At 68.2% G+C, this 56,738-nt stretch carries 58 protein-coding genes and 1 pseudogene (2 of these 59 running past the window's edge); 28 read left to right on the top strand and 31 right to left on the bottom strand.

Features of this window, described 5'->3' with window-relative positions; all coding sequences use genetic code 11:
* The 3 genes from ABZ345_RS21410 to ABZ345_RS21400 all read left to right on the top strand — a co-directional run.
* A protein-coding gene (locus ABZ345_RS21410; RefSeq protein ID WP_359851248.1) for a 5-(carboxyamino)imidazole ribonucleotide synthase crosses the window boundary here: on the top strand, positions 1–146 show its end. It extends 1,042 nt beyond the left edge of the window; only the last 146 of its 1,188 coding nucleotides appear in the window; its start codon lies off the left edge, out of view; it ends in the stop codon at positions 144–146.
* The gene (gene purE / locus ABZ345_RS21405) at positions 143–631 is read left to right on the top strand and encodes a 5-(carboxyamino)imidazole ribonucleotide mutase (protein ID WP_359851246.1); all 489 of its coding nucleotides are present in this window, start codon (positions 143–145) and stop codon (positions 629–631) included. The genes ABZ345_RS21410 and purE overlap by 4 nt, the downstream gene beginning before the upstream one ends.
* Positions 632–710: 79 nt before the next feature.
* Complete coding sequence (locus tag ABZ345_RS21400) at positions 711–1,874, top strand: acyl-CoA dehydrogenase (RefSeq protein WP_359851244.1); 1,164 nt, start codon at positions 711–713, stop codon at positions 1,872–1,874.
* A gap of 25 nt (positions 1,875–1,899) precedes the next feature.
* Here ABZ345_RS21400 and ABZ345_RS21395 read toward each other — a convergent pair whose 3' ends face one another.
* From ABZ345_RS21395 to ABZ345_RS21375, 5 genes and pseudogenes are all read right to left on the bottom strand, one after another.
* Positions 1,900–2,961: a hypothetical protein gene (locus tag ABZ345_RS21395; RefSeq protein ID WP_359851241.1), complete on the bottom strand. Its 1,062-nt coding sequence runs from the start codon at positions 2,959–2,961 to the stop codon at positions 1,900–1,902.
* Positions 2,962–3,020: 59 nt separating this feature from the next.
* Entirely contained in the window at positions 3,021–3,656 is a 636-nt protein-coding gene (locus ABZ345_RS21390; protein WP_359851238.1) for a hypothetical protein, read from the bottom strand.
* Positions 3,657–3,732: 76 nt separating this feature from the next.
* Positions 3,733–4,497, bottom strand: a complete 765-nt coding sequence (locus ABZ345_RS21385; RefSeq protein ID WP_359851235.1) for a GntR family transcriptional regulator — start codon at positions 4,495–4,497, stop codon at positions 3,733–3,735.
* A gap of 67 nt (positions 4,498–4,564) precedes the next feature.
* The gene (locus ABZ345_RS21380) at positions 4,565–4,921 is read right to left on the bottom strand and encodes a hypothetical protein (protein WP_359851232.1); all 357 of its coding nucleotides are present in this window, start codon (positions 4,919–4,921) and stop codon (positions 4,565–4,567) included.
* Between the two features lie 65 nt (positions 4,922–4,986).
* Positions 4,987–7,738, bottom strand: a pseudogene (locus tag ABZ345_RS21375) (helix-turn-helix domain-containing protein); the annotation flags it as partial.
* 117 nt (positions 7,739–7,855) lie between these two features.
* Here ABZ345_RS21375 and ABZ345_RS21370 point away from each other — a divergent pair.
* Positions 7,856–8,428 (top strand): hypothetical protein, encoded by a 573-nt coding sequence (locus ABZ345_RS21370; RefSeq protein WP_359851230.1) that lies wholly within the window; start codon positions 7,856–7,858, stop codon positions 8,426–8,428.
* Positions 8,428–9,009 (top strand): hypothetical protein, encoded by a 582-nt coding sequence (locus tag ABZ345_RS21365; RefSeq protein ID WP_359851227.1) that lies wholly within the window; start codon positions 8,428–8,430, stop codon positions 9,007–9,009. Before ABZ345_RS21370 ends, ABZ345_RS21365 begins: the two co-directional genes overlap by 1 nt.
* Here ABZ345_RS21365 and ABZ345_RS21360 read toward each other — a convergent pair.
* The 3 genes from ABZ345_RS21360 to ABZ345_RS21350 form a co-directional block, all read right to left on the bottom strand.
* Positions 9,006–9,734 carry a hypothetical protein gene (locus ABZ345_RS21360; RefSeq protein ID WP_359851224.1) on the bottom strand — a complete coding sequence of 243 codons (729 nt, stop codon included), beginning with the start codon at positions 9,732–9,734 and terminating at the stop codon, positions 9,006–9,008. The genes ABZ345_RS21365 and ABZ345_RS21360 overlap by 4 nt on opposite strands.
* Positions 9,735–9,805: 71 nt before the next feature.
* The gene (locus ABZ345_RS21355; RefSeq protein WP_359851221.1) at positions 9,806–10,285 is read right to left on the bottom strand and encodes an SRPBCC family protein; all 480 of its coding nucleotides are present in this window, start codon (positions 10,283–10,285) and stop codon (positions 9,806–9,808) included.
* Positions 10,282–10,608, bottom strand: a complete 327-nt coding sequence (locus tag ABZ345_RS21350; RefSeq protein ID WP_359851416.1) for a metalloregulator ArsR/SmtB family transcription factor — start codon at positions 10,606–10,608, stop codon at positions 10,282–10,284. Before ABZ345_RS21350 ends, ABZ345_RS21355 begins: the two co-directional genes overlap by 4 nt.
* Before the next feature lie 313 nt (positions 10,609–10,921).
* On the opposite strand from ABZ345_RS21350, the gene ABZ345_RS21345 reads away from it, so the two are divergent.
* The 3 genes from ABZ345_RS21345 to ABZ345_RS21335 all read left to right on the top strand — a co-directional run bounded on the left by ABZ345_RS21345 (position 10,922) and on the right by ABZ345_RS21335 (position 13,368).
* Positions 10,922–11,854, top strand: coding sequence for a hypothetical protein (locus ABZ345_RS21345; RefSeq protein WP_359851218.1), 933 nt, complete (start codon positions 10,922–10,924; stop codon positions 11,852–11,854).
* A gap of 88 nt (positions 11,855–11,942) precedes the next feature.
* A complete protein-coding gene (locus tag ABZ345_RS21340) occupies positions 11,943–12,710 on the top strand; it encodes an META domain-containing protein (protein WP_359851215.1) in 768 nt (255 codons plus the stop codon).
* Positions 12,711–12,951: 241 nt separating this feature from the next.
* Complete coding sequence (locus tag ABZ345_RS21335; protein WP_359851213.1) at positions 12,952–13,368, top strand: DoxX family protein; 417 nt, start codon at positions 12,952–12,954, stop codon at positions 13,366–13,368.
* On the opposite strand, the gene ABZ345_RS21330 is transcribed toward ABZ345_RS21335, so the two are convergent.
* From ABZ345_RS21330 to ABZ345_RS21320, 3 genes are all read right to left on the bottom strand, one after another.
* Positions 13,349–14,032 (bottom strand): TIGR03089 family protein, encoded by a 684-nt coding sequence (locus ABZ345_RS21330; protein WP_359851210.1) that lies wholly within the window; start codon positions 14,030–14,032, stop codon positions 13,349–13,351. The two genes, ABZ345_RS21335 and ABZ345_RS21330, sit on opposite strands and share 20 nt — an antisense overlap.
* A gap of 9 nt (positions 14,033–14,041) precedes the next feature.
* Positions 14,042–15,229, bottom strand: coding sequence for an LCP family protein (locus ABZ345_RS21325; protein ID WP_359851208.1), 1,188 nt, complete (start codon positions 15,227–15,229; stop codon positions 14,042–14,044).
* Between the two features lie 67 nt (positions 15,230–15,296).
* Positions 15,297–16,844 carry an LCP family protein gene (locus ABZ345_RS21320; RefSeq protein ID WP_359851205.1) on the bottom strand — a complete coding sequence of 516 codons (1,548 nt, stop codon included), beginning with the start codon at positions 16,842–16,844 and terminating at the stop codon, positions 15,297–15,299.
* A 128-nt stretch (positions 16,845–16,972) separates the two neighbouring features.
* Between ABZ345_RS21320 and rfbB the strand changes: the two genes are divergently transcribed.
* Positions 16,973–17,959, top strand: coding sequence for a dTDP-glucose 4,6-dehydratase (rfbB, locus tag ABZ345_RS21315; protein WP_359851203.1), 987 nt, complete (start codon positions 16,973–16,975; stop codon positions 17,957–17,959).
* Positions 17,960–17,962: 3 nt separating this feature from the next.
* Complete coding sequence (gene rfbD / locus ABZ345_RS21310; protein ID WP_359851200.1) at positions 17,963–18,811, top strand: dTDP-4-dehydrorhamnose reductase; 849 nt, start codon at positions 17,963–17,965, stop codon at positions 18,809–18,811.
* 231 nt (positions 18,812–19,042) lie between these two features.
* Here the strand turns inward: rfbD and ABZ345_RS21305 are convergent, their stop codons facing one another.
* From ABZ345_RS21305 to ABZ345_RS21280, 6 genes are all read right to left on the bottom strand, one after another.
* Positions 19,043–20,134 (bottom strand): glycosyltransferase family 1 protein, encoded by a 1,092-nt coding sequence (locus ABZ345_RS21305; RefSeq protein ID WP_359851197.1) that lies wholly within the window; start codon positions 20,132–20,134, stop codon positions 19,043–19,045.
* Positions 20,127–22,619: a glycosyltransferase gene (locus ABZ345_RS21300; RefSeq protein ID WP_359851194.1), complete on the bottom strand. Its 2,493-nt coding sequence runs from the start codon at positions 22,617–22,619 to the stop codon at positions 20,127–20,129. Before ABZ345_RS21300 ends, ABZ345_RS21305 begins: the two co-directional genes overlap by 8 nt.
* A gap of 3 nt (positions 22,620–22,622) precedes the next feature.
* A complete protein-coding gene (locus tag ABZ345_RS21295) occupies positions 22,623–23,174 on the bottom strand; it encodes a hypothetical protein (RefSeq protein ID WP_359851191.1) in 552 nt (183 codons plus the stop codon).
* Between the two features lie 114 nt (positions 23,175–23,288).
* Positions 23,289–24,137 carry a glycosyltransferase family 2 protein gene (locus ABZ345_RS21290; protein WP_359851188.1) on the bottom strand — a complete coding sequence of 283 codons (849 nt, stop codon included), beginning with the start codon at positions 24,135–24,137 and terminating at the stop codon, positions 23,289–23,291.
* Positions 24,138–24,162: 25 nt separating this feature from the next.
* The gene (locus ABZ345_RS21285) at positions 24,163–25,290 is read right to left on the bottom strand and encodes a glycosyltransferase family 1 protein (protein ID WP_359851413.1); all 1,128 of its coding nucleotides are present in this window, start codon (positions 25,288–25,290) and stop codon (positions 24,163–24,165) included.
* A gap of 80 nt (positions 25,291–25,370) precedes the next feature.
* Complete coding sequence (locus ABZ345_RS21280) at positions 25,371–26,342, bottom strand: glycosyltransferase family 1 protein (protein WP_359851185.1); 972 nt, start codon at positions 26,340–26,342, stop codon at positions 25,371–25,373.
* 20 nt (positions 26,343–26,362) lie between these two features.
* Between ABZ345_RS21280 and ABZ345_RS21275 the strand changes: the two genes are divergently transcribed.
* Positions 26,363–27,271 carry a glycosyltransferase family 2 protein gene (locus ABZ345_RS21275; protein ID WP_359851182.1) on the top strand — a complete coding sequence of 303 codons (909 nt, stop codon included), beginning with the start codon at positions 26,363–26,365 and terminating at the stop codon, positions 27,269–27,271.
* An 11-nt stretch (positions 27,272–27,282) separates the two neighbouring features.
* On the opposite strand, the gene ABZ345_RS21270 is transcribed toward ABZ345_RS21275, so the two are convergent.
* Complete coding sequence (locus ABZ345_RS21270) at positions 27,283–27,687, bottom strand: hypothetical protein (RefSeq protein ID WP_359851179.1); 405 nt, start codon at positions 27,685–27,687, stop codon at positions 27,283–27,285.
* A 101-nt stretch (positions 27,688–27,788) separates the two neighbouring features.
* On the opposite strand from ABZ345_RS21270, the gene ABZ345_RS21265 reads away from it, so the two are divergent.
* Together ABZ345_RS21265 and ABZ345_RS21260 are read left to right on the top strand one after the other, a co-directional pair.
* Positions 27,789–28,856 carry an NDP-sugar synthase gene (locus ABZ345_RS21265; protein WP_359851176.1) on the top strand — a complete coding sequence of 356 codons (1,068 nt, stop codon included), beginning with the start codon at positions 27,789–27,791 and terminating at the stop codon, positions 28,854–28,856.
* Positions 28,849–29,730 (top strand): DNA-3-methyladenine glycosylase 2 family protein, encoded by an 882-nt coding sequence (locus ABZ345_RS21260; RefSeq protein ID WP_359851174.1) that lies wholly within the window; start codon positions 28,849–28,851, stop codon positions 29,728–29,730. The genes ABZ345_RS21265 and ABZ345_RS21260 overlap by 8 nt, the downstream gene beginning before the upstream one ends.
* Here the strand turns inward: ABZ345_RS21260 and ABZ345_RS21255 are convergent.
* From ABZ345_RS21255 to ABZ345_RS21240, 4 genes are read right to left on the bottom strand one after another with little or no spacing between them, the layout of a single operon-like run.
* Complete coding sequence (locus tag ABZ345_RS21255; RefSeq protein WP_359851171.1) at positions 29,727–30,254, bottom strand: NUDIX domain-containing protein; 528 nt, start codon at positions 30,252–30,254, stop codon at positions 29,727–29,729. The genes ABZ345_RS21260 and ABZ345_RS21255 overlap by 4 nt on opposite strands.
* Complete coding sequence (locus ABZ345_RS21250; RefSeq protein WP_359851169.1) at positions 30,251–31,573, bottom strand: coenzyme F420-0:L-glutamate ligase; 1,323 nt, start codon at positions 31,571–31,573, stop codon at positions 30,251–30,253. The genes ABZ345_RS21255 and ABZ345_RS21250 overlap by 4 nt, the downstream gene beginning before the upstream one ends.
* On the bottom strand, positions 31,566–32,519 hold the full coding sequence (cofD, locus tag ABZ345_RS21245; protein WP_359851167.1) for a 2-phospho-L-lactate transferase: 954 nt from the start codon (positions 32,517–32,519) through the stop codon (positions 31,566–31,568). Before cofD ends, ABZ345_RS21250 begins: the two co-directional genes overlap by 8 nt.
* Positions 32,520–32,552: 33 nt before the next feature.
* Positions 32,553–33,308: a site-2 protease family protein gene (locus ABZ345_RS21240; protein ID WP_359851164.1), complete on the bottom strand. Its 756-nt coding sequence runs from the start codon at positions 33,306–33,308 to the stop codon at positions 32,553–32,555.
* Positions 33,309–33,553: 245 nt separating this feature from the next.
* On the opposite strand from ABZ345_RS21240, the gene ABZ345_RS21235 reads away from it, so the two are divergent.
* Positions 33,554–33,859: a WhiB family transcriptional regulator gene (locus tag ABZ345_RS21235; protein WP_051769582.1), complete on the top strand. Its 306-nt coding sequence runs from the start codon at positions 33,554–33,556 to the stop codon at positions 33,857–33,859.
* A 39-nt stretch (positions 33,860–33,898) separates the two neighbouring features.
* A complete protein-coding gene (locus ABZ345_RS21230; protein ID WP_359851161.1) occupies positions 33,899–37,054 on the top strand; it encodes a glycosyltransferase family 2 protein in 3,156 nt (1,051 codons plus the stop codon).
* A 547-nt stretch (positions 37,055–37,601) separates the two neighbouring features.
* Here ABZ345_RS21230 and ABZ345_RS21225 read toward each other — a convergent pair.
* Positions 37,602–38,045, bottom strand: coding sequence for a metallopeptidase family protein (locus ABZ345_RS21225; RefSeq protein WP_359851409.1), 444 nt, complete (start codon positions 38,043–38,045; stop codon positions 37,602–37,604).
* A 93-nt stretch (positions 38,046–38,138) separates the two neighbouring features.
* Between ABZ345_RS21225 and ABZ345_RS21220 the strand changes: the two genes are divergently transcribed.
* The 9 genes from ABZ345_RS21220 (at position 38,139) to ABZ345_RS21180 (ending at position 47,373) form a co-directional block, all read left to right on the top strand.
* Positions 38,139–38,498, top strand: coding sequence for a DUF3499 domain-containing protein (locus ABZ345_RS21220; protein WP_359851158.1), 360 nt, complete (start codon positions 38,139–38,141; stop codon positions 38,496–38,498).
* Between the two features lie 82 nt (positions 38,499–38,580).
* Positions 38,581–39,933 (top strand): phosphomannomutase/phosphoglucomutase, encoded by a 1,353-nt coding sequence (locus ABZ345_RS21215; RefSeq protein ID WP_359851155.1) that lies wholly within the window; start codon positions 38,581–38,583, stop codon positions 39,931–39,933.
* Positions 39,934–39,945: 12 nt separating this feature from the next.
* Entirely contained in the window at positions 39,946–40,146 is a 201-nt protein-coding gene (locus ABZ345_RS21210; RefSeq protein WP_359851153.1) for a Trm112 family protein, read from the top strand.
* Between the two features lie 4 nt (positions 40,147–40,150).
* Positions 40,151–41,215, top strand: a complete 1,065-nt coding sequence (locus ABZ345_RS21205; protein WP_359851150.1) for a hypothetical protein — start codon at positions 40,151–40,153, stop codon at positions 41,213–41,215.
* Positions 41,216–41,234: 19 nt separating this feature from the next.
* Positions 41,235–42,449, top strand: a complete 1,215-nt coding sequence (gene manA, locus ABZ345_RS21200) for a mannose-6-phosphate isomerase, class I (RefSeq protein ID WP_359851147.1) — start codon at positions 41,235–41,237, stop codon at positions 42,447–42,449.
* A 62-nt stretch (positions 42,450–42,511) separates the two neighbouring features.
* Positions 42,512–43,435 carry a cation diffusion facilitator family transporter gene (locus tag ABZ345_RS21195; protein ID WP_359851144.1) on the top strand — a complete coding sequence of 308 codons (924 nt, stop codon included), beginning with the start codon at positions 42,512–42,514 and terminating at the stop codon, positions 43,433–43,435.
* 129 nt (positions 43,436–43,564) lie between these two features.
* The gene (locus ABZ345_RS21190; RefSeq protein ID WP_359851141.1) at positions 43,565–45,103 is read left to right on the top strand and encodes an amino acid permease; all 1,539 of its coding nucleotides are present in this window, start codon (positions 43,565–43,567) and stop codon (positions 45,101–45,103) included.
* 60 nt (positions 45,104–45,163) lie between these two features.
* Positions 45,164–46,906 carry an alpha-L-fucosidase gene (locus tag ABZ345_RS21185; protein ID WP_359851138.1) on the top strand — a complete coding sequence of 581 codons (1,743 nt, stop codon included), beginning with the start codon at positions 45,164–45,166 and terminating at the stop codon, positions 46,904–46,906.
* An 11-nt stretch (positions 46,907–46,917) separates the two neighbouring features.
* The gene (locus ABZ345_RS21180; RefSeq protein WP_359851135.1) at positions 46,918–47,373 is read left to right on the top strand and encodes a MarR family transcriptional regulator; all 456 of its coding nucleotides are present in this window, start codon (positions 46,918–46,920) and stop codon (positions 47,371–47,373) included.
* Here the strand turns inward: ABZ345_RS21180 and ABZ345_RS21175 are convergent.
* Entirely contained in the window at positions 47,370–47,975 is a 606-nt protein-coding gene (locus ABZ345_RS21175; protein WP_359851132.1) for a hypothetical protein, read from the bottom strand. The genes ABZ345_RS21180 and ABZ345_RS21175 overlap by 4 nt on opposite strands.
* Before the next feature lie 17 nt (positions 47,976–47,992).
* Here ABZ345_RS21175 and ABZ345_RS21170 point away from each other — a divergent pair, with 17 nt between their 5' ends.
* Positions 47,993–49,228 (top strand): glutamate mutase L, encoded by a 1,236-nt coding sequence (locus ABZ345_RS21170; protein ID WP_359851129.1) that lies wholly within the window; start codon positions 47,993–47,995, stop codon positions 49,226–49,228.
* Here the strand turns inward: ABZ345_RS21170 and ABZ345_RS21165 are convergent.
* Positions 49,225–49,443, bottom strand: coding sequence for a helix-turn-helix transcriptional regulator (locus tag ABZ345_RS21165; protein WP_045318418.1), 219 nt, complete (start codon positions 49,441–49,443; stop codon positions 49,225–49,227). The genes ABZ345_RS21170 and ABZ345_RS21165 overlap by 4 nt on opposite strands.
* Positions 49,443–49,922 carry a DUF2975 domain-containing protein gene (locus ABZ345_RS21160; protein WP_359851125.1) on the bottom strand — a complete coding sequence of 160 codons (480 nt, stop codon included), beginning with the start codon at positions 49,920–49,922 and terminating at the stop codon, positions 49,443–49,445. The genes ABZ345_RS21165 and ABZ345_RS21160 overlap by 1 nt, the downstream gene beginning before the upstream one ends.
* Positions 49,923–50,000: 78 nt before the next feature.
* Between ABZ345_RS21160 and ABZ345_RS21155 the strand changes: the two genes are divergently transcribed.
* Complete coding sequence (locus ABZ345_RS21155) at positions 50,001–50,579, top strand: TetR family transcriptional regulator (RefSeq protein WP_359851122.1); 579 nt, start codon at positions 50,001–50,003, stop codon at positions 50,577–50,579.
* On the opposite strand, the gene ABZ345_RS21150 is transcribed toward ABZ345_RS21155, so the two are convergent.
* Genes ABZ345_RS21150 through ABZ345_RS21140 form a run of 3 tightly spaced genes read right to left on the bottom strand, consistent with a single transcriptional unit; the run spans position 50,572 to position 53,712 of the window.
* A complete protein-coding gene (locus tag ABZ345_RS21150; protein WP_359851119.1) occupies positions 50,572–51,096 on the bottom strand; it encodes a GNAT family protein in 525 nt (174 codons plus the stop codon). The two genes, ABZ345_RS21155 and ABZ345_RS21150, sit on opposite strands and share 8 nt — an antisense overlap.
* Positions 51,097–51,132: 36 nt before the next feature.
* Positions 51,133–51,297, bottom strand: coding sequence for a hypothetical protein (locus ABZ345_RS21145; RefSeq protein ID WP_359851117.1), 165 nt, complete (start codon positions 51,295–51,297; stop codon positions 51,133–51,135).
* A gap of 18 nt (positions 51,298–51,315) precedes the next feature.
* A complete protein-coding gene (locus tag ABZ345_RS21140) occupies positions 51,316–53,712 on the bottom strand; it encodes a hypothetical protein (protein WP_359851114.1) in 2,397 nt (798 codons plus the stop codon).
* Positions 53,713–53,811: 99 nt separating this feature from the next.
* Here ABZ345_RS21140 and ahcY point away from each other — a divergent pair, with 99 nt between their 5' ends.
* Positions 53,812–55,275 (top strand): adenosylhomocysteinase, encoded by a 1,464-nt coding sequence (ahcY, locus tag ABZ345_RS21135; protein ID WP_359851111.1) that lies wholly within the window; start codon positions 53,812–53,814, stop codon positions 55,273–55,275.
* Positions 55,276–55,332: 57 nt separating this feature from the next.
* Entirely contained in the window at positions 55,333–55,782 is a 450-nt protein-coding gene (locus ABZ345_RS21130) for a hypothetical protein (RefSeq protein ID WP_359851108.1), read from the top strand.
* On the opposite strand, the gene ABZ345_RS21125 is transcribed toward ABZ345_RS21130, so the two are convergent.
* Together ABZ345_RS21125 and ABZ345_RS21120 are read right to left on the bottom strand one after the other, a co-directional pair.
* Positions 55,766–55,939, bottom strand: coding sequence for a DUF397 domain-containing protein (locus tag ABZ345_RS21125; RefSeq protein WP_359851105.1), 174 nt, complete (start codon positions 55,937–55,939; stop codon positions 55,766–55,768). The genes ABZ345_RS21130 and ABZ345_RS21125 overlap by 17 nt on opposite strands.
* Positions 55,914–56,738 carry the 3' portion of a DUF5753 domain-containing protein gene (locus ABZ345_RS21120; protein ID WP_359851102.1) on the bottom strand. 30 nt of this gene lie beyond the right edge of the window, so only the last 825 of its 855 coding nucleotides appear in the window; its start codon lies beyond the right edge, outside the window — the gene reads right to left on this strand; the stop codon is at positions 55,914–55,916. The genes ABZ345_RS21125 and ABZ345_RS21120 overlap by 26 nt, the downstream gene beginning before the upstream one ends.

Below are 56,738 nucleotides of genomic sequence, written 5' to 3'. Positions count from 1 at the left end.
AGGAACGGCCGGGCCGCAAGATCGGGCACGTGACGTTCCTCGGCAACGACATGACTTCGGTGCGCGAGCGCGCGCGGTTGGCCGCGGACTGGCTGTCCACCGGCGTTTGGTCAGACGGATACGACATTCACGGGAGCTCGGAGTGACTCAGGTTGGCGTGATCATGGGCAGCGACTCGGACTGGCCGGTGATGAAGGCCGCCACCGAGGCGCTCGCCGAGTTCGACGTCTCGTTCGAGGTGAGCGTCGTCTCAGCCCACCGCACCCCGCAGCGCATGCTCGACTACGCCACCTCGGCTGCTTCGCGTGGTTTGAAGGTGATCATCGCGGGCGCCGGCGGTGCCGCCCACCTGCCCGGCATGGTCGCCTCCGCCACCGTGCTGCCCGTCATCGGCGTGCCCGTGCCGCTGAAGTACCTCGACGGCATGGACTCCCTGCTCTCGATCGTGCAGATGCCCGCGGGCGTCCCGGTGGCCACGGTCTCAGTGGGTGGCGCCCGCAACGCAGGCCTGCTGGCCGTCCGGATGCTGGCCTCTTCGGACTCCGCGTTGCAGGAGCGCATGGCCCGCTTCCAGGCGGAACTCGAGCAGCTCGTACTAGACAAGGACGCGGCGCTGCAGAAGTCCCTCTGAGTGCTCAACAGCACAGCAGCGCCCGTAGTGAACGGGCGCTAACATCGTGCTGAGTACCAGCTACCCGGAGGTAACAAAGGTGAACCCGAGCTTCGGCACCTACCAGCTCGCCGAGGAGCACGAGGCGCTGCGAGAGGCCGTCCGCTCGCTCGCCGAGAAGGAGATCAAGCCGTTCGCGGCCGAGGTCGACGAGAACGAGCGCTTCCCGGTAGAGGCCCACAACGCCCTCGTGAAGGCGGGTTTCGCCGCCGTCCACGTGCCCGAGTCCTACGACGGCCAGGGCGCCGACTCCGTGGCCACCTGCATCGTGATCGAGGAGATCGCCCGCGTCTGCGGTTCGTCGTCCCTGATCCCGGCGGTGAACAAGCTCGGCACCATGCCGATCCTGCTCTCGGCCTCCGAGGAGCTGAAGCAGCTCGTCATGCCGTCCATCGCCTCGGGCGAGGCCATGGCCTCCTACGCCCTGTCCGAGCGCGAGGCAGGCTCCGACACCGCCTCGATGCGCACGCGGGCCGTCCGCGACGGCGACAACTGGGTGCTCAACGGCACCAAGTGCTGGATCACCAACGCCGGCGAGTCCACCTGGTACACGGTCATGGCCGTGACCGACCCCAACGCCGCCAAGAAGTCGGCCGGCATCTCCGCGTTCGTCGTGCACAAGGACGACCCGGGCTTCTCCGTCGGCCCCAAGGAGCGCAAGCTCGGCATCAAGGGCTCGCCGACCCGCGAGATCTACTTCGAGAACTGCACCATCCCCGCTAACCGGATCATCGGCGAGCCGGGCACCGGCCTGAAGACCGCTCTTAAGACGCTGGACCACACGCGTCCGACGATCGGCGCGCAGGCGGTCGGTATCGCACAGGGCGCCCTCGAGGCCGCAGTCGCGTACGTCAAGGACCGCAAGCAGTTCGGCAAGTCCATTTCGGACTTCCAGGGCGTGCAGTTCATGCTCGCCGACATGGCCATGAAGATCGAGGCCGCCCGCCACATGGTCTACGTCGCGGCCGCGAAGGCCGAGCGCGGCGAGCCGAACATCAGCTTCATCACCGCCGCCGCCAAGTGCTTCGCCTCCGACGTGGCCATGGAGGTCACCACGGACGCGGTGCAGCTGTTCGGTGGCGCCGGCTACACGCGGGACTTCCCGGTGGAGCGGATGATGCGGGACGCGAAGATCACGCAGATCTACGAAGGCACGAACCAGATCCAGCGCGTCGTCATGTCGCGCGCCGTGCTCAACGGCTGAGCCGTCCCTGGCTTGGAGCAGGACCTCATTCCTGCTCCAGGCTCCGCAGCATCCTCCTGGCTTCCAGGAAGTGTTCCCACCTGCCGGTGTACAGGTCGTTGAAGGCACTCTTGTTCAGCCCGTGTGCCGTCACCAGCATGTCGCCGAGGAACGCGTAGATGTCGAAGCCAATCCTGTCTTCGCGGGAGCGGATCGTCTGCAGCACGTGCAACACCTTGCGCGACGTCTGGTCGTCGGGCATCAGCCGGTCCAGGTCCTCGATCGTCTCGCCTCCCAGGTACTCGATGATGCGGATGAGCGTGCTGCGGTACTCGTCGTCGGCCTTCAGCGGACCTCCCACGCCGAGGTCGAACTCTTCTTCGGCGAGCGATGCCATCCTGCGGAACTTGGTGCTGGTGGCCAGGTAGGCGCTGATGGACTCAGCGTTGAGGGCGATGGCGAGGTTGCCCTGCTTCAGGTTGTCGGAGTACTCGGTCGAGATCTCAGACGTGGCCTGCCTGATCGCGGAGAACTGTTCGTCCGCCATCTCGAACAACGCGCTCAACCGGAAGAGCCGTCGCTGCAACGACGCCGGCACTTCTTCGACCCGCTTGTAGCTGAGCTTGTGGTGCACCGCGGCCCAGGCGTTCTGCGACATCGTCCGAACCTGGAGCTCCACCGAGATGTCGGCATACTTCGCCCACTCGGGTCGTTCGCTCCGGTCGCCGATCCGGATGACCAAGTGGTTGGACGTGTACCCGAACTGGTCGGGTGCCAGCTCGTCCTGCTTGTTCATCGAGTGCTCTTTGCACACTTCGAACTCGCCGCTCAGCAGTTCGACGATCCGGTCGACGTCCTCGAGGTAGTACGCGATGACGCGCAGCCCGACCAGATCGGTCATGTCCGAGAGCGGGTCGGCGTACTTGCCGGCCTTGCGCTGGATCTTCTCCTCGAAGCTGTCCGGCGTCTTCACCCTGCCCTCGACCTGGAAGACGTCGATCCCGGCATGCATCAAGATCTCGATCACGAGCTCGCGCAGCTTCTTCTCGTAGGCCTCGTACGACGGGCGGATCTTGGCGTACTCGGCTTTCCAGTTCGGCGACGTCACTGCGGGCTCCCGGTCTCGGCGGTGGTGCACGCACTTGATCGGGAGTCACATGGCGATCATTACAAGCCAAGTCGCGTGGCAATTTTCGGGCGAGCCTCACGATCCCGTTCCACGAACGGAGCAACGGAGCAACCGCGCAGTTCGCGGATCAGTGCAGAAGCCAGAACCCGGCCCGCCACAGGATCGTCGTAGGTGAAGTTCCCCGCGGTGACCACCGCCGGTGCCAGCACGCATTGCCGATAGAGCGCCCCGCGCACACCCGCGATCGGGCACTCTCGGACACGAACCACGACCGCGCCACGTCGCAATGCCGGACAAAGCCGCATCGCGACCGGCACACATGGCAGGCACACCGGCGGCTCCACCGATGCCATGCCCTCCGGCCACTGTGGCCAGTCATCGGTGTGGTCACGCAGAAGCCACAGCACTCCGTCGTCGTTCTGATCGGCGGGCCCACCGCACACCTGACACAGCAACAGTTCCATCGCACGTCGTTGCCGCAACGGATGAACCCGAGCAAATTCAGGCCGTCCGACGCCATGACGAAGAGCGGTCTGCTGCCACAGCACGCCATGCCGATCTCGGTCGCTCAGCAGTTCGTTGGCGTACCCAATGCGGTGATCCGCCCGCTCCACCAGTACGCACGGCAGATCTTGTTCAGCACTCCACGCGGTGATGTACGGCGCGATGGGCATACCTGACACGTCGACCACCTGTTCTGTACAGAACTTGTGAACCGCAGTGAAGCGTAGTTCTGTACAGGAAGGCAAGTCAGTCCAGGGACGTGAACTTGTACTCGAGCACGTACGCCGCTGCGTCGAGGACCATCTCGTTGACCTCGACTGGCCGGTCATCGGCCGTGAACGCCGTCCGCACGATCAGGATCACCGGAGTGCCCTGGGCTAGGTCGAGAGCTTCACGCTCGTTGTCTCGCGGCATGCGGGAGCGGAGCTCTTCGCGGAAGCGAGTGGGCTCGTAGCCCAGTTCCTTGAGCCGGGCATACGCGCCACCGTCGCCCGTGTTGATCTCAGCGATCGCAGAACCTGCGACCAGCGCTTCTGGGTAATAAGAGGTCGCGAGCTGCACCGGTTTGTCGTCAACGAGATACCTGCGCCGCCGCGTCACCACGCGGGCGCCGTCATCGAGCTGGAGTACCTCGGCGACCGCTGCGGGCGGAACCTCAATCTCGACCGTCACGCCCTCGGTTCGTGGCCGCGTGCCGACGTCGGTGGTCCAGATCGGCTTGCCGGATCCCCAGGAAGTGTTGGCCTGCAATCGATCTGGGGACACGCGCCTGATCGGCTTGAACTCGCGGACGAACGTTCCTGAGCCGCGCTTGGCGACGATCAGGCCCTCGTTCTTCAGCACGTCCAACGCCCGCCGAGCGGTCGGCTGCTCCACGCCGTACTGGCTCATGAGGTCGTTCTCGCCGGGAATCCGACTGCCAGCGGGCAACTCTCCGGAGTCGATCTCCCGCCGGATGTCGTTCGCGATGTCCCGATAGCCAACGCGCCCTGGCTGGGCGTTGTCGGTCATGAGCCATCTCCTCGGCGGGGTCGCAGTTCTGTACAGCGACCAAGCTACCCCGCGTAAGAGAGAGGCTCTAAGCGGCCACACAGGTGCCAAGGGCGTCACCGATCGCGCCCTTGGCACCCGGCACGCACGGCGACTGCGCCGTCAGCGACTTGTCCGAGAGCTGTTGAGCGAACGCGATGGCGACGTTCATCATCCGCGTGGGACTACCGCTGTCCACGGCCGCCTTCACCGCGGCCGCACGCGCTTCGTCTGTCGAGCAGCTCAACTCGGTGCCGAACTTGTCCACGCGAGGTAGCCACAACGCCTTCGAACCGGACGGGCACGGTGTCACCTGCCAGTGGGCGTCCTCCGCGGCGTCGGCGAGCGGCGCCGACAGCATGAGAAAGCTCGACGTGAGGGCCAGAGCGGCGAGAATTCGTCCCATGAGCCCGAACGTAACCGCGAACAGGAGCCTCTACCGGGGGGAACCGCAGCCACTGTCGGTGACTACGCTCCGTCCAGCTTCGCGCGCACGTCCGCCGCGTCCTGGTGCCTCACGCTCTCGAGGATTTCCAGGGCTCGGCGCCACGACGACCGCGCCAACGCCATCGAACCGAGCGCCGCATGAGCGTCACCCAGGCGATCGTGCAGGCCTGCGATCGAGTGGCGGTCGCCGCCCTCCTCGCGCAGCGGCAGGGCTCGTTCGAACAACGCTACGGCGTCAGCGAAGGCTCCGAGCCGATACTGCGCGTAGCCGAGGCTGTCAAGCACGATCGCGATGCCCTGGGTATCACCGAGCCGCTCCATCACCTCCAAAGCGGACGAACAATACGACACGGCTTCCGCGGCGCGGTCCATGCTCGCCAGCTTCTCGCCGAGGGCGTTCAGGGCGCGGGCCTCGGCGTACTCGTTGCCGCACAGGCGGTACAGCGACAGGGCGCGCTCGTACTGGGTCAGCGCGTCGGTGTCCTTGCCCCGGCGGGACAACAGCCAGGCCAGGTTCATCAGAGCGTGGCCCTCGGAGATCTCGTCGCCGAGTGACGAGAACAGGGAGATCGCGCGGTCGTAGTGGTAGTCCGCGAGAGGGCTGTCCATGTAGCCGTAGACGCCGGCGAGAGAGCGGTGGGCCATGGCCTGCATTGACAACGAATCCATGCGCACACCGGCTTCCAGTGCCGCGGAGTGCAACGGGATCGCCTCGTCCCACAGGCCGCGGTAGTTGAAGAACGAAGCCAAAGCTCGCGCCAGCTGCCAGACGTGAATGTCCGAAGTGGACGAAAACGCTAGAGCCACGAGCACTTGGCGTTCGGCGTCGAACCACGACCAGGCCTCGCGCAAGGAAGACAGGGCGACGGGTGGAGCAGTGGGCGTGGGCAACGAGAACGGGCCTCGGTTGGGCTGCAACAACATCGCGGCGTCACGGGCGGTGTGCAGGTAGTGGTCCAGCAGGCGCAGGTCGGCCGAGGGAGCCAGCTCGGAGGCGTATTCGCGCACCAGGTCGTGCATCGCGTACCTGCCAGGGCCAGTCAAGAAAACCAAGGAAGCTTCGACCAGTTCGTCCAGCACAACGGAAACATCGGAACCGGCCAGAGCCGCCGCGGCCGGAGCGGCGAAGTCCGGGCCGGGGTGCAGCCCCAGCAAAGAGAACAAGGAACGGGCGCCAGCAGACAAAGCCCCGAGAGACCACGAGAAGACCGAGCGGACGTCGGCGCGAGGATCGTTGTCCGACAAGGAGTCCAGGCCCGAGCAGACCGCGTCGGAACGAGCGGCGGCGATCGCCAGCGCCAACGGGAGACCGGCGCACACCGAGACGATGCCCGGCCGGGCAGCCTCGGGAACGCCACGGCCGTGCAGAAGTCGATCAGCCTCGACCGAGGACAACACGTCGAGAGCCACCGGCACAGCACCCTCGACGGCGACCAGGCCGGTCAGCGCAACACGGCTGGTGACGACGACCTGGCAAGAAGCAGAGCCGGGCAGCAACGGGCGGACGTGCTCGGCGTCACGCGCGTTGTCCAGCACGATCAGCGCCCGCTTGTCGGCCAGCAGACTGCGGAAACGCGCGGAACGAGCGGCAAGACCTGAGGGTATCGACGACGCAGGGACGCCGAGGGCGTCCAGGAAACCGTGCAGCGCCTCCAAAGCAGAGAGCGGTCCCAGCGGGTCGAAGCCGCGCAGGTTCACGTACAGCTGGCCGTCGGGGAAACGCGAGCGCACCCGGTGCGCCCACTCCACCACCAAGGTCGTCTTGCCGACGCCCGCGACACCGGACACCACGACGAGCGGGCTGCCCAGCAACGACAAAGTGGCTTCCCGCGCCACGAACGAAGCCAGCCGCAACGGCAGCTGTGCGGGCACGGAGCGCGGCGGCTCGGCGCGCAGCAGACGTCGATGCGCCTCGACCAGTTCGGGGCCGGGATCGACGCCGAGCTCGTCGGCAAGCCGTCGCCGCACGACGTCAAAGGCCGAAAGAGCCTCCGCCTGCAGCGATGAGGCCGCCAGCACCCCGATCAACTGCGCGTGCAACGGCTCGTGCAGCGGGTTCTCCGCAGCCAAGGCCCGCAGCCAGGTCAACGCGTCCGCAGGCCGGCCCAACGCCAAGGCCACCGACGCATAAGACAACAGCCGAGATTCGTTCGGAAGCCAATGCGGCGGCCAGCGGGTGCTCGCGCAGCTCGTCCACATCGGCCAGCGCCGGCCCGCGCCACAACGACAGCGCCGAACCCAGTAGATCGAAAGCCGAAGCATCGGAAGCCATCGAAGCCTCGGCGACCAGCGACCGGAACGACAACAGGTCGAGCTGCGCGACGGGCAGGCACAACCGGTACCCGCCCGGCACCAGATCCAAGGTGACCATCGACCGCAGCCGGGACACGTGCACCTGCAACGACGAACCGACCAGTTCGGAAAGCTCTTCCGCGGCAACTGGAACACCAGGAGAAAGCGCCAATCGGCCGAGCAGCAGGCGCCGTTTGCCGCGTCCTACACCGGTTTCCATCTGTCCACGATGGATCGTCAGCGGCCCGAGCACGGACAACCGCACCGCACCGTCGACAGCAGCCGGCCGCAGCTCAAGAGAAGCAGCAGCGCGCAACTCATCGGCATGTGCGCCGGTCAGGCCCAGCGCGTCGATCAGCGCCCGCACGGACCGCGGGTGCGGCCGGCGCGATCGGCCCTGTTCCAGGTCGCGGACGGCGGCGACGCTCATGCCGGCGCGGTCGGCGAGCTCGCGCTGGCTCACCGACGCCTCGTGCCGTCTCAAGCGCAACAGCGAGTGGAAGGCGTCCACGCGCGGCACGGTAGTACGGGTTTGCTACGGGCAAGGGGCTTTTCGCATGGTTCGCCAGGCTCTCCGCACCCCAGAGGTTAGGGAGACACCTTGCGGATCAAACCATGGGCGGTACTCGGAGCGATCGCGCTGACACTCGGCGCGACTGCCCCGGCACAGGCCTACACGCAGGAGGTGGTCGGTCAGTGGACCGAACCGCCGCAGTTCAACTACATCAAGAACATCGGGTCACCGCTCAACAGCCAGCTCGTCGCGTACGTGAGCATCGGCACCACGGAGTACCGCATCAAGATGCGGGCCGGCAGCGGTGACGGCACCAAGAACGAGTGCACGAACGACCACGGCTGGCTGCCGGACGGCGTGTACAGCAACACCGATTCCGACAGCAACAGCTACTTCAAGCACTGGAACAAGACCGGCGGCAACGCGGTCGTGCGGGGCTGGGTCTGGGAGCTCGGCAACAAGAAGACCCGGTGCGGCAACATGCGCACCGAGCTCTTCATCCACTCGCAGGGCACCAGTGGCTGGAGCGACTCGAACTACCGCTCCGCGGGCTGCATCAAGATCAACCAGACCGACCGCACGTTCCTGCACAACCAGTTCGCCAAGGCGTACCAGCCCAGCAAGGGCTACCTGAGCGTCTGGGGCAGTGGCGGCACGTGATGAGGCGACTGGCAGCACTGACGGTGCTGCTCGCGCTGACCGCCTGCGGCGCACAGGAGGACCCTGTGCGCCGGCAGGTGCTCAAGCACGAGGAGCTCATCGCGGACTGCATGCACCGCAACGGTTTCGAGTACGTCGTGGCGGTGCCGGTCGACCTCGCGGTCCAGGAGGCGCGACGGTCCGGCAAGGATCTCGACACGGCGATCGCCGAACGCCCGAAGGACCCGAACGACGCCGTGCTCGCGAAGCTGTCCGAGGAACGGCAGAACGCCTGGGGCGATGCCTTGTACGGCACGGAGACCACACCCGGCTGCTACAACGAGACCTACAAGAGCGCGTGGGGCAAGGACTTCCAGGACCTGTCGGGCAAGGCCGACCAGATCGTCGCGAAGGTCCAGGCCGACCCGAACGTCCAGAAGGCGCTCAAGACGTACGTGGAGTGCATGCGCGGCAACGGTTTCCGCGTGAGCAGCCCGGACAGCGTCTACGAACTCGGTGACAAGGCGCAGAAGGCGCACGACGAGTGCGTCAAACCCTATGACACCGCGTATGACAAGGCGTATCTGAAGTACAGCCGCTAGGCGAGGTAGAGCGCGGAGGGGAGGACGACCAGCGTGTCGTCCTCCCAGCGCGCGGTGCGGCCGAAGCAGATCGCCGTCACCGACTCGCCGTCGACGAAGACGGCTTCGGCGGAGGCCGCAACCTGTGCGCGCCGGACGGTGAACCTGACTCCGGCGGCCTTCAACGCGATCTCGTTGTCCCCCATGGCGATCCGGTACGAGGCCTTGATCTTCACGTAGCCCTGCAGACCGCGGGGAAGCGGTGGTCCCGCGGTCAGATCGGCCTGGGTGACCTCGTTGTTCGCTGCGAGGTGCCGGAGCACGACGTCGAGCGCTCGTGCGGCGTTCGTCTCCGCCTCGAACGTCTCCCGCACGGTCTCGCTGCCGGAACGCCTGCCGCCCGCCTCCACGATCGAACTGCTCAGCCCGAGCGATCCTTCGCGGTGCGTGCCCCGCTCGACCTCGCGGATGCGCGCCTCGGCGGCGGCCTGCGGGGTCTGGCTGTACATGCTCATGATCGAGCTCTCGTCGAGCATCAGGAACGTGCGGATGCGCCCCTGCTCGAGGTCTGCCGGGTCTGGCCGCTGGTGGGTCGTGGCGGTGACGATCGCGAGCTTCGCCGTCTCGACCGCGGTCTCGCTCCGGTGTTCAGCGCGCTGAGCGGCCTTCGAGGCGCTCCGCCAGCTGTACAAACCGATACCGGCCAGCACGAGCAGCAGCAGAACCCACAGCGTTGACTCGTTCATGGCAACCCTCCGCGTGACCGGTCCCGCGGAGCATCGCCCAAAGAACAACCCGCATTACTCCGCCGAACGGGTCACAACGTCGCCAAGACTTCGCCCAGTCGCTCGTAGCTGCGCCCGGCCCCGTCCGACATCCCGGTCGCCAGCACCGCGTCCCGGGCCTCCTGCGACACCAGCCGCATCGTCGTGGTCATCGTGGTTTGCCCGCCGGACTCGACGAACTCCACGATGGTCACCGACGGCGGGTTGTCCTCGAAGTGCTCGGTGTTGACGATCCGCGAATGAGGCGTGACCTCGGTGTACTCGCCGTACATCTCGAACGCCTGCGAACCGTCCGGCTGCGCCCACCCGTAGCGCCACTTTCCGCCCACGCGCAGGTCGACCTCGCAGATCGGCATCTCCCAGCCGTCGGGGCCGAGCAGCCAGCGCCGCAGCAACGCAGGCTCGGTGAACGCCTTCCACACCAGGGAAGCGGGCGCGTCGAACACCCGCGACATCGCGATCTCGGTGTCGGACGGGAGGGTCACGGTGGTGCCGAACTTGACGGTGGTCATCGCTCGTTCTCCTTCATCTCGGTCAAGAGTGCGTCCAGGCGCGTGTAGCTCGCATCCCAGAAGCGGCGGTAGTTCTCAGCCCACACGGCGACCTCCTTCAACGGCGTCGCGTCGAGCTGGCAGGGGCGCCACTGGGCCTCCCTGCCACGCGTGATCAGGCCTGCCTTCTCCAGCACGCGCAGGTGCTTGGAGATCGCCGGGCCGCTGATGTCGAACGGCTCGGAGAGCTCCTTCACCGTCGCGGGCCCGTCGGTGAGCCGCGCGAGGATCGCCCGGCGGGTCGGGTCCGCCAGCGCGGCGAAGGTGGCGCTCAGCTGGTCCATCTCGTACCTAACCACTTGGTTATCTAACCTCTAGGTTAAGTAGAGGCCGCGCGGGCGCCCTTGTCAACCCCGACTTCAAGATCAACGAGCTGGATAGCGCTTTCCGATCCTGCATATCGAATTCGAAAATGGCCCGGACGGACCTTTTTCTGGCGGGCATGGAATGGAGGTTCTGCTGAACAGAGCAACTTCAATCGCATCGCTGGACACCAGGTCAGGGGCATCGCTACGTTCGCAAAGCCGCAAGTTAACCTCTTTTAATGGGGTATTTCGAATGAGAGCGAAAAGAACTGTTTCGTTAGCGTTTGGATTCGTGCTGGCCGCTTCTGTCTTCGTGCCGACCGCGCAGGCGGCACCGAACGGCAGCTCGGCCAGCCTGGCCAGAACCTCCGACAACAAGATCCAGACGGCTGCCGCAGCCGAGGCTTACTGGACTCCGGAGCGCATGGCCACCGCGATCCCGGCGCAGGCTCCCGCCACGGTCAAGGCCTCGTCCGCACGCCAGCCCTCGGGTCGTGCGGGCAGCATCGACGGCGCCGCGGCGTCGGTGAAGGTCGAAACCGGGCAGGCGCAAGGCATCGGGACGATGCTCAACGAGTCGCAGACCGTGGGCAAGGTGTTCTTCACCAACCCCGCCAACGGCCTGAACTACGTGTGCTCGGCCGCAACCCTCAACAGTGGCAAGAAGAAGCTGGTCCAGACGGCGGGGCACTGCGTGCACGGCGGTGCCGGAGGCCAGTGGATGACCAACTGGGCGTTCGTGCCGCGCTACCGCAACGGCTCGCGTCCGTACGGCACGTGGAGCGCGTACCAGCTCACCTCTCGCACTGCCTGGATCAACTCCAGCAACAGCGACGAGGACATGGGCATCGTGATCATGCAGACCCTCGGCGGCAACTCGATCGTGAACGTCGTGGGTGGCAACGGGTTGCGCTGGAACTGGGGCTACTCGGTGGCCGTCACGATCCTCGGTTACCCCGCGGGTCCGCCGTTCACCGGTGAGCTGCAGTACTTCTGCCAGGGCACGACCTGGAACGGCCACGGCCAGCAGGTTCGCGCCTCGTGCAACATGACCGGCGGATCGAGCGGCGGTCCGTGGTTGCAGGAGTACAACGACCAGAACGGGCTCGGTTACATCAACAGCGTCGTGAGCCACCGGCACAGCGACGCGAGCCAGATGGACGGGCCGTACTTCGACAACGACATCAAGAGCCTCTACGACTTCGCGGAGTCCCTGTCCCCGTGACGTCGAATGGTGAAACTCGTTGGCCGGGCACGCAGTTGGTGTCCGGCCTTCGGGCAACCCGGGAGACCCCGTGTTCCGTCCTCACCACATGAGCTACCGAGTTCTCGTCGCCGTCGTCACCGCCGTCACCCTCCTGACCACGGGGTGCGGCAGCAGGTCGGCCGGGCAAGGGGGGAGTGACGTGCAGGGAAAAGTGTTCACGTCCACGTCCGTCACCGAGCAGGGCAAGCCACGTGCCCTGGTCGAGGGCACCGCGGTGGAACTGAGATTCACCGACGACGGGCGCCTGCTCGCCAGTGCCGGCTGCAACCAGATGCAAGGCCCGGTCACGCTGGACGGCGGCAAGCTCCAGGTCGACGACCTCAGCATGACCGCCATGGGCTGCCCCAGCCTCGATCTGCACAACCAGGACCAGTGGCTGTCCAAGCTCCTCAGCGCGGGGCCGGCCTGGAAGCTCGACGGGGGCAACCTCGTGATCACCGGCTCTGGTGCCGAGATCGTGCTCACCGCGGAGGCGCCGGCGAAGCTCGAAGGCGGCACCTGGAAGCTGGAAAGCCTCATCCAGGCCGATGCCGTGTCGTCGGTCCCCGGCCGCGTGCCGGCCACCCTGACGTTCGAGAACGGCAAGGTCGCGGTCTTCACCGGGTGCAATGACGGTTCGGCGACCTACAAGCTCGACGGCCAGACGATCACGTTCGCGTCGTTGGTGCACACAGACAAGGCGTGCGGCCAGGACGAGACGGCAGCCGAGAAGGCCGTCCTGGCGGCGTTGAACGGCCAGGTCACGTACAAGATCGACCGCAGCTCGCTGACGCTCACGAACGCCAAGGGCGAAGGCGTGCAGCTCAGGAAGTAGCGGACAGGCCGGGTTGCGACGATGCGCGACCCGGCTCGCGGCACCCACTGCCTGACCTGTACGAACAATCGGAAGAAGGTCCTCGTCATACCGGCGAGGGCTCTTCTCGGCGTGCCGAGGTGCGAACCTAAGGACTTGCTGTTGGGTTCCTGTCGTTTTCATGAGGTCGTTCAAACCTGTACTAGCTTGGTTCGAAGTTGAACGACCTACAGCTCAACGACAGGATCGGGGAACAGGCACCATGGTGAAGGACGTCACCGCACTCATCGGCCGTATCGGCATCGGCATCGTGTTCGTCGCGCACGGCTGGCAGAAGTGGACCGAGTTCGGTCTCGCCGGCGCCACCGCGTCGTTCGAGAAGATGGGTGTGCCGCTGCCCTCGGTCTCGGCCGCGTTCGCCGCGACCGTCGAGCTCGTCGGTGGCCTCGCGCTGATCGCCGGTGTGGCGCTGCCGATCGTCGGCCTGCTGCTCGCCGTCGACATGCTCGGCGCGCTGTTCCTCGTGCACCTGCCGAACGGCCTGCTCGGCGAGGGCGGCTCCGAGCTCGTCGTCGTGCTCGGTGCGGCCGCGCTCGCGCTCGGCTTCAACGGTGGTGCCTACGCGCTGGACCGCGTGCTGTTCAAGAACAACAAGGTGCTCAACCCAGCTGCAGCGTAGTTTTCTCGCTCTCCCGGCGCGCGGCCAGCAGGCCCGCGTCGGGATTGCTCACCTGGACCAGTGAGCCACCGGCCGCAAGTACGGCCAGGAAGCCTTCCAGCACACCGGAAGACACGGTCCACTCCACAGTGGACAGGACGCGCGGTTCGGAGCCCAGCTTGGCGCCGAGCTCCCGCGCCTGTGCCACGACCTCGTCCACAGTGGACTCGCCGAGCGCCGGGGTCGAACCGGGAACGGGCGACCACGGCGTGAAGTCGTCACCGTGCACGCGCACGTCGTCCAGGTAGTCGACCGGAGCGCCGGCACCCATCCCCATGGGGTGCAACGAGGCCACGGCCACGACGTCGGCGTCCGCGGTGCCACCCGGCGGTACGACGGCCACGCGCGCATCCTCACCGGCGCCGACGACTCGGGCGCCGCACCACCACGCTCCCAGCAGCAGGCCCGCGGTCTGCCAATGTGCGGGCAGCAGCACCGCCACCGGGTCACCCGGCTCGACGTCGTGCTCGTCCCGCAGCCAGTTCGCGGTCTTCGCGGCCCAGTTCGCGATGGTCGCGCGGGACAGCTCGACGCGAGAGCCCGCGGCGTCGTCGTAGTGCGTGATGAGCGGACGACCTGAATCGGCCTTCAGCAACGGCGTGAAGAGGATCTCGGTCACGCTCACGCGGCACTCCTAGTCGACGCAGGGCACATCCTGTTGGGCAGCGACGGCATGCGCGCCGTCCAGCGAGAGCAGCTTGTCAGGACCGAACCGCGCGGGCGTCGTGGGGGTGGTCGACGACGGCGCCGGCTTGGGTGTCTCGCCGATCTGCTGCGCCACCCACGCCTTCACCGCGTCGCGGTCCACCGTGACCACGCTCTGCCCGCGCTCGTTGCGCGCGTCGATGTTCGTCACCGGGATCGTCGCGAACTCCACGTTGCCCGACGCGAGGCCCTGCGCCTGCGTGGCCAGCGTTGCCAGGTCGAGCTTCTGGTCCACGACAACGGACTTCGATATGGCGTCCAGCAGCCCGTTCATCCGCCCGGCGTCGGTGAACGTGCCCGCGGACAGCAGCTGCTTCATCGCCTGGGACATGAACACCTGCTGGCGTGCGATGCGACCCAGGTCACCACCGGGCATGTTCCGCTGCCGCACGAACGACAGCGCGTCACCGCCAGAGATCGTCTGCTCGCCCGCCCGGAAGTTCGCGCCCGAGTTCGGGTCCGACGTGCCGGCCTTCAGGCACACCTTCACGCCGCCGATCACCTCGGTCAGCAGGTAGAAGCCGTAGAGGTTGATCTCGGCGTAGTGGTCGATGCGCATCCCCGTGAGGTCCTGCACCGCCTGCACCAGCGCCTTGCGCCCGGCCTCGTCGGACTTGCGCTCGCGCTCCTGCTGGTCCTGCACGCCCTCGGCCTGCAACCGTTCGGCGGTGAGGTACTTCACCGCACCGTAGGCGGAGTTGATCTTGTCCTCGCGGAAGCCGGCGATCGGCACGTACGTGTCGCGGGGGATCGAGATCGCGCTGGCCTTGCCGCCGTTGCGCGGAATGCGCATCACGATGATCGTGTCCGTGTTCACCGTGTCCGTGGTCTCGGTGCGCAACCTGCGCAACACGTCCGCGGGAAGTGGCCGCCCCTGTGCGTCCGTCCGGCTGTCGCTGCCCACCAGCAGGATGTCGATCGCGCCGTCCTCGACGGGCGGCGAGTTCGGGATGTCTTCCAGCACCTCGAGGATCTGCGTCGTGTTTGTGTTCTGCTTCACCAGCCGCAGCGCGGTCCAGAAGTAGCCCGAGAACGCCAACGTTGTCACGGCGACGAGCACGACGACCGTCCGGCCAATGACCAGGGCGGTCTTCCTCGCGCGTGCGGCAGCGCTCAACGTGGGTCCTCCGTGTGCTGGATTTGCGTGCTCAGCGTAACTATCGGAAGCCCGTTACGTCGGGGTTTCAGTTCACGCAGACCAGTCCGGCCGCCGTGATCGGCGGGGCACTGCTCGACGGCGCCGACGACGACGTGCCGGGTACACCCTGCGGGTCGACGTCCTCGCCGTCGTCGGCCGGCGCCCGGTAGTCGGCACCGACGAAGACCTGAACCTGTCCTTTTCGGACGGACGCGTCCTCCTCGACACCGATGTTCGGCCCGAGCTCGGCCGCGACCTTGCGCGCGGAGCCCTCTTCGCCGGTCGCGTACTTCACGACCGTCGTGTCGCTGGTCTCCTGCGCCGAAGCCACGGGTCCGCGCTTGAACCCCTTGTCCGCCAACGTGTTCATCACGGTGTTCGCGAGACCCTGCACGCCGGCGGCGTTGTACACCTGCACGGTGATCGACGAGTTCGGTGGCGCGGGCAGCGTCGTGGTCGTGGCCGGCGACGAACTCGACGCCGACTTGTCCGCGGCGAGGCTCGTGAGGAACTTCCGCACCTGGGCCGGGTTCACCGGCAGCACGTTGCCGTCGCCGTAGGTGTCCGTCGGGTCACCCACGGGGATCGTGCGGAACTCGATGTTGCCGCCCACCAGGCCCTGCATCTGCTCGGCGAACGTGGTGATGTCCCAGCCCGAGCTGAGGATCACCGACTTCTGCACCGCCTCGACCAGCCCGTTCAGCTTGCCCGAGTCGGTCAGCGTGCCGGTCGACAGCACCTTCTTCGCCAGCGCCCCGATGAACACCTGCTGCCGCACGATGCGGTCCAGGTCGCCGCCGGGAAGGCCCTTGCGCTGCCGCACGAACGACAGCGCCTGCGCGCCCTCGATCGTCTGCGGGCCCGCCTTGAAGTCCGCGCCCGAGTCGGTGTCGGAGGTGTCCTCCTTCACGCACACCTCGACGCCGCCGATGGCCTTCGTGACCTCGTAGAAGCTCGCGAGGTTGACCTCGGCGTACCGGTCGACGCGCACGGTCCCGCCGGTCATGTTCTCGATCGTCTTGATCAACGTCTTGCGGCCCGCGGCCATCGACTCCGTGCGGATCTTCTGCTCGTCGGTCTCACCCTTCGAGCGCATCTCCTGGTCGACGGTGTTGCGCTTGCGGGCGAACGCGGAGTTGAGCTTGTGCTTGCCGAACCCGTCCGCGATCTCGACGTAGGAGTCGCGCGGGAACGAGATCGCGACCGCGCGCGTCCCGTCCACCGGGATGTGCACGAGGATCATGGTGTCGGTGTTCTGCTCGCCGTCGGCGAACCCGCCGTTGAGCAGTGCCAGCGCTTCCTTCGACAGCGGGTTGCCCTGCGCGTCGGTGCGGCTGTCCAGGCCGACCAGGAGGATGTCGACGGCGCCGTCGAGCGGCTTGCGCCCGGCGTCCTTCGCGATGTCCTCGGAGATGACCTCGGTCTTGACGATGCCGTCGTTCGCGCCTTTGATCTTCGCCCAGCCGTACGACGTGACCGTCAACACAGCAGCTGAGACGAGCGCGACGAAGACCCGCCCGGTCACCAGGAACGCGCGGAAAGCCGCCGTCGGCCGGGTGCCTTCCACCCTGACCGGCAGGCTTCTGCCTTCCACAGTCGTTTCCTCCCCCACTACGCCGAGTTTAGTCGTTTATAAGACACACGACGTGACGTCGCTGTGGGTTGCAGGGATTAGCCATGTGACACACTGCGAGCGGAGGAACACCACGGGAGGAATTGGGCATGCGCGTACTGGTGACAGGTGGGGCCGGGTTCATCGGCTCGCACTACGTGCGGGAGTTGGTGAGCGGCTCGTACCCCGCCTTCGCGGGTGCCGAAGTGGTGGTGCTGGACAAGCTCACCTACGCCGGCAGCGAGACGAACCTCGCGCCGGTCGCCGGCAAGTTCGAGTTCGTGCAGGGCGACATCTGCGACCCGGTGGTCGTGGCCGAGCAGATGCGCGGCATCGACGTGGTCGTCCACTTCGCCGCTGAGTCGCACGTCGACCGCTCGATCGCGGGTTCCGCCGACTTCGTGCTGACCAACGTCCTGGGCACGCAGACCCTGCTGCAGGGCGCCCTGAACGCGGGCGTCGGCAAGTTCGTGCACGTGTCGACGGACGAGGTCTACGGCTCCATCGAGGACGGCTCCTGGACCGAGACGCACATCCTCGAACCGAACTCCCCGTACTCGGCCTCCAAGGCCTCTTCGGATCTGCTGGCTCGCGCGTTCCACCGCACTCACGGGCTTCCTGTGAGCATCACTCGGTGTTCGAACAATTACGGGCCGTACCAGTTCCCTGAAAAGGTGATTCCGCTCTTCGTCACCAATTTGATCGACGGCAAGAAGGTGCCTCTCTACGGTGACGGCCTCAACGTGCGCGACTGGCTGCACGTGGCCGACCACTGCCGCGGCATCCAGCTCGTCGCCGAGGGCGGCCGGGCCGGCGAGATCTACAACATCGGCGGCGGCACCGAGCTCACCAACCGCGAGCTGACCGAGAAGCTGCTGGCCGCGACCGGCCGCGACTGGTCTGCCGTCGAGCCCGTGCAGGACCGCAAGGGCCACGACCGGCGCTACTCCGTCGACATCTCCAAGATCGCCTCCGAACTGGGCTACGCGCCGCAGGTCGACTTCACCGTCGGTCTCGCCGACACGGTCGAGTGGTACCGCGAGAACCGCGCCTGGTGGGAGCCGCTCAAGGAGCGCGCTGCGTTGGCGAAGGGCTGAGCGTTGATCCTCGTTCCCGGTGGTCGCGGCCAGCTCGGCCAGGACCTCGCAGCTCTTTCCTCCGACGTCCGCGCGTTGTCGTCCGCGGAACTGGACATCACCGCGGCTACCCCGGCTGATCTCGCCGGTGCCTCCGCGGTGATCAACTGTGCCGCGTACACCGCCGTCGACGCGGCCGAGACCGACGAGGACCGCGCGTTCGCGGTCAACGCCGTTGGCCCCGGCCTGCTCGCCGAAGCGTGTGCGTCCGTTGGTATTCCGATGATCCACGTCTCGACGGACTACGTGTTCTCCGGTGACGGGACGCGGCCGTACGAGCCTTCCGACCCCGTCGGCCCGAAGTCCGCGTACGGGCGCACGAAGCTCGAAGGCGAACGCCGGGTGCTGGAGGCGGGCGGCTGGGTCGTGCGCACCGCGTGGGTCTACGGCGCGCACGGTTCGAACTTCGTGAAGACCATGGCGGCACTGGAAGCCTCGCGTCCCGAACTGTCCGTTGTGGACGACCAGCTCGGCTCGCCGACGTGGTCGCACGACCTCGCCACCGGCCTTCTCGAGCTGGCCTCGGTGCTGCCTTCTCAGCGTCTGCTGCACGCCACGGGCGCCGGTGAGGTGACGTGGTGCGGGTTCGCCCAGGCGATCTTCGAGGAGCTGGGCGCCGACCCGGCCCGCGTGAAGCCCTGCACCACCGCTGACTTCCCGCGACCGGCTCCGCGACCCGCCTACTCCGTGCTGTCGGGTGCGGCATGGGCAGCAGCGGGACTACGCCCGTTGCCGCACTGGCGAAGCGCCCTTTCGGAGGCATTCAAAGCGGGCGTGGTAGCTCCCCGTACCGGTGCTGCGCCATTGGGGTGACCGGTCTGGCACGGTCGTTCCAAGTACGAGAACCTGTTCGGCATGTTCGATTCCGGGCGCAACCCCCAGCGTCCCGCGACAGCGGATTCCGATCGGCAACGCTTCCTGAAATGCGTTGCTGTTGTCACGGGCTCACGACAGGTGTCGATGAGCCAGCTCGACAAGCGCTCACCGAGGCTGCATTCTCGGTGAAGTCGTTGGGGCGTCAGGGCTTCCTGACGCCCTACAGCGTCAAGCCCGGCTCTGCCGGTACGCCTCGACCGTCTTCTCCGCACACCGCCGCCAGGTGAACCCGGACGCGTACGCCCGCCGTTCCGCCTGCGCTGCCGGAGTGGCCGGTGCCGCCACGGCCTGAGCCAGCCCCTCGGCCAACGCCTCGACGTCGCCCACCGGCACGTGCAGAGCGTGCCCACCGGCGGTCTCGCGCAACGCGGGCACGTCCGAGCACACCACGGGTACGTTGCACGCCAACGCTTCCAGCACCGGCAGTCCGAAACCCTCGTCACGAGACGGCAGCACCAGCGCGGTAGCCCCCGCCACGACCGAACGCAGATGCACGTCCGACAGGTATCCGGTCCGCAGCACCCGTCCGTCCACACCGGACTGACCCGGCCCGACGATCACCAGCGGCGGCAACGACGGATCGGCCGCGTGCGCCTTGGCCAGGTAGTCCAGGCCCTTGCGCGGCCCGCCCGCACCCACGAACAGCAGGTACTCCGACGGCAGCCCCAACCGGCCGCGCAACGTCACCGACGGCGGCCGGGACGCGAACCACGCGGGATCGACCCCGAGCGGCGTCACGACGATCTTCTCCAGCGGCACCGCGAACCGGTCCGCCACCACGGAAGCCACGGCCGCGGTCGGCGTGCAGATCACGTCCGCGCGCTGGGCCGACAGCCGGACGAGCTCGGGCAACCGGCGGTCCGACGGCGGCAGGTCGCCGGGCGAGTCCAGGAACGCCAGGTCGTGGATCGTCACCACCCGGCCGGCCCGCACGGCGGGCGGCAGCACGAAGTTCGTGCCGTGCATGACGTCGGAGAACCCGGCCAGCATCTCGACCGGCGGGAACGGCGCGTTCAGCCACATCGCTCGCAACGCCCGTGCCGCCACGGGAAGCCCGCGCGCGGTGACGTCGTGCGGCAACACGGTCCGCAACGCACGCCAGCCGCGCAACGTGAACGCGACCGCCCGTACGTCCACCTCCTCCGGCATGGAGGCCAGCTCTTCGGCCAGTGCCGCGGTGTAGCGGCCGATTCCGGTGCGAAGTCCGAGCAGGGGTGTGCCGTCGAGCAGCACGGAGAGCGGTTTCGGGGCTCTAGCCATTACGTCCACCACGCGCGATCTTGCGCAGACGCCCCGTCGCCCGCTTGGCCAACTCGGACGGGCCACCGGCGTCCAGGTACTCGCGCACCAGCCGCAGGTCCCGCTTCATCTTGTCCGCCTTGCTCAACCCCGGTGTGCGCACCAGTGGTGCGGAGCCCGGCAGACGGTCCGCGGCGGGCCTGGGGTCGCGGCAGAACTCCGCCAGCGGCGCGAGCGCCGTCTCCCAGGTGAACCGCTCACGGACGACGGCGATGCGCTCACGGCACGCGGCCGCGAACTCCTCGTCGTAGAGCACCTTCTCCAGTGCGTCGGCCAGCGCCTCCGGGTTCTCCGGCGGCACGACGACACCCAAACCTTCCCGCAGCACCAGGTCCGCGAACGAGTCGCCGGACGTGGTGACGATCGGCAGCCCGGCCCACAGGTAGTCGAGCACCCGTGTGCGGAACGCGAACGTGGTCTCCACGTGCTCGTAGTGCGTGGTGACACCGCACGCCGCGTCGAGCAGGAAGTTCTGCCGCTCGTGGTACGGCACCCAGCCGTCGTTGAAGAACACGGTCGACCCGGTCAGCCCGAGCGACGCGGACAGCGCCCTCGTCTGGCCGGCGATGTCCATGTCCGGCACCTCGGGGTTCGGGTGCTTCATCCCGAGGAAGAACAACTTCGCGTCGGATCGCTTTTCGCGCAACGAGTCCATCGCGCGGATCAACGACAGCGGGTCGAACCACGAGTACACGCCACCGGCCCAGATCACGACCTTGTCGGCGTCGGAGATCCCGGGCACCACGCCCTTGATCGCCGGGCCGGTGCGCTGCGGCGGCTTGCCCGACAGTCCGAAAGGGACGATCCCGAGCAACGACTGGGTCGTGGGGTCGTTGTCGTACAACGTCGGCGTGAGCCGCCCCAGAGCCGCGAGATGACCGAGCCAGAAGTGCCGCTGCCGTTCCGACGCGCACAAGAAGAAGTCGCCGCGTTCGAGTTGCGTGTTCAGCACCCGCGTGACGGTCTCCAGGTCCAGCGCCCGCTTCTCGTCCGTGTCGTCCTTGCCCTGCTCCAGCAGTTCCAGGTGCATCGGGTCGTACATGTCGCAGACCACGATCTTGGTCGACGACGCTTTCTTCAGCTCGCTGATCATCTCCAGCGCGTGGCCCTGCAGCACCACCACGTCCGCCCACGCGACGTGCGGCGGCAGCTCCTTGGGCCGGGCCTGCGAGACGGTGAACGGCGCGTCCGGCGGCACGCACAACGGGTTCGTGGTGACGAGACGGACCTGGTGCTCGCCGGACAGCACGTCGGCCATGTGCCACGCGCGGATCGCGGGACCCGCCATCCGGTCCGAGATCGCGTCGCCGGTGATCACGAGGATCTTGCGCGGCCTGCCGAACACGTCGTCCAGCGCGAGCACGTCGACGAGGATGTCGTGCGCCGCGAGGTAGCGCGGCAGGGGATAGGCGGGCTCCAACGCCTTGCGCATCAACGGAACCAGGTCGGCGTCCGATCGTGAACGCGCCGCCTGTTCGATCTTGCGCGACTCCGCCAGCGAAGGCATCAGCTCGACGAACTGGTCGATCGCGAGGAACCCGGCCAGTGCCTGCCGCGACACCCCGACCGGCTCTCGGTCCAGCGCGGGGTCCGACGGCCTGCGGGTGATCTCCAGCTGCGTCGCGTCGATCTCCCCGCGCGCGGTCGCCCTGCGCACGCACAACGCCAGCGCGGCCGGCAGCACCTTCGCCAGCGTCTCGTCGGAGAAGTTCTTGTACAGCGTCGCGAGTGCGTTGCGCTCCAGCAGGAACAGCTCGCGGCTGTGATCGATCGAGCTCATCGACGCGTGGTGGCGGTGGAACGTGAGCGACGCCGGCTCGTAGCGGACCCGCCAGCCGCGCAGGTTGAGCCGCCAGCCGAGGTCGACGTCCTCGTAGAACATGAAGAACCGCTCGTCGAACCCGCCGAGCTCGCGGTAGACCTCCGCGCGCACGAACATCGCCGAGCCCGTGCCGAACAGCACGTCCCGCGGGTCGTCGTGCGAGCCGTCGTCGTCCATCCCGGCGTGGCGCTTGTAGCCCATGCCGAACCAGGTCAGCCCGCCGTCCACGAAGTCGATCTTCTGGCCGTCCCAGTCGAGCACCTTGCTCGCGACCGCACCGACGGACGGTTCCGCGTGGAAGACCTTGATCGCGGCCTTGACCCACCCGCGGTCGGCGCGCGCGTCGTTGTTCAGGAACGCCAGCACCGTGCCCGTGGCGTGCTCGACACCGAGGTTGCAGCCGCCGGCGAACCCGAGGTTCTGGTCAGAGGTGACGATCTTGACGCCGGGCAGGTCCTTCTTCAACCGTGCGGTGTCGTGCGCCTCGTTGTCGACGACGATGACCTGCAGCAACTCTGCCGGGTAGTCGATCTCGGCCAGGCCGCGCACGCAGGTGACCGTGTCCTCCGCGCCTCGGTAGTTGACGACGACGACGGACACAACGGGCAGTGATGCGCGATCCACCACCTAAGCCTGCCTCATCACTCTGCGCGCCCGCAGTGTGGTCGCACACATCAGCAGCAAGAAGATCGCGATCGGCACCCCGAACACCCACTCGTCGGACCAGTCGTTGCGGTCGGCGAGCAACGGCCGCATCACCGGGTGCCGCAGCACCGTGGCAGGACCCGGCTGCATCCTCTTGTCCTGCTCGCCCAGCACCACGATCCGCAGCTCGGCGCCGTCGGGGCAGGTGATGTGGTGCGCGAACGCCGGGTTGTCGGGTCCCGGGAGGTCCTCGACCGAGTTGATCACGCACGTCTGGGGCGTCGCCAGCACGTCCATCAACGCGCGGTGACCATCGCTGACCAGCACCGCCGTACCGGGAATCACGACCATGAACGCGGGCAGCACCAGCCACGCGGGCCCGAGCTTGCCGAGGCCCCACGCGAACGCGAGCGACAGCAGGCCGCACGGGATCAGCACCGCGAGCTCGTACTGCTCGGGCACGATCGCGCCGAGCACGACGGCGGCGGCGATCGCGGCCAGCCCGATCACGATGAGTGGCGTCGGTCGTCTCATGTCACTGCCCTGAGCGCTCTGGCGACGGGAACGAGAAGAATCATCGCCACGGGGACGCTTGTCACCACCAGCAGGTTCCATCTGGTCTGGTCGCCGAGTCCGCCGGGGACGCGCTCAGCCTCTGGTGAGGATCTTCACCCGCAGCGTCAGACCGGCCTTGACCAGCCACCGGAACGGCGCCCACAGCACGCCCTGGTGCCGGTCGGCCAGGTACTTGTACGCGCTGCGGTGGTGCTCGCGCAGCATCCGGTCCGACGACCGCGCGGTCGAGTGGCCACCGATGTGCGTGACCTCGGCGTCGGGCACGTAGACGTTCTGCCAGCCGGCCTTGCCGACCCGTTCGCCGAGGTCCACGTCCTCGAAGTACATGAAGTAGCGCTCGTCGAAGCCCCTGACCGAGTCGAACGCCTCGCGCCGCATCAGGAAGCAGCTGCCGGACAGCCACCCGGCGATCCGCTCGGCCGGCGCCTTCTCCTGCCGGTACGCGCGGCTCCACGGGTTCGACTTCCAGACCACGGCGAACAGCGCGTGCCCGAGCCCGCGGCCGATGGACGGCAGCAGGCGCGCCGACGGGTAGACCTCGCCGTTGGGCTCGCGGATCAGGGGTCCGAACATGCCGCCCCGCGGCCACCGCTTCGCCGCCTCGATCAGCGTGTCCACGCTGCCGGGGGCGAACTCGATGTCCGGGTTCGAGATCAGCACCCAGCCGATGTCGGGGCCCAGGGCCTCGACGCCGCGGTTCGCGCCGCCGCCGTAGCCCAGGTTTCCGCCGGTCGGCACGAACCTGACGTGCTCGCGTTCGGCGGCCACCTGCTCCGGCACGCCGTCGGTGGAACCGTTGTCGGCGAGGATCACCTGCACGTTGCGGGTGGTCGCCTTCGCGAGCGTGTCCAAGAACGGTGCAAGCGTCTCGCCCGGCGAGTACGTGACCGTCACGACACCTAGTCCGTCGCCGTAGTTCACGCGCGACACACTAGTGCGTGGTGCTTCACCGACGGCGACGCACCAACAGCGCGCGCTCGTAGGCCAGGCGGTGACGCTCTGCGCTCACGGCCCAGGAGAAGTCTTTCGCGCGTTGCTGCCCGGATGCAGCCAGGGATGCACGGCGGGCCGGGTCGTTCAACAAGTCGGCGATCGCCGCCGCGATGTCCCCTGCTCCGACACCGCAGTACGCGACCGCCTCGCCACCCACTTCAGGAAGCGACAGTCTTCGGGTGGTCAGCACGCAGGCGCCGCACGCCATGGCCTCGAGCACAGGCAGGCCGAAGCCCTCGCCGAGCGACGGGTAGGCGACCAGTTGCGCGCCGCCCAGGAAACCCGCGAGCTGTTCGAACGGAAGGTAGCCCGCGCGGATCACGCGGATCCGGTGCGGCACCGCGTCGAGCGCGCGTTCGACCTGGCTGTCCCAGCCGGGCTGGCCGGCGAGCACGAGCGCGGGCGGGTTGGCACGGCCGACCATCGCCTGGGCGAAGCCGCGGATCAGCGCCGGGACGTTCTTGCGCGGTTCCAGTGCGCCGAGGAACGCCACGTAAGGCATGTCTCCCAACGACAACGCGCGCCGCACCGTCATGATCTCGTCCGGCGACGGCGGGTGGAAGAGCTCGGTGTCGACGCCGTGCTGCGCGATGTGCAGGACGCGGCGGTCGGCTCCGGCGACGCGCACCAGTTCGTCGGACGTGGCCTGCGACGGCACCACGCACAGGTCCGCGCGCTTCAGCGAGGCGCGGGTCCACGCGCGGAAGAAGCGCGCCTTGACCGACGAGTGCAGCACGGGGTCGGTGAAGAACGTGGCGTCGTGCAGCGTGACGACCGATGCGGCCTTGCTGGCCAACGAAAGCGTGTAGTGCGGTGAGTGCAGCACGTCGATGCCAAGTGACCGGACCAGGCGCGGCAACGTCGTCTGCTCCCAGGCCAGCCGGGCCGTCCTGGTGGCGACGGCGTCCGCGGCCCGCACCACACGGGCGTTCGGCGCGATCTTCGTGAACAGGTCCTCGTCGCGTGGCTGGCACACGACGGAGAGTCTGGCGCCGTCGGCATCCAGTGCGGCGACGAGCGAATCCACGTAACGGCCTACGCCACCACGATCTGCGGGAACCGCGGTGGCGTCGATCAACACGGTGGGTTCGGCGGTCGGCACGATCAGTCAGCGTAATGTCATTTGCGAATGCGTTTAGCGGGAATGCACCAATCCGGTCGTCACGTGTGTGTTACCCAGACACCACGCGCAGTCTTTTCCCAGGTGAACTCACTCGCGCGGGTGAGACCGGGCTCGATGGTGTGATGCGAATCCGTTAGAACCGCCCGCAGGCCTTCCGTCAACGACGCCAGATCTCCCCGGCGCACGACGGTGCCGGCGCCGCCCGCGACCTCCACGAGAGCCGGGTCGTCGGAGTGCACGACGGGGACGCCCGCGGCCATCGCCTCCAGCACCGGCAGCCCGAACCCCTCGGCCAGACTCGGCGCCGCCAGCAGGGTCGCGCCGGACAGCACGGACGCCAGCCGCTCGTCGGAAACCTTGCCCAGCAACGTGACGTGCGGTGCGTGGAGATCGACACCGCCCCAGCCCTGAGGTCCGATCACGACCAGCGGGACCTTCAGCCGTTCGGTCGCCCGCACCAGCAGGTCGAAGCCCTTGCGCGGCTCGATCGTGCCGATGGCGAGCACGTAACGCTCGGGCAGATCGGCGGGTTTCGGGCCGACGAGCCTGGTGACCCCGTTGGGCACCACGTGCACCGGAACCTCGACGCTCAAGTGGTCGCCCAGTTGGTCGGCGACGGCCTTCGTCGGCACGACAAGGGCTTTCGCCTGCCGCGCGGCCTTCGCGATGACCTTGCGGTGCCACGCGACTCCGCGCGGGGTCAGCGTTTCCGGGTGCGTCCACGGCACGACGTCGTGCACCGTGACGACCGCGCCCGGCAGCGGGGCGAGGGGAGTGGGAGCGTGCACGTGCGGGCCGAGCTTCGGCGGCAGTCCCCGTTCCCACAACGCCACCAGCGCCCGTCGCGGCACCCTGATCACGCGGTCCGCGTTCGCCGTCGCCGCGCTGGTCACGGTCCAGCCCTGGGGTGCGGTGGCCTTCAGGGCCTTGAGCAGTTCGGCCGTGTACCGGCCGGTGCCGCCGGGGACGGGCGCGTTGAGTTGCTCGGTCAGGACTACTAGCTCGGGCACGTCGCGTACCGTCTCACGCCGTGTCGGCACTCAGCACCGTGGTGGTCGTGACGTGGCGCGGACGTGACCACATCACGGCGTGCCTGGACGCCCTCGAAGCCCAGAAAAGTCCACATAGGACGATCGTCGTCGACAACGCGTCCGATGACGGCACGGCCTCGTTGATCAGCGGACATGAGGTCGTGCGGCTTCCTCGCAACCGCGGCTACGCGGGTGGGCTCGCGGCCGTGCTGGAGATGGTCGACACCCCGTACGTGGCGTGGCTCAACGACGACGCCGTGCCGGACCCGTCGTGGCTGACCGAGCTGGAGAACGCCCTTGAAGGCGATCCGGGCGCGGCCGCCGCCACGTCGTCGATCCTGCTGACGGACGGCTCGACGCAGTCCGTCGGTGTGGCGCTGACCTCGGACGGCCACGGCAAGGACGTCGTGCTCGCCGGGCGTGAGGTGTTCGGGTTCTGCGGTGGTGCCGCGTTGATGAGGACCGCGGAGCTGCGCGCTGTGGGTGGCGTGCCCGCGAGCTTCTTCTGCTACTACGAGGACACCGACACGGCCTGGCGGTTGCGGCTGGCGGGGCACCGGGTGATCTCGGTGGGGCCGGCGCGGGTGCGGCATCGGCACGGCGCGAGCACACACCCGGGCTCTCCGCTCTTTCACCGCTGGAACGAGCGCAATCGTTTGCTGATGCTGCTGCGGTGCGCGCCGGGGTCGGTGGCCTTGCGGGAGCTCGCGCGGTTTCTGGTGATCACGGCGGTGCTGCCGTTCCGCAGAGATGTGCAGGACGCGGCCAACTTCAAGCTCGGCCTGCGGCTTCGAGTGCTCGGCGAGGTGCTGATCAGAATGCCCGCGACGGCCGTTCAGCGGCTCGCGATCGGCACGCGCTCCACCGTCGCGCGCCGCGTGGTCTGGAAAGACTGGGCAGGTCGCTAGAGCTACATGACCTACATGTTGCCGTTGAGGCGTTGTGTCAGGGAGTTCCGCGTCTGCTGATGGTTCGACACGGTCGGGATCACACCCTGCTGCACGACCTGTGTGATCTCCGCGTCGTCCGCCACCTGCTGCTGGATCGGCTGGGTCTGCGGTGCCTGGACGGGCATCTGCTGCGGCGGCATCTGCTGGTGGTGTTGCATCTGCTGAGGCGGCCGCTGCTGACCCATCTGGGCCGGCGGGAGGATCATGGTCGAGTCCGGGTCGCGGTACGGGTCCATGGCGTTGACCAGCGTGCGAGGGACCTGCTGCGTGTCGGACGCGTCCATCGGAGACGTCATGTTGTCCGGTGTCACGATGTGCCGCCCACGTGCACGGGCGCGGGCGAGCATGGCGTCGGCCCGGTCGCGGGGGTCCATGTCGGATTTAGCTCCTTGCCGGGACCAGATCCCGTATGACGATCTGCTTCGTGTCAGAGTATTCCGTCGAACGGCTCGCTGTAACGCGGAGGAGGAAAAAGGTGCACGGCGTCGAAGCTGTGGTGCTGGTCGGGGGCAAGGGCACCCGTCTTCGCCCGCTGACCCTGTCCGCTCCCAAGCCCATGCTGCCGACCGCGGGGGTGCCATTTTTGACGCACCTCCTGTCGCGGATCAAGGAGGTCGGCATCACGCACGTGGTGCTCGGCACGTCCTACAAGGCCGAAGTCTTCGAGGAGTACTTCGGTGACGGATCCAGGCTCGGGCTCGAGCTCGAGTACGTGGTCGAAGAAGTGCCGCTCGACACCGCCGGTGCCATCCGCAACGTCGCGGACAAGCTGCGCGAACCCGACGTGATGGTCTTCAACGGCGACATCCTGTCGGGTGTCGACCTGACGGGGATCGTGGACACGCACCGCAAGCACGAGGCGGACGTCACGCTGCACCTCGTGAAGGTCGCGGACCCGCGCGCGTTCGGCTGCGTGCCGACCGACGACGAGGGCCGCGTGCAGGCGTTCCTGGAGAAGACCGAGAACCCGCCGACCGACCAGATCAACGCCGGTTGCTACGTCTTCAAGCGCGAGGTGATCGACGCCATCCCGGCCGGGCGTCCGGTGTCGGTGGAGCGCGAGACGTTCCCCGGTCTGCTGGAGGCCGGTCGTCGCCTGCAGGGTCACGTCGACGCCACCTACTGGCTCGACCTGGGCAAGCCGGAGGCGTTCGTGCAGGGCTCGGCCGACCTGGTGCGCGGCGTCGCGCCGTCGGCCGCGGTTGCACAGCCGGGCGACTTCCTGGTGCTGGAGGGCTCTGCCGTCCACGAGGGCGCCACGGTTCGCGGTGGCTCGGCGGTGGGTGCCAACTGCACCGTGGCCGAGGGCGCGGTGCTGGACGGGGCGATCCTGTTCGACGGCGCGGTCGTCGGCGAGAACGCCGTGGTGGAGCGCTCGATCGTCGGTGCCGGTGCTCTGGTGCAGGCCGGTGCCGTGTTGCGGGACGCTGTCGTGGGCGACTCGGCCGTGATCGGTGCTCGGTGCGAGCTGATCGGCGGGGCGCGCGTGTGGCCGGGTGTGGTGCTGCCCGAGGCCGGCGTGCGCTTCTCGACGGATGCCTAGGAGATCTTGGACACCACCGTTCCCACTGGACCTGGGCGCGGTGCTCGGAGGGCTGCGCCGCGGACCCGGTGACCCGTCCTTCTCCGCGGAGGGCGGCATCTGGTTCGCGGCGAACACCCCGTGCGGTCCGGGAACTCTGCACGTCAGACGTACCTCCGACGCGATCGAGGCCGAGGCGTGGGGCGACGGCGGGGTGTGGCTGCTGGACGGCCTGCCCGCGTTGCTCGGCGCGGACGACCCGGTGGACGAGTTCGTCGCCCACCACGACGTCATCGCGGAAGCACGCCGTCGCCGGCCCGGCCTGCGGCTCGGCTCGACCGGACGGGTCTGGGACCTGCTGTTCGCCTCGATCCTGGAGCAGAAGGTCACCGGCACGGAGGCGTTCCGGACGTGGCGCGAACTGGGCCGCCGGTTCGGCGAACCGGCTCCCGGTCCCATGCCTTTGAAGGTCCCGCCGACACCTCAACGGTTGCTCGGCCTGCAGGACTGGGAGTGGCACCAGTGCGGGCTCGACGGGGCTCGCCGCCGCACGCTGATCAACGCCGCCCAGGTCGCACACCGCCTCGAGAAGGCCGCCGAGATGCGCAGCCGTGAGCTGCTGGAGAAGGTGCCCGGAATCGGCGTGTGGACCTCAGCCGAGGTGGCCCAGCGGTCGTGGGGCGACCCGGACGCCGTGAGCGTCGGCGACTACCACGTCGCCAAGAACGTCACGTGGGCGCTGACCGGCACACCAGGCGACGACGACGCCATGATGGGGCTGCTGGAGCCGTACAAGCCGCAACGCCACCGCGCGGTCATGTACCTGGAGTCGGCGGGCATGCGGCGGCCGCGGCGAGCCCCGAGGTTCTCGCCGCGCGACTACCGCAAGTTCTAACGCAACCGCGCCAACGCGCTCTCGATCAGCGGGTGCAGGTCGTCCACGTTGTCCGGCAACGAGTCCAGCGGCCACCACTGCAGGTCGACCGACTCGGCGGACCGGACCGGCTGCGCGCCCATCGGAGCCCGCACCAGGAACCGCACGTCGAAGTGCCGCGTCGGCTTCCCGAGCGAGCACGTGATCGGGTGCACGTCGAGGTGGATCGGCGTCGGCTCGATCCGCAGCCCGCGCATGCCGGACTCCTCGGTGGCCTCGCGCAACGCCGCCGCGGCCAAGGACACGTCCTCGGGCTCGCAGTGGCCGCCGAGCTGCAGCCACCGGCCCACGCGCGGGTGCAGCGTCAGCAGTGCGTGCTCCGCCGTGGCGTCCAGGACGAGCGCTGAGGCCGTGAGGTGTCCCGGCTCGCAGGAGCGCATGCAGGCGTCCTCACGGGCCGCCAGGAAGCCCAGGTAGGCCTCCTTCAACGCGTCCTGGCCGGCGAACCGGCTCAGCGTGGAGACCGCGTCGTCGTGCAGTGTCACAGCTCGATCAGCCCTTCCAGCGGCTCGCGGGGCGTCAGCGGCTCGGCCGGATGCCCGACCGCCACCGCGCCCAGCGGCTCCCAGTCCTGCGGCACGCCCAGCACGGAGCGCACGAGGTCCGCGCAGAAGATCGTCGACGATACCCAGCACGAGCCGAGCCCCTCGGCGGCCAGTGCCACCAGCAGGCCCTGCACGGTGGCGCCACCGGCGACCGTGAACATCGTCTTCTCGGCGTCCGACCTGCGCGGATCCGGATACGCGTGAGACCCGTCGCGGACCAGGAACGGCACCACGATCTCCGGTGCCTCGACCAGCAGGTCACCGCGCTTGAGCCGGCGCGCGATCTGCTCGTCGGTGAACCCGTCGCCGCGCAGATCGCTCGACCACTGCTCCCGCATCGCCCGCAGCAGCTCATCGCGCTTCTCCCGCACCAGCACGAACCGCAACGGCTTCGTGTGGTGCGGAGCGGGCGCGGTCAACGCCGCCCCGACAGCACGCTTCAGAACAGCGAGATCGACCGGCTCATCCGAGTAGAACCGCACGGACCTGCGCATCAGCACGGCCTCGGCACGACCCTGGGCCAGCGCCTCCTCCGTGCCGAGCCGGAACAGGTCCTCGTGGGTCGGCCGGGTCAGATCACGCGCGGACGACCCGTCGTCCACCACCTCGAACCCGCGCAGCACCGCCACCGGCACCGCGCCGAGCTTGCCCTTGACCAGGTCCGCGGCCGACGCGATCTCGTCCGCGATCGCCACCTGGGTCACGACGAGCTCGTTGCCGTGCTCGTCGACCGCACCGGCGTAGTCGTGCAACACGCGGATGCCGGACGCGCCGATCGCGGCGTCGGTCTGGCCGATCCGCCACGCGCGGCCCATCGTGTCGGTCACCACCACGGCGATCTCGATGCCGAGCAGACCCTTCAACGCACCGCGCAACGCCGTCGCGGACCCGTCCGGATCCACGGGCAGCAGCGCGATCTCGTCGCCCGCCACGTTCGAGGCGTCGACACCGGACGCTGCCTGCACGATGCCGAGCTTGTTCTCGGTGATCAGCGTGCGCATCTTGCGGGCGAGCACCCGCACGGACTCGGCCTCGACGTGCTCGCGCCGGATCCTGTCGCGTTCCTCCGGGTCGGCGGGCACGCGAACGAGCCTGCCCTCCACTTTGGACAGCACCTTGGACGTCACGACCAGCACGTCGCCGTCGCGCAGCCAGGGCGCGGCGGACGCGATCGCGGCGGCCAGGTCGTCGCCGGGGCGAAATTCCGGCAGACCGAGGACCGGCAGCAGCTCCAGCGCGCCGGCGGCGTGATCAGTCAACTTCGACTCCGGCCAGCTCCAGCGCGGCACGGGCCATCTGCGCCGTGGCGTCCACATCGGACATCAGCAGCGGAACCGCGCGAACCGCGACACCCGGCACGTCCGCGCGGTCGCCGGTGTGCACCAGCCACGCGTCGAGAATGCCGTCTTCAGAGCACTTGCGGGAGCCGTACAGCCGCCCGACCGCCTCAGCCGAGGTCTCGACACCGATCGCGTCCAAACAAGCGTCGGCCATGCCCCGCAACGGTTTGCCGCCGATGATCGGCGACAGCCCCACGACACCGGCGTCGGTCTTGCGCAACGCGTCCCGCACACCGGGCACGTTCAAGATCGTGCCGATGCTCACAACGGGGTTGGACGGGGCCAGGATCACCGCGTCCGCCTCGGCGATCGCGTCCAGCACGCCGGGCCCGGCGGTGGCGGCCTCGGCGCCCACGAACGCGAACGACTGCGCCGGAATGCCGGCCCGGTGCTTGACCCACCACTCCTGGAAGTGGATGGCACGCGGTTCGCCGTCCAGCTCGACGACGACGTGCGTCTCCACCCGGTCGTCGGACATCGGCAGCAGCCGCACGCCCGGCTTCCAGCGGTCGCACAGCGCCTCGGTGACGGCCGACAACGGGTAGCCGGCGCGCAGCATCCTGGTGCGAACGAGGTGCGTGGCCATGTCCCGGTCGCCGAGCCCGAACCACGTCGGCTCGGCGCCGTAGGCGGCCAGCTCCTCCTTGACGGTCCACGACTCGTTCTCGCGGCCCCAGCCGCGTTCGGTGTCGATCCCGCCGCCCAGCGTGTACATGCAGGTGTCGAGGTCGGGCGTGATGCGCAGCCCGTGCATCCACACGTCGTCCCCGGTGTTGACCACCGCGGTGACGTCAGCCCCGAGTTGCTTGAGTCCCTGCAGGAACCGGGCTCCGCCGACCCCGCCGACCAGTGCTACGACCTTCACGCCAAGCCATGCTTCCACAAGGGTCCGACAGGCCTACAGGTAGCGCCAGAACATGAACGCGACGACGCCGGAGCCCGCCGAGCTCGTGTCGCCGCCGACCAGCTCGAAGACCGTCGAGGCCAGCGCGAAGAAGAGCCGGTTCACCTCGGCGAAGGCGATCAGCAGGGCGAACAGGATCAGCGGCGCCCACGGCCGGGCCTTCTGCCCGAACTGCTGCGCCTTGTACGACATGAACGGTTCCAAAACACCCCAGCCGTCCAGACCGGGAATCGGCAGGATGTTCAGCACGAACGCGATCACCTGCAACAAAGCCAGGTACGAAATTGCGCCCGCGAGCGCGGCAGGCGGCGAGAACAGCGTGACGATTCCCGCGAGGATCACGCCGAGCACGAGGTTCGTGACCGGCCCCGCGAGTGAGACCAACGACTCGATCTTCTTCGACCTCAGCGCGTGGTGGTTGATCCACACGGCGCCGCCCGGAAGGGGAATTCCGCCGAACGCGAGCAGCACCAGCGGCAGCACGATGCTCAGCACCGGGTCGGTGTAACGACGGATGTCGAGGGTCAGATAACCCTTGTCGCGTACGGAAAAATCGCCGCCCTTGTACGCGACGGCGGCGTGCCCGAACTCGTGCAGGCACAGCGTCACCGCCCACCCGGCGAGTACGAAGAGGATGGTGCCCGAGATGATGGCGACGTCACCTTCGAGCAGGGTGAGAGCAGCTCCGGCGGCGGTTGCCGCGAGCAGACCGAGGAACAGTGGACTGGGGCGCACCGCTGATCGCTTCACCCCACCAGTGTGGCGTGTCGCCTGGCGAGGTGGGCCGTTCGGGGACCCGTTGCAACACCTGAATCACTGTCCGTGCTGCTAGTCAAGGTTTTTGCGGCCATCCGCGCGAATATCCCCCGACGTGTGGACTCCGCTTGACCGCCCGCTGTGACGCAGGTGTAATCACATCGGTGTCATTCGTCGTTGTGGGAACGGCGTCTGGCGTCCGCCAACCGGGGAGAGCGGAAGGCGAGGAGGCGGACGATATGCAGGAATTCGAAGAACTCGAAGAAGATCACGTCACGCAGCCGGTCGTACAGGGCGAGCTGTCGTACCTGTTCGACCCTGCCGACGAGCAGGACTGGCAGGAGCGTGCGCTTTGCGCGCAGACCGATCCCGAGGCGTTCTTCCCCGAAAAGGGTGGTTCGACGCGGGAGGCCAAGCGCATCTGCCTGGGCTGCGAGGTTCGTTCGGAGTGCCTTGAGTACGCACTCCAGCACGACGAACGCTTCGGCATCTGGGGCGGTCTCTCGGAGAGGGAACGCCGCAAGCTGAAGAAGCGAGTCGTCTAGCCGGTCAGAAGTGTGATCTTTGTGCCTTAACTTGAGGACGTGACAAGTCCTCACCCGAGGCTACGGACCGCGCCGGTGCTGTGCGTCCTGGTCTGCCACGACGGCGACCAGTGGCTCAGCACCGCGCTGTCCGCCTTGCGGCGTCAGCGGATTCGCCCCAGGCACGTGATCGCGGTCGACACCGGATCCCACGATCGCACCGCGAAAGTTCTTGCCGAGGCGGAAGATCTGCTGGACGGCGTGCTGACCCTGCCCCGTGGTGCGGGGTTCGGCACCGCCGTGCGTGTCGCGGTGGAACACGCCGTCGAACGATGGGGCGACCCCGGCAAATGGCTGTGGTTGTTGCACGACGACAGCGCGCCCGAACCCGACTGCCTGGCCGCCCTGCTCACCGCGGCCGAGGTGTCGCCCTCCGCTGCCGTGCTGGGTCCGCTGTGCCTCGATTGGGTGGATTCTCGTCTGGTCGTCGAGGCAGGTCTGTCGACGGATTCTTCAGGACATCGACAGACCGGCCTCTCGTCCGCCGAGCATTCGGCGTCGTTCCAGCAGAGCACCGAAGTGCTCGCGGTGTCGTCCGCGGGTTCGTTGATCCGCCGCGAGGTCTGGCACGAGCTGGGCGGCTACGACGAGGCGATGCCGCTCCTGCGCGACGACATCGACTTCGGCTGGCGCGCTAATCGCGCGGGTCATTTGGTCCTGTGCGTACCGGTCGCACGCATGCGACATGCGCGCGCCGCGACTAAAGGCGCACGTCGTTTGGACGCGGCGATGGCTCGTCCGGGCCCATCCTTTCGTGGCGTCGATCGCGCGCACGGCATGCGCACGTTTCTCGTCAACACCTCGGGTTTCTCGTTCCTCATCGGACTGCCACGCCTGCTGTTTCTGTCTTTGCTGCGGGCTTTGGGTTTCCTGTTCCTCCGACGTTTCGCCGACGCGCACGCCGAAGTGGGCGCGGCGCGTTACCTCCTGACACGCGGCAAGTTGCTGCAGGGACGCCGGGCGCGCCGCGGTTCCGCCGTCGTCCGCGGGTTGTTCACCTCGCGACTCACCAGGTTCCGCAACGCCCTGCGCGCCGGTGCCGCGTTCCTGATCCGCCGCCGCGTCGAGGCGGACGCCGCTCTCGGTCGTCTGCCCGCGTCCGACGCTCGTTCGGCCTGGCTCGAACCATCCGAAGTGGACACTCGCCCGGTCGGGCCTGCCGCTCTGCCCGCCGGCGCCGGTCGCGGCCGCCCTCGGGTCGCCGGGTTGCGCCGCCCTCCGGTCGTCGTGCCGGTCGACGCCGCGTTGCCAGGGGCTCTGCGTCCGTCACCGCGGCCCCGGCCTTCGCCAGGCCCGCGCGGGTCGGAGATGGTGTTCGTCGAGGTCGACCAGTCGAGGGTGCTGCGATCACTCGTGCTGGCCCCGCCGGTGCTGCTGGTGCTGGGACTGTCGATCGTCGCGGTGGTGGCCAACTGGTCGCGCCTCGGGCTCGACCTGGCCGGCGGCAGGCTGCTTCCGGTCGGGTCGCTGGGGTCGGTCTGGTCGACCTACCTGGCGTCCTGGCACCCGGTGTTCGGCGGGACCGCGGCTCCGGCTCCCGCCGCACTGGCCGTGCTGGGGCTGATACCGGGCGGGCCTTCGTTCGCGGTCGCGTTGTTGTTGCTCGGAGATATTCCCCTCGCGGCGTTGTCGGCCTACATCGCGTCACGCGGCATGCGCGTGCGACGGTCCGTGCGCGCGGTGGTGGCGGCGTTCTACGGGCTGCTGCCGGTGGCCACTACCGCGGTGGCTGAGGGACGGCTGGACGTTGTCGTCGTCCACGTCGTGACGCCCGTGGTGTTCGCCGGGGTGTACGCGGTGTTGCGCGCGTCGTCCACGCACGCCTGGTTGCCGATGGCCTCTGGGACGGCGATAGGGGTCGCTGTTCTCGGGGCGTTCTCGCCGTTGACCCACGTGGTGGTCATCGTGGGTGCCCTCGGCGGGTTCATCGCGGTGTCGGGCGGGGCGCGGCGGATCGCTGCCCTGTTCGCCATCGTGTTGCTGCCTATGGCGTTGTTGCTGCCTTGGCCGGCGGTGTTGTTGCAACACCCCGAGATGGTGTTGAACGGGCTCGGGGCGGCGTTCTCCTCGCCTCCGCCCAACCTGATCGTGTGCTCTGTGTTCGTGGCGGCGGCGTTCGCTGCCGCTGTGTTGCGGCCCAACGCGGCGATGTTGCCTGGGCTGTTGGTGATCGTGCTGGCGATCGGGGCACTGGCCGCGGTCGCCGCTGTTCAGGCCTGGCCCGGGACGCCGTTGGTCATCCTGGGGTGGGGGCTCGTGTGTGTGGTGCTGGCCGGGTGTCAGCGCGGGGTTCCGCCTGGTGTGGCTGGGCAGGTTTCCGTGCGGCGGGCCGTGTACCTCGTTGGGGTGGTGACGATGGTCAGCCTCGGGGTGGCCGGGGTGCTGGATCTGCGGTCGGGGCCGTTGAAGGCTGATGGTGGGGTTCGGCTTTCGGCCTCATTGACGGCTGAGCTGGAACGGACCGGGCGGTCCGTGTTGATCCTCGGTTCGCCTGTTCGGCAGGTTGCCGGGCGGATGCCGGCGTTCGGGGATGACGATCTGGTGCCCACCGTGTCGTCGCCTGCCCGGTTGCGGCGGTGGAACACGGCGTTGATGGACGGGGCCGGGGCGGCGGTTACCTCGGCTTTGGCTCAGGCTGCTTCGTCCGGGGTTTCGTTCGTGGTGTTGCCGTCGTCGGAGGTGGCTGAGCGGGTTCGGGCTGCTGGTGGGGAACTGGTCTCGGTGGCGCCTCCCGCTTCGGATGGGCGTCCCGTGCTTCGGCTTCGGCTTGCTGCGGATACCGGGGTGCTTCTTGGGCCCGACTTGGCTCGTCGGGCTCGGACCGGTGGGGAGCCGCCTGCTGAGTTGGCGGCTGTGGGGGTGGCGCCCGTGAATGTGTCGCTGCCGGATGTTGCCGTTCGGGTTTCGCCTGGTGGGGAGGGGCGGGTGCTGGTGTTGGCCGCTGAGGACGAGCCTGGGTGGACGGTGTCCGTGGACGGGGTGCGGGTGCCGGTGGTTCGGGCTTGGGGGCATTTGGTGGGGGTGCCGTTGCCTGGGTCTGATGCTGAGGTTCGGGTGGAGATGTCCACGGTTTTGAGGGACTTTTTGTTGTTGGCGCAGGCTGCTGCTGGGTTGTTCACGGTGTTGACCGCGATTCCCAGTCGGCGTCGGGGGTAGGGGTTCCGTACGCGGGTTGGGTGGGGTCGGCTTGCGTTGGGCGGGTCACGTTGCGTGCGATCCGCGACCGGGTGAGTGGTCACCTTGCGTTGGGCCGGGTCGCGTTGCGTACGCGGGTTGCGTTGGTGGTCGCCTTGCGTTGGGCGAGTCACGTTCCGTGCGTGACGCGACCGGGCGGGTGGTCACCTTGCGTTTGGCGAGTCACGTTTTAGGGCGCGGGGCTCCGCCCCGGACCCCGCCAATCTGATCAAAGACCAGCCAGCGCCGCTTGCGGGTTGATGGCACGCCTGGTGCGTTCGGCGGCTGCCAGTTCCGTAGGTGGTGCGGTCCGGGTGGGATCCCGTCCCAAGCCGAGCCGGAGCGGCAGACGATCAGGCACGACTCGTGACGGGACCCCACCCGAAGCGCACGGGACAAGCAGCTCGCCTTCGGCGTCGCCTTGCCTCGGCTTCGCCATCGGTACTGCTCGCCTTCGGCCTCGCCGGGGGCTGTGCTGGTGGGCGTCAGGCGGGTGGTTGTGGGGGAGGCTGTGTGAGCGCGGCCACCACTAGCCCTCGTCGATCACGTCCGGGTCCAGGCCCAGGTAGTTGGCCACCTGTTCCACCAGGACGTCGTGCACCAGGTCGGCCAGGTCGGCGCCGTCCTTGGCGCGGGCTTCCAGGGGGCGGCGGTAAAGAACGATTCGGGCACGGTTGTCGGTGCCTGCGGGCAGTAGGCGGGCCAGAGGGACGTTGCCGTCCTCCACCACGCCGTCTTCGCCTTCGACCTGGACGTCTGGGACGTCGTCCACGGCCACGTCCAGCTGGGTCAGCTCGGTGCGCCAGCGGGCTTCGATCGGTTCGAGAGCCTCGATGACCAGGGCGTCGAAGCGTTCGGCTCGGGAGCGGGCGGCTGGGAGCGTGGCTGGGTACAGAGGGCCGCGCAGTCCTCGGCCGTGCCTGTCTCGGTTGCGCCGACGTGGACTGTCCTGTCGACGTGAACCCCGTGCCATCACCACAACCGAGCAGCCTAGTTGCTGCGAGCGGGGAGCAAACACAGCGTGCCTCACACACAGCCTCGCGTGGACGCGCTATCGTCCCCGATCGTGCGGAGCGTGAGACGGTGCTCGCGAACCGGGTGTGCTAACCCGGCTGTCGCCACGCTCACCTACGCCTATGCGGACTCCACCGCAGTCGTCGGACCGCTCGCCACGTACTCCGAACCGCACAGCTACGACCTGTGCGAGGAGCACGCGTTGCGGCTCACGGCGCCGCGTGGGTGGGAGGTCGTGAGGCATCAGGGTGAGTTCGCGGCGCCCGAGCCGACTGTGGACGACCTGACGGCCCTGGCTGAGGCCGTGCGTGAGGCTGGGCGGGCTGATGTGACCCCGAAGATGCCTGATGTGCCCATCGGCACACAGAGGCGTGGTCACCTGCGGGTATTGCCTGATCCGCACGAGGACTGAGCGACCACACGCATCACTAATCTTCTCGCCGGTAGGCTGCCCTGGCAGTGGCCGTCAAGAGCGAGTTTCGGGAGTGTGCGGCGTGCGTGACCTGTCCGGCATCGTCAAGGCGTACGACATCCGTGGGGTGGTCGGCGAGCAACTGGACGCCGGCTTGGTCCGCGACTTCGGCGCCGCCTTCGCGCGCCTGGTCGGTGGACCGACGATCGTCATCGGTCACGACATGCGCGACTCCTCGCCCGGGCTGTCGCGGGCGTTCGCGGAGGGTGCCCAGGCGCAGGGCGTGAACGTGATCAGCATCGGTCTGGCCAGCACGGACATGCTGTACTTCGCGTCCGGCAAGCTGGACCTGCCCGGTGCCATGTTCACCGCTAGCCACAACCCGGCCCAGTACAACGGCATCAAGCTCTGCCGCGCGGGCGCGAGCCCCGTCGGCCAGGACACCGGTCTCGCGCAGATCCGCCAGGACGCCGAGAACCAGGTCCCGGACGCGGAGGACGTGACGCCCGGCACGTTCGAAGAGCGCAACATGCTCGTGGACTACGCGGCGTACCTGAACCAGCTGGTCGACCTGAAGAGCATCCGTCCGCTGAAGATCGTCGTGGACGCGGGCAACGGCATGGGCGGCTACACGGTGCCGCAGGTCTTCGAGGGCCTGCCCATCGAGGTCATCCCCATGTACTTCGAGCTCGACGGCAGCTTCCCGAACCACGAGGCGAACCCGCTCGACCCCAAGAACATCGTGGATCTTCAGGCCCGCACGAAGGCTGAAGGTGCGGACGCCGGTGTCGCGTTCGACGGCGACGCGGACCGCTGCTTCGTCGTGGACGAGAACGGCGACCCGGTCAGCCCGTCCGCCATCACGGCGCTGGTGGCCGTGCGCGAGCTCGCGAAGGACCCCGGCGGCACGATCATCCACAACCTGATCACCTCGCACGCGGTGCCGGAGATCGTCACCGAGCACGGTGGCAAGCCCGTGCGCACGCGCGTCGGCCACTCGTTCATCAAGGAGGAGATGGCCAAGACCGGCGCCATCTTCGGTGGCGAGCACTCGGCGCACTACTACTTCCGCGACTTCTGGCGTGCGGACACCGGCATGCTGGCCGCGCTGCACGTGCTGGCCGCGCTGGGTGAGCAGGACGGTCCTCTGTCGACGCTGACCGAGGTCTACAACCGCTACGCCGCCTCCGGTGAGATCAACTCCACGGTCGCCGACCAGCAGGGCCGCATCGCCGCCATCAAGGACGCGTACGGTTCGAAGGACGGCGTCACGATCGACGAGCTGGACGGTCTCACCGTCCAGTTGGCAGATGGTTCGTGGTTCAACCTCCGAGCCTCGAACACCGAACCGCTGCTGCGCCTGAACGTCGAAGCCGCCACTCCCGAGGCCGTCGCCGCGCTCAGCGACGAGGTCCTCGCGATCGTGCGGGCCTGAGGAGAGAACACCGTGGCCGTCAAGCTCGAAGAGCAGTTGCTGGAGATCCTCGCCTGCCCGTGCCCCGAGCACGCTCCGCTGCAGCTCGGGACGCCCGAAGACCCGGAGGCCGACTTCCTCACGTGCACCGCGTGCGGTCGTTCGTTCCCGGTTCGCGACGGCATCCCGGTACTGCTGCTGGACGAGGCGGTCGAGCCGCCCTCGGCTGAGTGATCCGGTGCTCGACGACACGCTGCTCGACGACCCGAGCCGCCTCGCCGACGCCGACACCGGTGGCTGGTTGCGCGCTGCCGCACGGGCGGGAGCACAGGTCCGTTCCACCGCTGAGGCCGCGGCCGACGCGGGCGTGGAGCGGATCTTCTCCGAACGCCCGCGCGCGGTCGTGCTGGTCACCAGGCCCGGCCACGCGGTCGCGGTCGCGGGCGTCGTCATGGCGCTGCTCGGCCCCGGCTGCTCGGTGCCGGTCGTGGTGTCCGACGAGGTGCCGCCGTGGGTCGGGGCGCTCGACGTGGTGCTCGCCCACACCGAGGACCCCGGTGACCGGGTGCTCGCCGAGTCGATCGACCGCGCTGCCCGCCGTGGCGCGCGGACTCTGCTGACGGCGCCTGACTCCGGTCCGGTCGCCGCGGCCGCCGCCGGCCAGGCCGTGCTGCTCGCACCTCGCGTCGAGGTGCCGCCGGGTTTCAGCTTCCACCGCGCGCTCGGCGCGTGGCTCGTGGTGCTGAACTCGCTCGGCCTGCTCAAGGTGGACGTCGGCCTCGTCGCCGACGAGCTCGACCGCGAGGCCGAGCGCGACCACCCGATGCACGAGTCGTTCGTGAACCCGGCGAAGTCGCTGGCGCTGCGCGTCGCCGACCGCACGCCGCTGCTGTGGGGCCTCGACGAGGTCGCCACGTCGGTGGGCGTGCACGGCGCGGGTGTGCTGGGGGCGTTCGCCGGTGTCGCGTCCGATGTCGCCGGGTATCCGCAGGCGCTGACCCGTCCGGTGCTGCATCGCCGGGCAGTGCAGGGGACTTCTGGCGCGGACCTGTTCGCCGACCCGGACGACGAACCCGGTAGCGGACTGGTGCGCGTGTTGTTGCTGGCTGTGCGCCAGGGCCCGGTGGCCGATGCTGTGCGGCACGCCGCCGAGGACGCCCTGCCGGGAGCCGACGTCTTGGAGCCGGCCGTCGAGGTGGCGGGAGGCGACGCGGTCAGTGCCGCGCTGCTCGCACTCCGCTTCGAACTGGCCGCGCTGTATCTCGGGCTCGCCGCCGGAACTCTCGGCGGCAACCCGTACTGATTTGGGAGCTGACTTAGAAGTGGACCTGCTGCACAACGCGGTAAGGCCGTACGCGTGGGGCTCGCGCACGGCCATCGCCGAGCTGCTCGGGAAGGAGGTGCCCGCACCCCATCCCGAAGCCGAACTGTGGATGGGCGCCCACCCCGGCGACCCGTCCCGCGTGACCGGCGCGGACGGCGTGCAGCGCTCGTTGCTCGAGCTGCTGTCGGCGGACCCCGGCGGCCAGCTCGGCCCGCGTCTCGCGGACCGGTGGGGAAGCAGGCTTCCGTTCCTGCTCAAGGTGCTCGCCGCCGAGGAAGCCCTGAGCCTGCAGGCACATCCCTCCGCCGCGCAGGCCGCGGAGGGCTTCTCGAAGGAGGAGTCCACCGGTGTGCCGCGCGACGCCGCGGTGCGCAACTACAAGGACCCGGCCGCCAAGCCCGAGCTGATCTGCGCGCTGACCGAGTTCCACGCGCTGGCGGGTTTCCGCGAGCCTTCGCGAACGATCTCGCTGCTGCGCACCCTGGACGCGCCCGCGTTGTCGCCCTACACCGAGATGCTGGTCGCGCAGCCGGACTCGTCGGGCCTGCGTGCCCTGTTCACGATGCTGATCACGCTGCCGCAGACGTCGTTGAGCTCGTTGCTGCCGCAGGTGCTCGACGCGTGCGTGCTGCACGTGAAGGAGCACGGCGAGTTCGACCTGGAATGCCGCACGATCCTGGAGCTCGGCGAGTCCTACCCCGGCGACGCGGGCGTGCTCGCGGCGTTGCTGCTGAACCGCATCGTGCTGCAGCCCGGCGAGGCGATCCACCTGCCCGCCGGCAACCTGCACGCGTACCTGCGCGGCACCGGCATCGAGATCCTGGCGAACTCGGACAACGTCCTGCGCTGCGGCCTCACCCCGAAGCACGTCGACGTGCCCGAGTTGTTGCGTGTGCTGGACTTCACGTGCGGCGACATGCCGGTGTCGACCGGCGAGGAAGTCGCGCCGGGCGTCCGCGTGTACCGCACGCCCGCGCCGGAGTTCGAGCTGTCGCGCCTGGATCTCGTCGACGAGGCCCGGATCAACCACGACGGCCCGCAGATCCTGATCTGCACTGCGGGCGCGGCGGTGCTGACGAACGCCCGCGGCGACGAGATTCGTTTGGGGCGCGGCCAGTCCGTGTGGCTGCCGGCGTCGGACCCAGCGGTAATCGTGCGACCGGATGGTGTTGAATCCGCTCAACTTTTCCGCGCCACGGCCGGGAACGACTAAGGTTCACGACCGGACAAACCAGACTTATTTCTGGCCGGAACGGGCTCAGCGAGGAGACAGGCGTGTCAGCAGGGGGCGGGACCAAGGCCATCATCGCGGCGTTGGCGGCGAACGCGGGTATCGCGGTGGCCAAGTTCATCGGCTTCGCGATCACCGGATCGTCATCGATGCTCGCCGAGGCCGTGCACTCGGTCGCGGACACCTCCAACCAGGGCCTGCTGCTGCTCGGCCAGAAGACGGCCCAGCGCCAGGCCACCAGGCTGCACCCGTTCGGCTACGGCCGCGACCGGTACTTCTGGTCGTTCGTGGTGGCCCTGATGCTGTTCAGCCTCGGCTCGGTCTTCGCGCTGTACGAGGGCATCCACAAGCTGCAGGAACCGGCGCCGCTGGACAGCCCGCTCGTCGCGGTCGCGATCCTCGTCGTGGCGATCGGCCTCGAGACCTACAGCTTCATGACCGCCATCAGCGAGTCGAAGAAGATCAAGGGCAACGTCAGCTGGTGGGGCTTCATCCGTCAGTCCCGCACGCCGGAGCTGCCGGTCGTGCTGCTGGAGGACGCCGGCGCGCTGCTCGGTCTGGTGCTCGCCCTGCTGGGTGTCGGCCTCACGACGCTGACCGGTGACCCGGTGTTCGACGCGCTCGGCACCATCGCCATCGGTGTGCTGCTGGGCATCATCGCGGTGATCCTGATCATCGAGATGAAGTCGCTGCTGATCGGCGAGGGCGCGTCCGACGCCGACCTCGATCTGATCTGCGACGAGCTGGCGGCGGGCAAGGTGCAGCGCGTCATCCACATCAAGACGCAGTACATCGGGCCTGAGGAACTGCTGGTGGCCGCGAAGATCGCGCTGGAGCCGCAGCTGCCGCTGGACGAGGTGGCTCAGGCCATAAACGATGCGGAGGAGCGGGTGCGGAACAAGGTGCCGCACGCTCGCCTCATCTACTTGGAGCCGGATCTGGACCGCTCGACGGTCACCAGCTCCTGACCGTTTCGCTCACGAGGGACCCTTTCGTACGCGAAAGGGTCCCTTCTGCGTTCGGAAGCGAGCTGTAGGGATCTCGCATGCTGGATACCTCTAGGGTGGCCGAATAGGTACATCAAGGAGGTATGCACCGTGCCGGGGAACGGGTTGTGGCGCACCAAGTCGATCGAGCAGTCGATCGCGGACACGGACGAGCCGGAGACCAAGCTCCGCAGAGACCTGAGCGCCTGGGACCTCACGGTCTTCGGCGTCGCGGTCGTGATCGGTGCCGGCATCTTCACTCTCACCGCGAGCACCGCCGGAAACCTGGCGGGGCCGTCGGTCTCCCTGAGCTTCGTGCTGGCGGCGATCGCGTGTGCGCTGGCGGCGCTCTGCTATGCCGAGTTCGCGTCCACGGTGCCGGTGGCGGGCAGCGCGTACACGTTCTCCTACGCGACGTTCGGCGAGTTCGCGGCCTGGATCATCGGCTGGGACCTGGTGCTGGAGTTCGCGGTCGGGTCGGCTGCGGTGGCCAAGGGCTGGTCGGCGTACCTGCAGACGACGCTCGGGCTGGTGGGCGTCGACGTGAAGACGGCGTTCAAGCTCGGCGGGCCGTTCCAGTTCGACTGGGGCGCGATCCTGCTGGTCGGTGTTCTCACCGTGTTGCTGGTGCTGGGCACCAAGTTGTCGTCGCGGGTCAGCGCGGTCATCACGGCCGTCAAGGTCGCGGTGGTGCTGCTGGTGATCGTGCTCGGCATCGGGTACATCAAGGCGGAGAACTACAGTCCGTTCATCCCGCCGGCCGCTGAGGGCAGTGCCGCGCACTCGGGGATCGACCAGTCGTTGTTCTCCCTGATCACCGGTTACTCGGGGAGCACGTACGGCGTGCTCGGCATGCTCGCGGCCGCGTCGATCGTGTTCTTCGCGTTCATCGGGTTCGACGTCGTGGCGACCACGGCGGAGGAGACCAAGAACCCGCAGAAGGCCGTGCCGCGGGGCATTCTCGGTTCGCTCGCGATCGTCACCGTGCTGTACGTGGCCGTGACGCTGGTGATCACCGGCATGGTGCCCTACGAGAAGCTCAAGACCCAGGCCGACGGCACGCGCGCCACGCTCGCCAGCGCGTTCGCGGACAACGGTGTCGGCTGGGCCGCCACGGTCATCTCGGTCGGCGCGCTCGCCGGTCTGACCACGGTGGTGATGGTCCTCATGCTCGGCCAGAGCCGCGTGTTGTTCGCGATGTCGCGTGACGGTCTGCTGCCGCGCGGCCTGGCGAAGACGGGCAGCCACGGCACGCCGACGCGCATCACGATCATCATCGGTGTGCTGGTGGCCGTCGTGGCCGGCTTCTTCAACGCGGGCGTTCTCGAAGAGATGGTGAACGTCGGCACGCTGTTCGCGTTCATCCTGGTCTCGGCGGGGGTGTGGGTGCTGCGCAGGACGCGGCCCGACCTGTCGCGCGGGTTCCGGGTGCCGCTCGTGCCGCTGGTGCCGATCCTCGCGATCCTCGCCTGCCTGTGGCTGATGCTGAACCTGACCGCGCTCACCTGGGTCCGGTTCATCATCTGGATGGCGATCGGTGTCGTCGTCTACTTCTCCTACAGCCGCCGCAACTCGGTGCTCGCCAAGAGGGGCTCCGCGCCGGTCCAGTCGGAACCGGTCGTCAGGCACGGCGAAGAACCAGGCATCTAGACATCGGACCTCTCTTCCTCCAAGCTCATGGTGCCGCCATGAGCTTGGAGGAGGAGTCCGATGCTCCACGCGCTGGTCGCAGCGCTGCTGGCGGTGCTGCCTTTGGCTGGTCCTGGCCCGAATCACGCGGTGGACGACCCGTTCACGTCGCCCCGCACGCAGTGGTTCCAGGACGCCCGCTTCGGCATGTTCATCCACTTCGGCGGCTACTCGCAGCTCGAGGGCGAGTACAAGAGGTCCGACGGCTCCCTCTGTCAGGACGCCGAGTGGATCATGAACAAGTGCAAGGTCCCGACCGCCGACTACGAGCGGCTGGTCAAGTCCTTCAACCCCGCCCAGTTCGACGCCAAGGCCATCGTCGGCACGGCGAAAGCGGCGGGGCAGAAGTACATCGTCATCACGTCGAAGCATCACGACGGTTATGCGATGTGGCCCACGAAGGTCAACAAGTGGAACCTGCGCGACCACTCGGCGTTCGACAAGAAGCGCGACGTGCTCGCCGAGCTCAAGGCCGAGGCCGACAAGCAGGGCATCAAGCTCGGCCTCTACTACTCGATCTGGGACTGGCACGACCCGGACGCGCGGTCGACGCAGAACTTCGCGCGCTACAAGGCCCGCATGCGCGCCCAGCTCACCGAGTTGATCGACAACTACGACCCGGCGCTGCTGTGGTTCGACGGCGACTGGGACACCGACAACCCGCCGAACCCGTGGACCAAGCAGGACGGCGCGGAGCTGGAGACGTTCCTCAAGGCCAAGGACCCGGACCTGCTCATCAACAACCGGATCTCCAAGCGGGCGCCGGGCGTCAAGGAACGCCGTGTCGTCGACGGCGACTTCGGCACGCCCGAGCAGACCTTCCCGTCCGCGCCGATCGACGGCCAGCTCTGGGAGTCCTGCATGACGATCCCCTCGAAGTGGGGATTCGCCAAGTGGGACAAGAACTTCAAGAGCTCGACCACCCTCACCCGCAACCTCGTCGACATCGCCTCGCGCAGCGGCAACTATCTGCTCAACGTCGGCCCGGACAAGCTCGGCCGCATTCCCGCACCTGAGTCGGATCGCTTGCGCGCCATGGGTTCCTGGCTCGCGCAGCACGGTGACGCGGTCTACGGCGCTCAGGCCGCACTGTGGGTCGAGGACCCGTCCTGGGGTGCTGTGTCACGCAAGGGCGACAAGCTCTACCTCAGCGTCTACGACTGGTCGAACTCCTTGCACCTCAAGGTTCTCGAGCAGTTCGAGGTCACGGCAGCGCGCGTCATCGGCAGCCCGCAGGCCGTCACCGTCACGAAGGCGGGCGACGGCTACGACGTGAAACCCAGCGGTGCCAAGACGAACGACGTCGCGACCGTCATCGAGCTGACCGTCCGCGGTGAGCAGGCAGCGCCGACCGGAACCGGGAACGGCCTCAAAGCCCAGTACTTCCCGTCGAACAACTGGACCGGCACGCCCACCGCCGGCACGGACAGGTCGCTCAACTTCGCCTGGCGCTTCGACGGCGGCGACAACTTCTCCGCGCGCTGGACCGGCTTCGTGCAGCCGAGGTTCAGCGACACCTACACGTTCCTCGCGGTCTCCGACGAGATCGCCAAGGTGTGGCTCGACGGCAAGCTCGTGATCGACGCGTCCGCGGCCCACCAGGCCCGCATCGACAAGGGCACGATCGCCTTGCAGGCGGGGAAGAAGTACTCGATCAAGGTCGACTACGCGGAGAAGACCGGCGAGGCCCACTTCAAGCTGCTGTGGACCTCCCCGAACCAAAACCAGCAGGTTGTCCCCGTGGAACAGCTCTACACCAACTAACCTGCGGACTCATGGGAAACGCGCGGTGGCTCTCGGAGGAGGAAGGCAACGCCTGGCACCACTTCGTCCAGGCGTACCACCTCCTCGAGAGGCAGATCGAACAGCAGTTGCAGCGCGATGCGGGCCTCTCGCACGCGCAGTACAACGTGCTGGTCGTGCTGTCCGAACAGCCGGGCAACCGCATGCGCATGACCGAGCTCGCCCGCCGCGTCGTGGTGTCGAAGAGCTCGCTGACCTACCAGATCGGCAAGCTGGAGAAGTCGGGACTCGTGCGGCGCGAACCGCACGAGTCCGACGAGCGCGGCATCCTCGCCGTGCTGACCGACGCGGGCAAGGACCTGCTGCAGTCCGCCGCGCCCGGTCACGTCACCACCGTCCGCGCGTACCTGATCGACCTGTTCACGCCGGAGCAGCTCGCGCAGCTCGGCGGCTTCATGCAGGTCGTGCACGAGAAGGCCGACGACTAGAGGGTCAGCAGGTCGCGTTCTTCGAGGAAGTCGGCGACGTCGTCCGGCCCGTGCCGGGTCACGTCGAACTCGAACACGGGCAGGATCGACTTCGTGGCCAGCTCCCGGAGTTGCTTCTGCTCCTCGATGAACGGCTCCAGCGACGCGTACTGCTTCGGGTTCGCGCTGATCTTCAGCCGCTCCACCCGCGCCTCCTCGAACGTGTCATCCGGCCGGGTGCACAGCACGATCGCGAAGTTGAGCGGCTTCAGCCGTTCCTCCAGCCACCCGAAGTCGAACTCCCGCCCCTGCCGCGCCTGATACGCCATCGTGGACAGGTGGAACCGGTCGACGATCCACGAGTAGTAGCGCTGCAGTTCGAACATCCGCACCCACGTCTCGTAGGTCTCCATCGCGTGCGGCGTCTCTTCCAGCGAGAAGTCGATCAGCCCGCGCCCCCACGGCTCGTTGCTGAACCCGCTCCACTCCGCCGAGATCAACGGCGAGTGGTAGCGGTACTTGCGGTGACCGACGAGACGCGGGTGCTCGTTGAGCGCGTAGGCCAGGTCCGTCTTGCCGGTCAGGCGCGTGCCTTCGAGGATCACCTTGGGCGTGAGCTTCATGGTGGCAAGCTTGCCCCGTGATCCTCTGCCTCGACGTCGGTTCCACCTGGACCAAGGCCGCCCTCATCACCCCCGAAGGCGAGCTCGTCCGGACCGGACAGCATCCGACCACGCCTCCCGAGGTGCTGCGCGGCATCGACGCCCTGCGCGCCCAAGTCGGTGACGGCGAGATCCTGGCGTGCTCGTCGGCCGGCGGAGGGCTCAGGCTCGCGGTCGTGGGCCAGGAACGCGTGGTGAGCGCCGAGGCCGGCTATCGGGTTGCGCTGAGTGCGGGCGCCAAGATCGTGCACGTCAGCGCGGGCCCTGTCGACGTGAAAGCCCTGCGAGCCACCGAACCGGACCTGATCCTGCTGGTCGGCGGCACCGACGGCGGCGATCAGTCCGTCCTGCTGCACAACGCCGCGAAGCTCGCCCGCGTGGCCGTGCCGATCGTGCTCGCGGGCAACGTCGAGGCACAGCCGGAGGCGCAGAGGCTGCTCGCAGCCAGGACCGTCATGGCCTGCCCGAACGTGCTCCCGGACGTCGGTCAGCTCGCGCCCGAACCGGCCCGCAAGGCGATCCGCGCGGCGTTCCTGCAGCACGTGATCGGCGGCAAGGGTCTCTCGCGTGGTCCGAGGTTCCGTCAGCTCGTGCGTGCCGTGACGCCTGACGCGGTGTTGGCGGGTGTATCGAGACTCGCCGCGCAGGACCGTGAGGGTGCCGTGCTGGTGGTGGACGTCGGCGGCGCGACCACGGACGTCTACTCGGCGGTGTCCACGGCGGACAGCGAGGGTCTGGAACGGACGGTCGCGCTGCCACCCGATCGCCGCACGGTCGAGGGAGATCTCGGCATGCGCTGGTCCGCGCCGGGCGTGGTCAAGGAGGCCCACGCGGAACGCCTGACCACCGAGGACCTCACCGAGGAGGCCCGCAAACGTGCCGAGAACGTCGGCTGGCTTCCCGACGACCCGACCGTGGACGTGAAGCTGGCGTCGTTCGCGGCGATCTTGGCCGTACGCCGCCACCTCCGCCAGGTCGACGGCCAGCTCGGACCCCACGGCGCGGGCCTGCTGGTGCTCTCTGGCGGCGTCTTCCGGCACACGCCCGACATCACGCCGGTGGTGGAAACTCTGCGCAGCGACCCAGTCCTCAGGCCGATCCTGCGCACCGCCGAGATCACCGTCGACCGCGACTACGTCCTGGCACCGGTGGGCCTGCTCGCCGAGTCGGGGCGGCTCGAGGCCGCCGACCGACTGGCGAAACGACTGACCTAGGCGGACTCCTCCTCGTCGACGAACTCGAGAAGATCGCCCGGCTGGCACTCCAGCACCCGGCACATGGCTTCCAAGGTGCTGAACCGCACGGCTTTCGCCCGGCCGTTCTTCAGCACCGCGACGTTGGCCGGCGTCAGCCCGACCTTCTCCGCGAACTCGCCGACGCTCATCTTGCGCTTGGCCAGCTCGACGTCGATGCGCACGATGATCGCCATCAGATCACCGACTCCATGTCGGCGCGCAGCGTCGTCGCCCGTTGCAGCAGCGCCCGCATCACGATCATCACGAGCCCGATCACCGAAACCCCCGTCGTGAACAAGAAGAACAACACCAGCACCCCGGGGTCGTCGGCGATGAAGCCGAGGTAGACGAACACACCCACCAGCACCACCCACGCGGCCGCGATCGCCCAGACCATCACGTCGACCCACCTGATCGCGGCGTCGGTGAAGATCAGATCCTTGCGCACCAACGTGAGCAGCTTCCACGTGGCCACGATCACCACCTGCACGCACACCACCCAGAACACCGCGACGATCGTCGACGGCCACCTCATCCAGGCCTGGTCCGGGTTCTGCTCGGCCATGTACCTGTACGAGCCCGGGATCGACAACGTCTCGAGCACGACGAGGATCCCGAACAGCGCGACCAGGAAGAACCGGAGGGCGATCACCGCCCAGCGTTCAGAAATCATGCGATCGAGTATCGGTAGTGATCTATCGAAAGTCAATCGGTAGTGATCGTGTTGCAACAGGTCTCTACAGTGATCGCCGTGGGACTGCGTGAGCGCAAGAAAACAGAGACCCGAGCGGCGCTGTCGGCCGCCGCACTGCGCCTCGCCCTGGAGAAGGGCGCCGACAACGTGCGCGTCGACGAGATCGCCGAGGCGGCGAACGTCTCCCCGCGCACCTACAACAACTACTTCGCGAGCCGCGAGCAGGCGATCGTCGCGGGCATCACGGCCACCCGCGCCCTAGCCGTGGCCTCCGCACTGCGCTCGCGTCCCGCGGGCGAGCCCCTGGTCGAGTCGATCATCACCGCGTTCGCCGAGCAGTACCGCGAACCGCCGTCCGAGGCTCTCGCCCTGATCAACTCGACGCCGGCGCTGCGCGAGGCCTACCTCGACTCCACGGCGTCCATGGAACCGCCGATCGCCGAGGTGATCGCCGAACGACTGGGCAAGGACCCGCTGGGCGCCGAGGTCCTGGCCGCCGCGGTGTCGGCGGCGGCGCGGATCGGCGTGCAGCGGTGGGTGGACCTGCGCCCGTCCGGCCTGGTCGTGGTGCCTGCGACGTCCGTGGAGGACCATCTGCGCGAGGCGATCAGCCACCTCGCGCCTGCGCTTACGTGAGCTCGTCCCGCAGCACGCACATCAGCAGGGCGTCGTGCCACTTGCCGTCGCGGAAGAACGACTGCCGATACCGCCCGTCCACCTGAAATCCGACCTTCTCGTAGGACCGGATGGCACGGGCGTTCTCCTCCACGACGCAGAGCTCGATCGAGTGCAGCCGCATCGTGTCGAACCCGTACCGGCAGACCGTGCGCAGCGCATCGGTGCCGTAGCCGCCGCCCCAATGATCCTTCTCGCCGATGTAGATGTCGGCCTCGGCCCGCGCGTTGATCGGATCCGCGTCCCGCAGCACGACAACGCCGATGAGCTTGCGCTCCTCCAGCGTCTCGATGCAGAACGTCACCCGCTCGTGCGAGTTCTCCTGCCGGTCACCGAACCGCTTGCGCGCGGACGCCAACGACGAGTGGTAGTAGCTGTGCAGCCACCGCATGACCTCTTCGTCGTTGTGCCAGCGGAAGAACGCGTCAGCGTCCTCGGGCTCGACGGGCCGCAGTCGAACAAGGTCTCCGGTCAGCATGTTCAGACCCTCCAACGGGATCGCACAACACCATCGTCATCGGGCAGTGCTGCGGTGAGCAGCGGGTCGTACTCGTGCGCCCACTCCGGCGAACGCGGCCATCGCCGACAGGTAGGCGGCTTCCACCGGGCCGTTGTAGTGCCCTCGTTCGTCACGATGGATCGGGTTGTACTTGGTCACCTCGTAGACGTACGCGAGCATGAACGCAGGCTAGGAGCCTCAGAGAGTGTCCCGCGACCGAGTTTCCGGCCTCCGCGCGAACGGCAACGGCGGCGCCTCCGGTGCGTCCACGTCCAGCAGCCCGGCCGCGATCGCCACCGCCCGATCCCACTCCGGATCCGACGTGTAGTCCGAGTGCGCCGACACCCCGGACCGCCACCGCCGCCCGGGAAACGGCCCCCGCTGCGGATCCGGCAACCAGTGATCGCCCCCGAGAACCAGCGCCCCGGTAGGCCCGCGCAACGCAGGCGCGAGAGCACCCTCGGACCCGTCCGCCCGGTACCCGACCCCGAGCAGCATCCCGTCGAACACCTGCCGACGCCACGTCGTCACCGCGCCGCCCAACGGATCCGTGCCCCGGCACAACGCCCGCCAGCGCCCGTCCAGCCCACCGGCCAGCCGAGCCAGCGACGCGTGCGGCACCACGGCCGGGAACGCCCGCGGATACGCCCACTGCAGCTGCGACCCGGCCGTCAGCAGCCCGATCCGCTCGCGGTCGTGCGCCGGCAGGTCCTCCAGCAACCGGGCGGCTGCGACGGCGACGAGCAGCGAGCCCTGGGAGTGTCCACAGAGGACCACACGTGTGCCGGGATCGCGCAGGTGGTCCTGCACCCGGGAAACCAGCTCCGGCACGACCTTCAGGGCGTAACAGGGCGGCACGATCGGATGCGCCTCGCGCGGCCAGAACTGCGCCACGTCCGCGATGATCCCCAGCCGCCGCCCGGACTCCGGCTGCCGCGCCGCCAGGTACACCGCCCGCAGCAACGACACGGCCAGCAAACCGAGCACGCCCACGCCGAACGCCGAGAGCGGCACCATCCAGTCGTGTGGCGGCACGTTCCGCACCCGCAGCAAGGTCGCCAGCACGGCGCCCACGACCAGCACCGACGCGATGATCAGGATCAGGTGGTGACCGTGGTTGCGTTCCCAGCGAGCCCACCACCACGCGCGCGTCGCGGTGCGGAGGTCACGCATGCGGCCCGAGTGCAGCAAAGAGGCCTCGCGCGCCCACACCTTGCCCTTGCGGAACGCCCGCCACCGCACCGCGCCGGTGAACGAAGCCACCGCGAACGTGCTCAGCAGCGCCAAAGCACCGGCCACACCCCACAAAAGGGTGATGTAGGAGTACCCGACGGGCAGTTGAAGCGCATCGCTCAGAGCCTTGCGCACCGGCAACGCGATCCCGGCACCGAACCCGCCACCCAGGAGCCCGGCGATCGCCAGCACCGGCGCCGCGAACCACCCACCGGCCCAGGGCCGCAGCTCACGCGGCAACGAAGCCCAGGACTTGCGAGCCAGCAGAGCGGCCGGCACCAGCAACAACCCGAACAGCACCAGCACGAACGCCATCAGCAACGCCACGATCTGCACGGTCACGTCCGCCCCTGGCACCTGCGTCGGCAACTGCTCCTGCAGCCCCAGCGTCGTCAGCACGAGAAGCGCCGACAACACCATCAACGCCCGCCGAGGCTTCCGGCCCAGAGCTGCCCGCAACCACCGTCCACCGCGATGAGGAGCACCACCGGTCGGATCGTCGAGCAGCAGCACACCGAGCACCGACAGCCCGATGAACACCATCGCGACAACCCACGCCACGGTGATGGCCACGCCCATCGACCCTGACGCCGTGAGCTGCTTCAACGGCCCGCCCAGCGCGATCAGCGAGACCACCGCCAACGCCGTGACGACGTGCAGCGACCGCAACGCCGGCGTGTCCGGGTCGGTGGCGACGTGCGCGCCCGGCAGTCCGGAGGCGGGCTGTTTCTCCTGGTCCTCCGCCTCGGCGATCTCACGGCGCTCGATCCGCCACTCGACGTGCGAGATGCGGCGCATCACCGAGATCAGCACGACGACTGGCAGAAGTCCCAGAAACGTGCGGAACCAGGGGAACACTCGCATTTCGGCCGGGATGCTGGTCAGACACTCGGCACCAGGCCGCAGACACTGGGCGGCGAGCAGGTCGAGGCTCACGATCGAGACCTGCGCGACCAGCAGCGCTGTCAGGAGCAGCGCGAACACCCGCAGCAACGACCGCAGACCGAGTCCGAGCAGGTGAGCGGGCAGGTTCTGCTCGGGAACGGGAGGCAGCATCCAGTGCGCGACGTTCGCGATGCTGAACGGGAAGAGCAGCGCCCACGTGGCCTTGGCCACACCTCCGGACGTCATGCCACCCCAGAGATACCCCTCAACCACGCGGGGCACGGGGCGGCCCTCGGTCTGCAGCACCGGACCCGGCGCGGGCCTGCGGAGTCTGTCCGCCGGGCGCACGATCCGCCCGAGTCCGTCTCCCGCAACGTCCACGGCCGCGACGGCGTCGACCAGCGTCTGCGGCGTCGTGCCCTGCACGCCGTGCACCCGCAGCTCGACGACACGCGTGTCCGGGCCCGCGATCAACACCCGAGACCTCCCTCACCCGAAGTAGGGGTCATAGTGGTGCATCGGCGGGCGGTATGGTCGGACGACACCCTCTCTGAAGTGCCTATGGAGGACTTCGCAATGACTGCGGACCGCTTGCAGACCCGCAACGGGATCGACTTCGCCGTCGCCGATCTCTCGCTCCACGAGTTCGGCCGCAAGGAGATCCGCCTGGCCGAGCACGAGATGCCCGGCCTGATGGCGTTCCGTCGCGAGTACTCCGGGGTGTACCCGCTCAAGGGTGCGCGCGTCTCGGGCTCGCTGCACATGACCATCCAGACCGCCGTGCTCATCGAGACGCTGGTCGACCTGGGTGCCGAGGTGCGCTGGGCTTCCTGCAACATCTTCTCGACCCAGGACCACGCGGCCGCGGCCGTCGTCGTCGGCCCGTACGGCACGGAGGAGGAGCCCAAGGGCATCCCGTGCTTCGCGTGGAAGGGCGAGACGCTCGAGGAGTACTGGTGGACGGCCGAGCAGATGCTCACGTGGCCGGACGGCAAGGGCCCGAACATGATCCTGGACGACGGCGGCGACGCGACGCTGCTGGTCCACAAGGGCGTGCAGTACGAGGCGGCCGGTGTCGTCCCGAACGCGGAGGACGACGACGCCGAGGAGTGGAAGATCATCCTCGAGACGCTGCGCGCGTCGGTCGCGGCGGACGGCAAGAAGTGGACGAACATCGCGGCCGGCATCCGCGGCGTCACCGAGGAGACCACGACGGGCGTCATGCGCCTGTACCAGCTGGCCGCCGCCGGTGAGCTGCTGTTCCCGGCGATCAACGTCAACGACGCCGTGACGAAGTCGAAGTTCGACAACCGCTACGGCATCCGCCACTCGCTGATCGACGGCATCAACCGCGGCACCGACGTCCTGATCGGCGGCAAGGTCGCGGTCGTCTGCGGCTACGGCGACGTCGGCAAGGGCGCGGCGGAGTCCCTGCGCGGCCAGGGCGCCCGCATCGTGGTGACCGAGATCGACCCGATCTGCGCCCTGCAGGCCGCCATGGACGGCTACGACGTCCAGCGCCTCGAGGACGTCCTCGACAAGGCCGACATCATCATCACCACGACGGGCAACAAGGACGTCGTGACGGTCGAGCACATGGCCAACATGAAGCACCAGGCGATCGTCGGCAACATCGGCCACTTCGACAACGAGCTCGACATGGCCGGCCTCGCCCGCTACCCCGGCGTGCGCCGCAACAACATCAAGCCGCAGGTCGACGAGTGGGTCTTCCCCAGCGGCAAGAGCATCATCGTGCTGTCCGAGGGCCGCCTGCTCAACCTCGGCAACGCGACGGGCCACCCGTCGTTCGTCATGTCGAACTCCTTCTCCAACCAGGTGATCGCGCAGGTCGAGCTGTTCACCAAGCACGAGGAGTACGACAACGAGGTCTACCGCCTGCCCAAGGTGCTGGACGAGAAGGTCGCCCGCATCCACCTGGAGGCGCTCGGCGGCCAGCTCACCAAGCTGACCAAGGAGCAGGCCGAGTACATCGACGTCGACGTCGAGGGCCCGTACAAGTCGGACCACTACCGCTACTGAGCCGGTTTTTCAGGGGTCTCCCGCGCGCGTCGCGGGGGACCCCTGTTTCATGTCCGCGTGGGATTCTTCGGCACTTACGCCTACGAGCACGGCCAGTGGAAGACGCTGTCTGAGGGCGAGCTGCCGCCGCTGGCGGAGCCGTCGCTGTGGATCGACATCCACGACAGCGACATCACCTCGGTCGTCTACGCGCCCGCTGGTCCGGGCACCGGCGTCGCCTACCTCGGCCTGACGCCGCGCACCTACTTCGAGAACCCCAACGCGTCCGACCCCACCGACGTCCTTCGCGAGGCGGCGGGGCTGGCAGCGTGGTGGGCGCTGCAGAACTCGGGCGACGTCACCGCCAAGCAGGCAGACCTGCTCGGCTACCTGGCCTCCGACGAGAATCCTGACGACTTCTCGCTGGAAGACGAACAGGACGTCGAGGACGTCGACGTGTTCGTCGAGCTCAAGACGGCGCAGTTCCTGGAGGCGCTGGACCTGCCGCTGCCTACCGAGCTTCGATGAACCCCTGCCAGGCCTCGACGCTGAACTTCAGCTCGGGGCCGACGGCGTTCTTCGAGTCACGCACGCGCACGACCTGGGCAAACGCCACCTCGACACACGCGGTCCCTTCCGAGCCGCCGCTGTAGCTGCTCTTACGCCAGGTGCAGTCTCCGGCCACTGAGGTCCTCCCGCGATCGACTGGCGAGATCCGCCACCATCAACCGCGATTGTTCCTCATCGAGCGCGTTCCTATCCAGGACCGCGAAGATCGCCTTGCAGTGCCTGATTCCTGCGAGATCCTGCACGAACACCTGGGCGAGGTCCGACTCCGTGTAGGCCACACTGCCGCGCTTCTCGTACTCCCACAGCTGGTACTCGGCGTTGAGGGCACCTGCCGCACCAACTGATTCAGGCACGACCCGGATGACATGAGTGCGGAAGAGCAGCCGCTTGAGCTGTTCTTCCATGACCTTGTCACTGCCGACTTTGAGCCGCAGAGCGTACTCATGAACGTAGAAGGTGGCCGTGGGGCGATTGGGCCGCAGCAGGATCGCTTGCCGTTCCATGCGGAAACGAACCTCCCGCTCGATGACCTCCGGCGCAGTCGTGCCGCGGGCCTGGAACAGAGCGCACGCGTAGTCCTTCGTCTGCGCTAGGCCAGGCAGGGACGTCATGCTGAAGCTGGTGATCTTGTCGGCGCTCGACTCGGCCATCGTCACCGTGCGCAAGTTCGTCGGCACTTGCACGAAGTAGGGATCGAACGCTGAGCGGTAGCGGTCGAGGAAGTCCTCGATGAACGACTGCGGGCGCCCGCATCGGCCCAGGTACTGGACGATGTCGATCTCGCTCGCCCGCACCTTGCCGTGCTCGATGTTCGAGACCTTGCCGGGGTCCCAGCCGAGCATCCGGGCGATCTTCCGCCCTCGGAACGTCGTGAAGCGCTCCCGCACCTGGCGCAGCTCGTCGCCCAGGTCACG

Source organism: Lentzea sp. NPDC005914 (assembly GCF_040629405.1).
Taxonomy (GTDB): domain Bacteria; phylum Actinomycetota; class Actinomycetes; order Mycobacteriales; family Pseudonocardiaceae; genus Lentzea.
The sequence above is the reverse complement of the archived record's forward strand: the minus strand, read 5'-3'. Positions and strand labels throughout refer to the sequence as shown.

What these genes read in the sequence shown, in the direction of transcription:
- ABZ345_RS21390 (WP_359851238.1), bottom strand. Translation starts at nt 3,656, where the DNA reads ATGCCCATCGCGCCGTACATCACCGCGTGGAGTGCTGAACAAGATCTG.
- ABZ345_RS21385 (WP_359851235.1), bottom strand. Translation starts at nt 4,497, where the DNA reads ATGACCGACAACGCCCAGCCAGGGCGCGTTGGCTATCGGGACATCGCG.
- ABZ345_RS21380 (WP_359851232.1), bottom strand. Translation starts at nt 4,921, where the DNA reads ATGGGACGAATTCTCGCCGCTCTGGCCCTCACGTCGAGCTTTCTCATG.
- ABZ345_RS21365 (WP_359851227.1), top strand. Translation starts at nt 8,428, where the DNA reads ATGAGGCGACTGGCAGCACTGACGGTGCTGCTCGCGCTGACCGCCTGC.
- ABZ345_RS21360 (WP_359851224.1), bottom strand. Translation starts at nt 9,734, where the DNA reads ATGAACGAGTCAACGCTGTGGGTTCTGCTGCTGCTCGTGCTGGCCGGT.
- ABZ345_RS21355 (WP_359851221.1), bottom strand. Translation starts at nt 10,285, where the DNA reads ATGACCACCGTCAAGTTCGGCACCACCGTGACCCTCCCGTCCGACACC.
- ABZ345_RS21350 (WP_359851416.1), bottom strand. Translation starts at nt 10,608, where the DNA reads ATGGACCAGCTGAGCGCCACCTTCGCCGCGCTGGCGGACCCGACCCGC.
- ABZ345_RS21340 (WP_359851215.1), top strand. Translation starts at nt 11,943, where the DNA reads ATGAGCTACCGAGTTCTCGTCGCCGTCGTCACCGCCGTCACCCTCCTG.
- ABZ345_RS21335 (WP_359851213.1), top strand. Translation starts at nt 12,952, where the DNA reads ATGGTGAAGGACGTCACCGCACTCATCGGCCGTATCGGCATCGGCATC.
- rfbB (WP_359851203.1), top strand. Translation starts at nt 16,973, where the DNA reads ATGCGCGTACTGGTGACAGGTGGGGCCGGGTTCATCGGCTCGCACTAC.
- ABZ345_RS21305 (WP_359851197.1), bottom strand. Translation starts at nt 20,134, where the DNA reads ATGGCTAGAGCCCCGAAACCGCTCTCCGTGCTGCTCGACGGCACACCC.
- ABZ345_RS21295 (WP_359851191.1), bottom strand. Translation starts at nt 23,174, where the DNA reads ATGAGACGACCGACGCCACTCATCGTGATCGGGCTGGCCGCGATCGCC.
- ABZ345_RS21270 (WP_359851179.1), bottom strand. Translation starts at nt 27,687, where the DNA reads ATGGACCCCCGCGACCGGGCCGACGCCATGCTCGCCCGCGCCCGTGCA.
- ABZ345_RS21260 (WP_359851174.1), top strand. Translation starts at nt 28,849, where the DNA reads ATGCCTAGGAGATCTTGGACACCACCGTTCCCACTGGACCTGGGCGCG.
- ABZ345_RS21235 (WP_051769582.1), top strand. Translation starts at nt 33,554, where the DNA reads ATGCAGGAATTCGAAGAACTCGAAGAAGATCACGTCACGCAGCCGGTC.
- ABZ345_RS21225 (WP_359851409.1), bottom strand. Translation starts at nt 38,045, where the DNA reads ATGGCACGGGGTTCACGTCGACAGGACAGTCCACGTCGGCGCAACCGA.
- ABZ345_RS21185 (WP_359851138.1), top strand. Translation starts at nt 45,164, where the DNA reads ATGCTCCACGCGCTGGTCGCAGCGCTGCTGGCGGTGCTGCCTTTGGCT.
- ABZ345_RS21180 (WP_359851135.1), top strand. Translation starts at nt 46,918, where the DNA reads ATGGGAAACGCGCGGTGGCTCTCGGAGGAGGAAGGCAACGCCTGGCAC.
- ABZ345_RS21175 (WP_359851132.1), bottom strand. Translation starts at nt 47,975, where the DNA reads ATGAAGCTCACGCCCAAGGTGATCCTCGAAGGCACGCGCCTGACCGGC.
- ABZ345_RS21165 (WP_045318418.1), bottom strand. Translation starts at nt 49,443, where the DNA reads ATGGCGATCATCGTGCGCATCGACGTCGAGCTGGCCAAGCGCAAGATG.
- ABZ345_RS21160 (WP_359851125.1), bottom strand. Translation starts at nt 49,922, where the DNA reads ATGATTTCTGAACGCTGGGCGGTGATCGCCCTCCGGTTCTTCCTGGTC.
- ABZ345_RS21150 (WP_359851119.1), bottom strand. Translation starts at nt 51,096, where the DNA reads ATGCTGACCGGAGACCTTGTTCGACTGCGGCCCGTCGAGCCCGAGGAC.
- ABZ345_RS21145 (WP_359851117.1), bottom strand. Translation starts at nt 51,297, where the DNA reads ATGCTCGCGTACGTCTACGAGGTGACCAAGTACAACCCGATCCATCGT.
- ahcY (WP_359851111.1), top strand. Translation starts at nt 53,812, where the DNA reads ATGACTGCGGACCGCTTGCAGACCCGCAACGGGATCGACTTCGCCGTC.